Source organism: Kribbella sp. VKM Ac-2568, assembly GCF_004345365.1.
Taxonomy (GTDB): domain Bacteria; phylum Actinomycetota; class Actinomycetes; order Propionibacteriales; family Kribbellaceae; genus Kribbella; species Kribbella orskensis.
This window is the reverse complement of record NZ_SLVF01000002.1, coordinates 115343-171513: the sequence shown is the minus strand read 5'-3', so window position 1 is coordinate 171513 and position 56171 is coordinate 115343. Positions and strand designations below refer to the sequence as shown.

General features: G+C 69.1%; 59 protein-coding genes and 2 riboswitches (2 of these 61 running past the window's edge). Of the genes, 46 read left to right on the top strand and 13 right to left on the bottom strand.

Going from position 1 to position 56171, the window contains the following annotated elements; all coding sequences use genetic code 11:
- Together EV648_RS04690 and EV648_RS04685 are read right to left on the bottom strand one after the other, a co-directional pair.
- Positions 1-501, bottom strand: the start of a protein-coding gene (locus tag EV648_RS04690) for a mandelate racemase/muconate lactonizing enzyme family protein (protein ID WP_132285353.1). The gene continues 567 nt to the left of window position 1, outside the view; the window shows 501 of its 1068 coding nt (coding positions 1-501); the start codon lies at positions 499-501; its stop codon lies beyond the left edge, outside the window.
- Positions 498-1310 carry a serine hydrolase gene (locus EV648_RS04685; RefSeq protein WP_132285351.1) on the bottom strand — a complete coding sequence of 271 codons (813 nt, stop codon included), beginning with the start codon at positions 1308-1310 and terminating at the stop codon, positions 498-500. Before EV648_RS04685 ends, EV648_RS04690 begins: the two co-directional genes overlap by 4 nt.
- A 100-nt stretch (positions 1311-1410) precedes the next feature.
- On the opposite strand from EV648_RS04685, the gene EV648_RS04680 reads away from it, so the two are divergent.
- The 5 genes from EV648_RS04680 (at position 1411) to EV648_RS04660 (ending at position 5296) form a co-directional block, all read left to right on the top strand.
- Complete coding sequence (locus tag EV648_RS04680) at positions 1411-2382, top strand: cobalamin biosynthesis protein (RefSeq protein ID WP_241994897.1); 972 nt, start codon at positions 1411-1413, stop codon at positions 2380-2382.
- On the top strand, positions 2373-3053 hold the full coding sequence (locus tag EV648_RS04675) for a histidine phosphatase family protein (protein WP_241994896.1): 681 nt from the start codon (positions 2373-2375) through the stop codon (positions 3051-3053). Before EV648_RS04680 ends, EV648_RS04675 begins: the two co-directional genes overlap by 10 nt.
- Positions 3044-4015 carry a DUF3500 domain-containing protein gene (locus EV648_RS04670; RefSeq protein WP_132285347.1) on the top strand — a complete coding sequence of 324 codons (972 nt, stop codon included), beginning with the start codon at positions 3044-3046 and terminating at the stop codon, positions 4013-4015. The genes EV648_RS04675 and EV648_RS04670 overlap by 10 nt, the downstream gene beginning before the upstream one ends.
- A 325-nt stretch (positions 4016-4340) precedes the next feature.
- Positions 4341-4730, top strand: coding sequence for a hypothetical protein (locus EV648_RS04665; RefSeq protein ID WP_132285345.1), 390 nt, complete (start codon positions 4341-4343; stop codon positions 4728-4730).
- 140 nt (positions 4731-4870) lie between these two features.
- Positions 4871-5296 (top strand): DUF6326 family protein, encoded by a 426-nt coding sequence (locus tag EV648_RS04660; RefSeq protein WP_132285343.1) that lies wholly within the window; start codon positions 4871-4873, stop codon positions 5294-5296.
- 39 nt (positions 5297-5335) lie between these two features.
- Here the strand turns inward: EV648_RS04660 and EV648_RS04655 are convergent, their stop codons facing one another.
- Both EV648_RS04655 and EV648_RS04650 read right to left on the bottom strand, forming a co-directional pair.
- Complete coding sequence (locus tag EV648_RS04655) at positions 5336-5953, bottom strand: vanadium-dependent haloperoxidase (RefSeq protein WP_132285341.1); 618 nt, start codon at positions 5951-5953, stop codon at positions 5336-5338.
- Positions 5954-6082: 129 nt separating this feature from the next.
- On the bottom strand, positions 6083-7468 hold the full coding sequence (locus tag EV648_RS04650; protein WP_132285339.1) for a vanadium-dependent haloperoxidase: 1386 nt from the start codon (positions 7466-7468) through the stop codon (positions 6083-6085).
- A gap of 268 nt (positions 7469-7736) precedes the next feature.
- Positions 7737-7859: riboswitch (cobalamin riboswitch) on the top strand.
- Positions 7860-7895: 36 nt separating this feature from the next.
- On the opposite strand from EV648_RS04650, the gene cobN reads away from it, so the two are divergent.
- Both cobN and surE read left to right on the top strand, forming a co-directional pair.
- Positions 7896-11612, top strand: a complete 3717-nt coding sequence (cobN, locus tag EV648_RS04645; RefSeq protein ID WP_241994895.1) for a cobaltochelatase subunit CobN — start codon at positions 7896-7898, stop codon at positions 11610-11612.
- 44 nt (positions 11613-11656) lie between these two features.
- Positions 11657-12427, top strand: coding sequence for a 5'/3'-nucleotidase SurE (gene surE / locus EV648_RS04640; protein ID WP_132285337.1), 771 nt, complete (start codon positions 11657-11659; stop codon positions 12425-12427).
- On the opposite strand, the gene EV648_RS45045 is transcribed toward surE, so the two are convergent.
- Positions 12414-12635: a CPCC family cysteine-rich protein gene (locus EV648_RS45045; protein WP_132285335.1), complete on the bottom strand. Its 222-nt coding sequence runs from the start codon at positions 12633-12635 to the stop codon at positions 12414-12416. The two genes, surE and EV648_RS45045, sit on opposite strands and share 14 nt — an antisense overlap.
- A gap of 68 nt (positions 12636-12703) precedes the next feature.
- Positions 12704-12787: riboswitch (cobalamin riboswitch) on the top strand.
- A 144-nt stretch (positions 12788-12931) separates the two neighbouring features.
- Between EV648_RS45045 and EV648_RS04630 the strand changes: the two genes are divergently transcribed.
- The 9 genes from EV648_RS04630 (at position 12932) to EV648_RS04590 (ending at position 23242) form a co-directional block, all read left to right on the top strand.
- Positions 12932-14935, top strand: a complete 2004-nt coding sequence (locus tag EV648_RS04630; RefSeq protein ID WP_241994894.1) for a putative cobaltochelatase — start codon at positions 12932-12934, stop codon at positions 14933-14935.
- Positions 14935-15549 carry a cob(I)yrinic acid a,c-diamide adenosyltransferase gene (cobO, locus tag EV648_RS04625; RefSeq protein WP_132285331.1) on the top strand — a complete coding sequence of 205 codons (615 nt, stop codon included), beginning with the start codon at positions 14935-14937 and terminating at the stop codon, positions 15547-15549. Before EV648_RS04630 ends, cobO begins: the two co-directional genes overlap by 1 nt.
- On the top strand, positions 15546-16928 hold the full coding sequence (locus EV648_RS04620) for a cobyrinate a,c-diamide synthase (protein WP_241994893.1): 1383 nt from the start codon (positions 15546-15548) through the stop codon (positions 16926-16928). The genes cobO and EV648_RS04620 overlap by 4 nt, the downstream gene beginning before the upstream one ends.
- Positions 16925-18367, top strand: coding sequence for a 5,6-dimethylbenzimidazole synthase (gene bluB / locus EV648_RS04615; protein WP_132285329.1), 1443 nt, complete (start codon positions 16925-16927; stop codon positions 18365-18367). The genes EV648_RS04620 and bluB overlap by 4 nt, the downstream gene beginning before the upstream one ends.
- Entirely contained in the window at positions 18364-18978 is a 615-nt protein-coding gene (locus EV648_RS04610) for a hypothetical protein (protein WP_241994892.1), read from the top strand. The genes bluB and EV648_RS04610 overlap by 4 nt, the downstream gene beginning before the upstream one ends.
- A gap of 185 nt (positions 18979-19163) precedes the next feature.
- Entirely contained in the window at positions 19164-20273 is a 1110-nt protein-coding gene (locus EV648_RS04605; RefSeq protein ID WP_132285327.1) for an outer membrane lipoprotein carrier protein LolA, read from the top strand.
- A 367-nt stretch (positions 20274-20640) separates the two neighbouring features.
- A complete protein-coding gene (locus tag EV648_RS04600; RefSeq protein WP_241994891.1) occupies positions 20641-21519 on the top strand; it encodes an ABC transporter ATP-binding protein in 879 nt (292 codons plus the stop codon).
- A gap of 58 nt (positions 21520-21577) precedes the next feature.
- Positions 21578-22378 carry an ABC transporter permease gene (locus tag EV648_RS04595; RefSeq protein ID WP_241994890.1) on the top strand — a complete coding sequence of 267 codons (801 nt, stop codon included), beginning with the start codon at positions 21578-21580 and terminating at the stop codon, positions 22376-22378.
- Positions 22379-22387: 9 nt separating this feature from the next.
- Complete coding sequence (locus EV648_RS04590; RefSeq protein WP_132285325.1) at positions 22388-23242, top strand: putative RNA methyltransferase; 855 nt, start codon at positions 22388-22390, stop codon at positions 23240-23242.
- Positions 23243-23325: 83 nt separating this feature from the next.
- Here the strand turns inward: EV648_RS04590 and EV648_RS04585 are convergent, their stop codons facing one another.
- Positions 23326-23994: an FMN-dependent NADH-azoreductase gene (locus EV648_RS04585; protein WP_132285323.1), complete on the bottom strand. Its 669-nt coding sequence runs from the start codon at positions 23992-23994 to the stop codon at positions 23326-23328.
- A gap of 125 nt (positions 23995-24119) precedes the next feature.
- On the opposite strand from EV648_RS04585, the gene EV648_RS04580 reads away from it, so the two are divergent.
- Positions 24120-24647, top strand: a complete 528-nt coding sequence (locus tag EV648_RS04580) for a MarR family winged helix-turn-helix transcriptional regulator (protein ID WP_241994889.1) — start codon at positions 24120-24122, stop codon at positions 24645-24647.
- A gap of 67 nt (positions 24648-24714) precedes the next feature.
- Here EV648_RS04580 and EV648_RS04575 read toward each other — a convergent pair whose 3' ends face one another.
- Positions 24715-25374, bottom strand: a complete 660-nt coding sequence (locus EV648_RS04575; RefSeq protein ID WP_132188253.1) for a response regulator transcription factor — start codon at positions 25372-25374, stop codon at positions 24715-24717.
- Positions 25371-26624: a sensor histidine kinase gene (locus EV648_RS04570; protein WP_132285319.1), complete on the bottom strand. Its 1254-nt coding sequence runs from the start codon at positions 26622-26624 to the stop codon at positions 25371-25373. Before EV648_RS04570 ends, EV648_RS04575 begins: the two co-directional genes overlap by 4 nt.
- A 438-nt stretch (positions 26625-27062) precedes the next feature.
- Between EV648_RS04570 and EV648_RS04565 the strand changes: the two genes are divergently transcribed.
- The 13 genes from EV648_RS04565 (at position 27063) to EV648_RS04505 (ending at position 38333) form a co-directional block, all read left to right on the top strand.
- Entirely contained in the window at positions 27063-28085 is a 1023-nt protein-coding gene (locus tag EV648_RS04565; RefSeq protein WP_132285318.1) for an ABC transporter substrate-binding protein, read from the top strand.
- A 2-nt stretch (positions 28086-28087) separates the two neighbouring features.
- A complete protein-coding gene (locus tag EV648_RS04560; RefSeq protein WP_132188256.1) occupies positions 28088-28888 on the top strand; it encodes an ABC transporter ATP-binding protein in 801 nt (266 codons plus the stop codon).
- Positions 28885-29667 carry an ABC transporter permease gene (locus tag EV648_RS04555; protein ID WP_132285317.1) on the top strand — a complete coding sequence of 261 codons (783 nt, stop codon included), beginning with the start codon at positions 28885-28887 and terminating at the stop codon, positions 29665-29667. The genes EV648_RS04560 and EV648_RS04555 overlap by 4 nt, the downstream gene beginning before the upstream one ends.
- A complete protein-coding gene (locus EV648_RS04550) occupies positions 29664-30764 on the top strand; it encodes an Ldh family oxidoreductase (protein WP_132285315.1) in 1101 nt (366 codons plus the stop codon). The genes EV648_RS04555 and EV648_RS04550 overlap by 4 nt, the downstream gene beginning before the upstream one ends.
- The gene (locus tag EV648_RS04545; RefSeq protein ID WP_132285313.1) at positions 30764-31159 is read left to right on the top strand and encodes a RidA family protein; all 396 of its coding nucleotides are present in this window, start codon (positions 30764-30766) and stop codon (positions 31157-31159) included. Before EV648_RS04550 ends, EV648_RS04545 begins: the two co-directional genes overlap by 1 nt.
- A gap of 45 nt (positions 31160-31204) precedes the next feature.
- Positions 31205-32077, top strand: a complete 873-nt coding sequence (locus EV648_RS04540) for a fumarylacetoacetate hydrolase family protein (RefSeq protein WP_132285311.1) — start codon at positions 31205-31207, stop codon at positions 32075-32077.
- Positions 32074-32772 carry a GntR family transcriptional regulator gene (locus EV648_RS04535; RefSeq protein WP_132285309.1) on the top strand — a complete coding sequence of 233 codons (699 nt, stop codon included), beginning with the start codon at positions 32074-32076 and terminating at the stop codon, positions 32770-32772. The genes EV648_RS04540 and EV648_RS04535 overlap by 4 nt, the downstream gene beginning before the upstream one ends.
- Entirely contained in the window at positions 32769-33503 is a 735-nt protein-coding gene (locus EV648_RS04530; RefSeq protein ID WP_132285307.1) for an SDR family NAD(P)-dependent oxidoreductase, read from the top strand. The genes EV648_RS04535 and EV648_RS04530 overlap by 4 nt, the downstream gene beginning before the upstream one ends.
- Complete coding sequence (locus tag EV648_RS04525) at positions 33504-35090, top strand: FAD-dependent monooxygenase (protein ID WP_132285305.1); 1587 nt, start codon at positions 33504-33506, stop codon at positions 35088-35090. It abuts the gene before it with no gap.
- Positions 35090-35482 carry a cupin domain-containing protein gene (locus EV648_RS04520; protein ID WP_132285303.1) on the top strand — a complete coding sequence of 131 codons (393 nt, stop codon included), beginning with the start codon at positions 35090-35092 and terminating at the stop codon, positions 35480-35482. The genes EV648_RS04525 and EV648_RS04520 overlap by 1 nt, the downstream gene beginning before the upstream one ends.
- 1 nt (position 35483) lies before the next feature.
- Positions 35484-36398, top strand: a complete 915-nt coding sequence (locus tag EV648_RS04515) for an amidohydrolase family protein (protein ID WP_132285301.1) — start codon at positions 35484-35486, stop codon at positions 36396-36398.
- A 79-nt stretch (positions 36399-36477) separates the two neighbouring features.
- Positions 36478-37446 (top strand): zinc-binding alcohol dehydrogenase family protein, encoded by a 969-nt coding sequence (locus EV648_RS04510; RefSeq protein WP_132285299.1) that lies wholly within the window; start codon positions 36478-36480, stop codon positions 37444-37446.
- A 194-nt stretch (positions 37447-37640) separates the two neighbouring features.
- Positions 37641-38333 carry a GntR family transcriptional regulator gene (locus tag EV648_RS04505; RefSeq protein WP_132188266.1) on the top strand — a complete coding sequence of 231 codons (693 nt, stop codon included), beginning with the start codon at positions 37641-37643 and terminating at the stop codon, positions 38331-38333.
- 528 nt (positions 38334-38861) lie between these two features.
- On the opposite strand, the gene EV648_RS45040 is transcribed toward EV648_RS04505, so the two are convergent.
- Together EV648_RS45040 and EV648_RS04495 are read right to left on the bottom strand one after the other, a co-directional pair.
- Positions 38862-39629 carry a TIGR03618 family F420-dependent PPOX class oxidoreductase gene (locus EV648_RS45040; RefSeq protein ID WP_370452695.1) on the bottom strand — a complete coding sequence of 256 codons (768 nt, stop codon included), beginning with the start codon at positions 39627-39629 and terminating at the stop codon, positions 38862-38864.
- A gap of 49 nt (positions 39630-39678) precedes the next feature.
- Positions 39679-40266 carry a TetR/AcrR family transcriptional regulator gene (locus EV648_RS04495; protein WP_132285297.1) on the bottom strand — a complete coding sequence of 196 codons (588 nt, stop codon included), beginning with the start codon at positions 40264-40266 and terminating at the stop codon, positions 39679-39681.
- Positions 40267-40404: 138 nt separating this feature from the next.
- Here EV648_RS04495 and EV648_RS04490 point away from each other — a divergent pair, with 138 nt between their 5' ends.
- From EV648_RS04490 to EV648_RS04445, 10 genes are all read left to right on the top strand, one after another.
- Positions 40405-41424 (top strand): aldo/keto reductase, encoded by a 1020-nt coding sequence (locus EV648_RS04490; RefSeq protein WP_132285295.1) that lies wholly within the window; start codon positions 40405-40407, stop codon positions 41422-41424.
- Between the two features lie 60 nt (positions 41425-41484).
- A complete protein-coding gene (locus EV648_RS04485; protein ID WP_241994888.1) occupies positions 41485-42327 on the top strand; it encodes an LLM class flavin-dependent oxidoreductase in 843 nt (280 codons plus the stop codon).
- A 202-nt stretch (positions 42328-42529) separates the two neighbouring features.
- Positions 42530-43453 (top strand): hypothetical protein, encoded by a 924-nt coding sequence (locus EV648_RS04480; protein ID WP_241994887.1) that lies wholly within the window; start codon positions 42530-42532, stop codon positions 43451-43453.
- Complete coding sequence (locus EV648_RS04475; RefSeq protein WP_199234430.1) at positions 43453-45045, top strand: DNA polymerase Y family protein; 1593 nt, start codon at positions 43453-43455, stop codon at positions 45043-45045. The genes EV648_RS04480 and EV648_RS04475 overlap by 1 nt, the downstream gene beginning before the upstream one ends.
- Positions 45038-45415, top strand: a complete 378-nt coding sequence (locus EV648_RS04470) for a hypothetical protein (RefSeq protein WP_132285291.1) — start codon at positions 45038-45040, stop codon at positions 45413-45415. Before EV648_RS04475 ends, EV648_RS04470 begins: the two co-directional genes overlap by 8 nt.
- 364 nt (positions 45416-45779) lie before the next feature.
- Complete coding sequence (locus tag EV648_RS04465) at positions 45780-46823, top strand: NADP-dependent oxidoreductase (protein WP_132285289.1); 1044 nt, start codon at positions 45780-45782, stop codon at positions 46821-46823.
- The gene (locus tag EV648_RS04460; RefSeq protein ID WP_132285287.1) at positions 46820-47674 is read left to right on the top strand and encodes an alpha/beta fold hydrolase; all 855 of its coding nucleotides are present in this window, start codon (positions 46820-46822) and stop codon (positions 47672-47674) included. Before EV648_RS04465 ends, EV648_RS04460 begins: the two co-directional genes overlap by 4 nt.
- A 38-nt stretch (positions 47675-47712) precedes the next feature.
- Positions 47713-48516, top strand: coding sequence for a strictosidine synthase (locus tag EV648_RS04455; RefSeq protein ID WP_132285285.1), 804 nt, complete (start codon positions 47713-47715; stop codon positions 48514-48516).
- Positions 48517-48621: 105 nt separating this feature from the next.
- Complete coding sequence (locus EV648_RS04450; protein ID WP_206751928.1) at positions 48622-48858, top strand: hypothetical protein; 237 nt, start codon at positions 48622-48624, stop codon at positions 48856-48858.
- Complete coding sequence (locus EV648_RS04445; protein WP_241994886.1) at positions 48855-49517, top strand: TetR/AcrR family transcriptional regulator; 663 nt, start codon at positions 48855-48857, stop codon at positions 49515-49517. Before EV648_RS04450 ends, EV648_RS04445 begins: the two co-directional genes overlap by 4 nt.
- On the opposite strand, the gene EV648_RS42425 is transcribed toward EV648_RS04445, so the two are convergent.
- Positions 49483-49650, bottom strand: a complete 168-nt coding sequence (locus tag EV648_RS42425) for a hypothetical protein (protein WP_158293898.1) — start codon at positions 49648-49650, stop codon at positions 49483-49485. The genes EV648_RS04445 and EV648_RS42425 overlap by 35 nt on opposite strands.
- Before the next feature lie 119 nt (positions 49651-49769).
- On the opposite strand from EV648_RS42425, the gene EV648_RS04440 reads away from it, so the two are divergent.
- Positions 49770-50150 (top strand): VOC family protein, encoded by a 381-nt coding sequence (locus EV648_RS04440; RefSeq protein ID WP_132285283.1) that lies wholly within the window; start codon positions 49770-49772, stop codon positions 50148-50150.
- Between the two features lie 77 nt (positions 50151-50227).
- Positions 50228-51016: a trans-aconitate 2-methyltransferase gene (locus tag EV648_RS04435; protein WP_132285281.1), complete on the top strand. Its 789-nt coding sequence runs from the start codon at positions 50228-50230 to the stop codon at positions 51014-51016.
- A gap of 15 nt (positions 51017-51031) precedes the next feature.
- Here EV648_RS04435 and EV648_RS04430 read toward each other — a convergent pair whose 3' ends face one another.
- On the bottom strand, positions 51032-52228 hold the full coding sequence (locus EV648_RS04430) for an RNA polymerase sigma factor (protein WP_241994885.1): 1197 nt from the start codon (positions 52226-52228) through the stop codon (positions 51032-51034).
- A 146-nt stretch (positions 52229-52374) separates the two neighbouring features.
- On the bottom strand, positions 52375-52743 hold the full coding sequence (locus EV648_RS04425) for a YciI family protein (protein ID WP_132285277.1): 369 nt from the start codon (positions 52741-52743) through the stop codon (positions 52375-52377).
- Positions 52744-53114: 371 nt separating this feature from the next.
- Between EV648_RS04425 and EV648_RS04420 the strand changes: the two genes are divergently transcribed.
- The 4 genes in view from EV648_RS04420 to EV648_RS43800 are tightly spaced (at most 3 nt apart) and all read left to right on the top strand, a layout consistent with a single transcriptional unit that may run on beyond the window.
- Complete coding sequence (locus tag EV648_RS04420) at positions 53115-53711, top strand: CDP-alcohol phosphatidyltransferase family protein (protein ID WP_132285275.1); 597 nt, start codon at positions 53115-53117, stop codon at positions 53709-53711.
- A 3-nt stretch (positions 53712-53714) separates the two neighbouring features.
- Entirely contained in the window at positions 53715-54551 is an 837-nt protein-coding gene (locus EV648_RS04415; protein WP_241994884.1) for a DUF881 domain-containing protein, read from the top strand.
- A complete protein-coding gene (locus EV648_RS04410; RefSeq protein WP_132285273.1) occupies positions 54548-54880 on the top strand; it encodes a small basic family protein in 333 nt (110 codons plus the stop codon). Before EV648_RS04415 ends, EV648_RS04410 begins: the two co-directional genes overlap by 4 nt.
- Before the next feature lies 1 nt (position 54881).
- On the top strand, positions 54882-56171 hold the 5' portion of the coding sequence (locus EV648_RS43800) for a DUF881 domain-containing protein (RefSeq protein WP_241994883.1). Its footprint extends 66 nt past the window's final position; 1290 of the gene's 1356 nt are visible here — the first part of the coding sequence; its start codon is at positions 54882-54884; its stop codon lies off the right edge, out of view.

The window sequence follows — 56171 nt, the reverse complement described above, 5'->3', positions numbered from 1 at the left end:
GTCGGCGGCAGCGTTGCCGGTGCCGACCTTGACCTTGAGTACGTCGAACCCGTCGGCGACCCGAGCCACCCCGGCGGCCGCGAGGGCCTCCGGATCCCCGGCAGAAAGCGTCACGTCCGTCCGGACCACGCTGACCGTGGACCCGAGGAAACCGTGCAGAGTCTGCCCCCGACGGCGCGCGGCCAGATCGTGCAGGGCGATGTCCACCGCGGCCTTGGCGCCGAAGTTCGCCTGGACCGCGCCCTGGACCCGGCGCAGCGCCTCGGTGAGATCGTCCGGTCCGAGGTCGCCCAGCGCTGTTGTGAGCGGACCTTCGACGCAGGCCTGGGCTCCGGCGAGCGATTCGCCGGTCACCTTCCAGACCTGCGGGCATTCACCCCAACCGCTGACCGAGCCGTCGCTGATCTCGACCAGCAGCGAGTCGGCGTGCGTGGCCGTCCGCAAGGCGGTGACGAAGGGCGTGTGCAGCGGCGCCGAGACCAGGTGGGTGGTGATCTTCACTGGACAGCCTCCAGGTCGTGCCGGTGGTCCCAGGCTTCCGCGGCGATGGCGGCGATCAGCTTCTGCGCGTCCTGGTCGGCCAGATCCGAGGTCGTGCACACGACGAGCACGAAGGGCTCCGCGTCCGATGGCCGGACGATGCCGCCGTCGTGCCGGATCCGCAGATCCCAGCCGTTCTTGTGCTCGACCCGAGTGCCCTCCGGTACTCCGGCCGGAATCTCGCCGTTCCAGGTGTTGCCGGCCAGCAGGTCGCGCACGTACTCACCCGAGGCGCTCTTGTCATTGCCCACCGCAACCAGTACCGCGGCCAGGTCCGCCGGGCTCATCAGGTTGCTGATCTTCGCCGCCTGGGCGCCGGTGTCGTCGATGCCGCGGCGGATCACGCTCGCGCCCGACCCGTACTCCGCCAGCACGGCGTTCGCGGCGTCCACCCCGGTGAGCTCGAGCACCAGATCGGTCGCGAGGTTGCTGGACTTGGTGATCATCTCGGTGGCGAGCCAGCTGAGCGGCACCTGCTCACCCAGCTTGGCCCAGGTCGCGGGCGCCTCGTCCTCGGCCGAGTTCACCCCGAACCGCCCTTCGGCCGCGGACGCGAAGTCGTTGTGCACCGTCACCGGCTGGTCGAGCGCGAGCTCACCCGCGTCGACCTTGCGCATCATCGCCAGCGCCACCGGCAACTTCATCGTGCTCGCCGAGTAGTGCGCCCGGTCGGCGTCATGCGTGAACACCGCGTGGCCGTCGAGCCCGCCCAGCCAGACGCCGATATCGCCCCGCCCCGTGACGCCGGCGAGGAGGTCTGCAATTCCCATGATCGTTACTTTTCCACACCACCCACCCGAGTGCCGCAACGCCTTCACGCCTGTGGACAGTGCGACGCGGATCTTGCCGAGGCCTGGCAGACTTCCCGGAGTGTCCAGAACACTCGGTCTCCTCCTCGGTTTCGCTGCCGACCGGCTGCTGGGCGACCCGCGCCGGTTCCACCCGGTGGCCGGATTCGGCCAGGTCGCCGCTCGCACCGAGACCCGGCTGTACGACGACACCCGCGCGGCCGGTACGGCGTACACGGTGCTGCTGGTGGGGTCGGCGACAGCGGCAGGGGTGGTCGCCGAGCGGCTGACGCAGGGCAGGCCCGTCGCGCGGACACTGCTGACGGCCGCTGCCACCTGGGCGGTGCTCGGCGGACGGAGCCTGGAGCGCGAGGCCGAGGTGATGGCCGGGTTCCTGGAGGAGAAGGAGCTTCCCCAGGCGCGAGCGAGATTGGGACACCTCTGCAGCCGCGACGCCACCGACCTGGAAGCGGACGAGCTCGCCCGGGCGACGGTGGAGTCGGTGGCCGAGAACACCTCCGACGCGACCGTGGCTCCGCTGCTGTGGGGCGGCCTGCTCGGCATCCCCGGGCTGCTCGGTTACCGCGCGGCGAACACGCTGGACGCGATGGTCGGGTACAAGTCGGCGAAGTACCGGAACTTCGGCTGGGCCTCGGCTCGGTTCGACGACCTGGTCAACCTGCTGCCGGCTCGTGCGTGTGCGGTGCTCACCGGCGCGGTCTCGGGCCGATCGCAGGAGGTCTGGCGGATCTGGCAGCGCGACGCCCCGAAGCACCCGAGCCCAAATGCTGGACCGGTCGAGGCCGCCTTCGCGGGGGCGCTCGGCCTGCGCCTCGGCGGCACCAACACCTACGGGGACGAGGTGGAGGACCGCGGCACCCTGGGCGATGGAATCCCACCGGCCGTGGCGGACATCCGCCGTACGTCCGCACTGGCCCGGCGCGTCTCGTACGCCGCCGCCGCGACCGCCGCGATCCTGGCGTTGCGTCGGAAGAAGTGGCGACACGTCTCAGCAGTTCTTCGGACGCAAGGAGAGGAACGGGTGTGCACCTGAGTCAGCGGCCGATGCGGATCGCGTTGATCCGGCATGGCGAGTCCGAGGCGAACCTGGACAAGTCGATCTTCGAACGGGTTCCGGACCACGCGATCCCGCTCACCGAGCACGGCTGGGAGCAGTCGGCCGCGGCTGGGAAGCGACTCCGCGCGCTGTTCGAGAACGAGCCCGTCCGGGTCTACGTCTCGCCGTACAAGCGGGCCCTGCAGACGCTCGACGCGCTCGGCCTGGACGACCTGATCGGCCAGACCCGAGAAGAGCCGCGGCTGCGCGAGCAGGACTGGGCGAACTTCCAGGACACCGAGGACATCGAGGCGCAGAAAGCGCTGCGGGACGACTTCGGGCACTTCTTCTACCGGTTCACCACGGGGGAGTCCGGCGCGGACGTGTACGACCGGGTGTCGACCTTTCTCGAGACGATGCACCGCGACTTCGACACCCCCGACTCGCCGCGCAACGTGCTGCTGGTGTCGCACGGGCTGACCATGCGGCTGTTCTGCATGCGCTGGTTCCACTGGTCGGTGAGGTTCTTCGAGACGCTGCGCAACCCGGACAACGCCGAGACCCGGGTGCTGCTGCGCCAACCCGACTACCGTTACAAGCTGGACCGGCCGTTCGAGCAGTGGACTGAGTACGAACCGACCCAACGGGAGCGATCCGCATGGTTGTAGAGCAGTCGCGTGAGGCCGCACTGGAACTACTGGCGAGCCTCGACCCTGCGCAGCGGTCGAAGATCACCGCGCCCTTTGACACCCCCGACCACCAGGACTGGACCTACCTGCCGGGCGACCGGCCGGGACTGCAGTTGGCAGAGTTGTCGGCGGCGCAGGAGGCGCTCGCGATGCGCCTGCTCGAGCTCGCGTACAGCGAGCGTGCGCTGGTCGACGCGCACGGAGTGATGGCGGCCGAGATCATCCTGCGCGAGCTCGACGACCCGCCGTCGGTCGCGGAGACCGGCGGCTGGGCCGGCACCACGGTGGGGGAGCGCTTTTTCCTCCGGATCCTCGGCGACCCGGCCGGGATGGAACCGTGGGCCTGGCGACTCAACGGTCACCACATCGCGCTGCACCTGACGTTCGTGGACGGCGCGATCTCCTTCACCCCGCAGTTCTTCGGCTCGAACCCCGCGATGGTGCTGTCCGGACCGCAGACCGGCCGGCGATTCCTCGCCGCCGAGCAGGACCTCGGGTTCCAGTTGCTGCACGCGCTGGAGCCGAGCCAACTAGAGATCGCCCTCGTCTCGGCCGAGGCACCCCACGACATGCTCACCCGGCATGACCCGGTCGCCGACCCGTCGTTGCTGCACCGCGGCCTCCCGTACGGCGAGCTGAACGCCGAACAGCGGCAGATCTTCAGCCTCCTGATCGGCCAATACATCGGACGAGCGGCCGGCCCGATCGGCCTGCAAACCTGGCAGGACATCACCCAGCAGGGCATCGAGCGCCTCACCTTCGCCTGGGCCGGCGCAACCGAACCAGGAGCCGGCCACTACTACTCGATCGCCGGCCCCACCTTCCTGGCCGAGTACGACAACACCCAGGACGACGCCAACCACATCCACTCCGTCTGGCGAGACTTCCGCAACGACTGGGGAACCGACCTACTGGCAGCCCATTACGCGATGGGTCACTAGTAGTCCGCCCCACGCTCGCTCCTCCATCCGTCACTCCCACCCACCTGGGCTCCTCCGTCGTCCGCTCGATGAAGGCGGCTGGCTCGGCGTACGCAAGCGTCGCCCGTATCGAACGAGACAGGGAACAGTTGCGCGCTGAGTGGGGGTAGCGATATCAGTTCGAGGGGTGGGCGCGTGCAGTGGACGACGAAATACTCGCTCGCCATGCGCGCCCACCTACGCGCGCAGCGACAGATCGCCTTCGACGAGCCCCAATACAAGGCTGGCCCACCATGGCGGATGACCCTGGATTGTCGGTCAAGATTCCGACAGTCTGTGGCCATGAGTGACTACTGAGTCGACGACGGCGACCGGCGCAGCGTTCAGCAATCGCGACCTTCGTCACGCGGTGGCGTCGGCAGAACCGCCGGCCGATTGCTCTGAGGCCGCGCAGGCTGCAGGCGAATGTATCGGATGGGCGGGTGCGGCCGGTGCCGATCCAGCAGCGGCGGCAATCGCCAGTTCGCTCCTCCTCGGCAAGTCCGCCGGTGCCCGTAAGTTCTTCGACAATCACCGGGCCGAGATCAGTTCGACCACGCAGAGCCTGATCACCCAGGCCTTTGCCACCGAGACGTCGGCCGGAGCTGAGGCGGCCGCACGCGTGCTGGCGCCCCTCGTGTTCCCCTCGCCGCACACCTTTCCCTCGGACCACGCTTCAACCGACCAGCGCTGCTGACGCCTATGCCAGCCCCAGTGGTGTGCGCTGCGATGAATCAGGGGGTGGTCAGCGGATTCCCGATAGTCCGGGCTACAGGTGCTCACTAGCGTCGGTGGTAGGTGGCTGACAGGCTGATGCGGACGAGGAGGCAACCGGACATGTCCAGTGCCATCACCTACAGCGATTCCGGGCGCATCGACACGAGGTTGCGGATCTCGGCGCTGTGGGTCGCGATGCTGTTCGTCTTCGCGTACGTCGATCTGTTCTCGCTCTATCGACCGGATGTCCGGGCCGACCTCGAGGCGGAGAAGCTCTCGGCCTTCGACATCAACCAGACGTTCCTCTTCTCCACCACGCTCTACATCGTCATCCCGAGCCTGATGGTCTACCTGACGCTGGTCATGCGCCCACGCACGAACCGCGTCGTGAACATGATCGTTGCCGCAGGCTACGGTCTGACCGTCATCGGCAGTGCCGTCGGCGAGTGGAACTACTACATCCTCGGCAGCGCCATCGAGACGATCCTGCTCGCGCTCGTGATCCACCACGCCTGGACGTGGCCAAAGGCGGCGTCCCGGCCCTGAGCAGGGCCGGGTGGTCACCCCATCCAGTGCGCCAGAGAGTCAGCGGAGCTGGAGTTCGTGGTTGATCATCCAACTGGCTGCGGCGTGCCCGAGGCCGTTGCCGTCGGTCGTGGCGCGGCGGAAGTGCAGGCCGAGCCAGATCCGGGCGTTCATGGTCCCTGCGTCGAGTGCCTTGGTGCTGTTGAAGTGCCGGGTCATACCGGTCACCGTCGAGGTCACCACGAGATCCAGCGACTGCTTGCCGAACAGCTTCCCAAAGGTTTCGGTGGCCGCGCCGGTGGCACACGCGTGCCCGCTGACGTAGTCGGGGTACGGGGGCGTCTGGACCAGCGACGCCCAAGCCGGATCAGGTTTGGTGGCCCGGTTGCCGTCGGTGTCGGCCAACCGGATCGCCGTGATCGGCCGCCAGTACGCATAGTCGTACTTCGTCCGCCAGCAGGAGATCGCCGCATCGGCCGTACCGCCGCCAAGCAGGGCGAATCCGCGGCAGGGCGTCGTCCGAAGCGGCGGCCGCGACGGAAGTACTACTTCCCAGCCTCCGCGACGAACCTCGCGACCTTCCTCGGTGATCCCAAGAGCGTGTTGCAACGCAGACAACCCGAAGGGCGCTGACAGGTAGGTGTCAGCGCCCTTGAGGGACTCTTCGCAGTTATGCATGCACGACAACCGACGAGCTCGTCCCCCTTATCTGTGCGATCGGGAAGATCCGGGTGCAGCGGGACACGCTGAACCGCGCGGTCAGGGTCTGAGAGCAGCGGCTCGTGCCGGCCCCCCAGCCACGCTTTCTCATTGTGCGTGCCCGACGGGCTGGAAGTAGTTCGCCGCCATGTAGTCGGCCACGTTCCGGCCGAGCGCCTCCCCTTGGACGTCTGCCGTGCGGTAGTGCAGGCCCGCCCAGATCCGGGCCTCGACGATCTCCGCGAGCGCCTGCGAGAAACTGCCGAAGGTGCGCGTACGGGGATCAGCCGGACCAAGGAGCGTGGAAATGCTGGTGATCTGGTAGTCCCCGTCGATCACGTCGTCGAAGAACATCTGCAAGACGCGCGTGTGCGCACCGTCAAGGCAGAGATGCCCCGACGGGTGCTCGGGGTACGGCGCCGTGATGAGCGCCGTCCAACCGTCCTCTGGCTCCGTCGCCGGGTTGCCGTCCTCCGCCGCCCGGGGGATTGCGTTCCACGGCCGCCAGAAGTCCCAGTGGTACTTGTCGTTCCAGCAGTTGATCGCCGCGTCGGCACCGCTCAGGTTCTCCATAGCGAAGAGGCGGGCGCTGTCGGCGATGTCGAGGCCGTTTCGTGCGACGAGGTCGCTCGCGACAGCGTTCCAGCTCGCGACGGGCGTGCTCTGCCACCAACGGGCGATGTAGGTCTGCTCGGGTGTTCGGACTGCGCTGTTCACTGCTCCGAGCGCCTTGACCTCGTTGAATTCCTGGGCCCAGGCGGCACTAGAGAGCGCGTTCGGCCCGGGCGAGCGGAACTGCGAGGAGGTCTGCATGACGAAGGGCTTCACCCCGCCAACCCACGGCGTGGGATCGAGGATCGGTTGCCCGGTGGTTGGATTCACTTGCGGCCACCAGTGCCCCGGGGCGGTGTTCGGCACCCACTGCGAGGGCCCGAAGCGGCCGTCGTCCTGGCGGGCCGCGATCATCGCCTCGGCTGCGGCGTTCCCGGCAGCAATCCCCTGCGTCTTGAACGGCCGGTTCGGAATCCCTGCGAGCGAGTTCGCATACTGCGTGGCGAGCGACTGCAGCAGCGTTTCTCTGGCCGTGTCCGAGAGGTTAGGCACGGTGGAGACGATGTTGTGGAGGACGCCATATGCCGCGGCTGCCACGGCAGCGTCCTTCGAGGCCCGTGCGGAGAAGCGCCGGTTCAGGAGGTACGGCCGGTGATGCTTGGGCTCGATCGCGTTGACCGCGTCATAGACCGCTCCCTGAACCATTCCCACGTGTATCTGCGCGGCCGGCGGGGCTCCGCCTGCGGGCCCCGGCAGCCCGATGAGCGTGCTCACGGCGATCTGGTTCCACGCCGTGACGGCATTGCCGGTGGGATCTCCCCGGGCCGGAATCGACAAGGTGCTGAGCACCAACACCAGGGCGACGACAGCCCCAATCAAGCTTCGATTCGATTTCATCACTCGACCCTTCTCGTCAAACGAGGACGCGTCGAGGCCCCCCAAGACCGCCCCCTAGGTGGTATCGACGGTCTGTAGCCAACGACTCTCGGGTCGAGATTGCAATAGCACACCCGGTGGCCTCTCGAGCGCCTCACCACGCTCAAGTCCGAAGAGCCACTTTGCGTACTGAGCCGGAGGGCGTCAGCAGTACAAACCCTGTCCCTCCGCCCTACACCAACCCTTCAACCACGGTCAACGCCGAACACCGTTTGAAACGCTCGCAGGTGAGAGGGCCCGTCCGTCCGTCCGCGCGGGTCGAGGTACCACGGGGGTCGGTTAGAGTCTCGGTTGTCATCGACGGCTGTGCAGGAACCCGGTGTGAGTCCGGGACGGTCCCGCCACTGTGACCACGCTTGCGTGGGAGTCAGGAACTGCTGCCGTCGTACCTGCCACCTGGGGCGTGGACACCCCGAGGAAGGACCGGTCGCGCGTGCCCGCGAACCTTTTGCTGCTCTCTACCGCCGATACCGATCTGCTCGCCGCGTCACAGGCGGCGGCCGGTTGGAAGGTCGCCAACCCGGCCCGGGTCGACCTGGCGGAGATCCCCACCCTGATCGACGGTGTCGAGGTCGTAGTGGTCCGCCTGCTCGGCGGTCGCCGCGCCTGGGAGGAGGGCCTCGACGCCGTCATCTCCTCGGGACTCCCAGTGGTGGTGCTCAGCGGTGAGGCCGCTCCCGACGCCGAACTGATGTCGCTGTCGACGGTGCCCGCCGGCGCCGTGACGGAGGCGCTCGCCTACCTCCGCGAAGGTGGCTCGGAGAACCTCGCGAATCTGGCCGGCTTTCTGCGGGACACCCTGTTGCTGACCGGTGACGAGTTCGACCCGCCGCGCGCGTTGCCGACGTACGGCGTGCGGGCGGGCCGGACGTTCAGCCGTGACGAGCGGCCGGTGGTCGGGATCGTCTACTACCGGGCGCACGAGATCTCCGGCAACACCGCCTTCGTCGATGCGCTGGCCGATGCCGTCGACGCCACCGGCGCTCAGGCGCTGCCCGTGTACTGCGGGACGCTGCGCGGGCTGGATCCGTCGAGCGCCGGGAACGCCGAGTTGTTCGGCCTGCTCCGCGAGTGCGATGTACTCGTCACCACGCTGCTGGCGGCGGGTGGCACGGTTGCGGCGGATGCGAGCGCGGGTGGTGACGACTCGTGGGACGCGGGTGCACTCGCGTCGCTGGATGTCCCCCTGATCCAAGGGCTCGCGTTGACGTCGACGCGTGAGCAGTGGCTGGAGAGCGATGCCGCGATCAGTCCGCTGGATGCCGCGACGCAGGTCGCCATCCCGGAGTTCGACGGGCGCCTGATCACCATCCCGTTCTCCTTCAAGGCGTACGACGCGGAGGGGATCGCCAGTTACGCGCCGGACCTCGAGCGGTGCACCCGGCTGGCTGGGATCGCGGTCGCCCAGGCGAAACTGCGGCACGTCGGGCCGGCGGACAAGAAGCTCGCACTGGTGCTGTCGTCGTACCCGACCAAACACGCGCGGATCGGCAACGCGGTCGGACTGGACACGCCGGCCTCGGCGGTCGTGCTGCTCGGTCAGTTGAAGGATGCCGGGTACGACCTCGGTGACCTGGACCTGGCGTCGCTGCAGGGGGCGGACGGGGCCGACGGCCTGATCCACCAGCTGATCGCGGCCGGCGGACACGACGTGGACTGGCTGACCGACGAGCAACTCGCGAACGCGGTCGCGAAGATCCCGCTCTCGACCTACGCCCGCTGGTTCGGCCGGACGCCTGAGTCGTTGCAGACGGCCATGATCGAGGCCTGGGGCGAGGCCCCGGGGACCCTGTACGTGGACCAGTCCGGGCCGGAGCCGGCGATCGCGCTGGCCGCACTGCGGTTCGGCAACGTGGTGCTGATGATCCAGCCGCCCCGGGGTTTCGGGGAGAACCCGGTCGCGATCTACCACGACCCGGACATGGCGCCCTCGCACCACTACCTCGCGGCGTACCGGTGGCTGGAGGCCGCGGAGGCGGACGGCGGGTTCGGGGCGCACGCGGTGGTGCACCTGGGCAAGCACGGGACGCTGGAGTGGCTGCCGGGCAAGGGCATCGGGATGGCGGCGGACTGCGCGCCCGACGCAGTACTGGGGAACCTGCCGCTCATCTACCCGTTCATCGTCAACGACCCGGGTGAAGGCACCCAGGCCAAGCGCCGGGGACATGCGGTGATCATCGACCACCTGGTCCCGCCGATGGCCCGCGCCGAGACGTACGGCGACATGGCGAAGCTCGAGTACCTCCTGGACGAGTACGCCACCGTGTCCGCGCTCGACCCGGACAAGGTGCCGACGCTGCGAGCGCAGATCTGGACGTTGATCCAGGCGGCCCAGTTGCACCACGACCTGCACACCTCGGAGAAACCGGACGACGAGGAGTTCGACGAGTTCGTCCTGCACCTGGACGGCTACCTGTGTGAGATCAAGGACGTGCAGATCCGCGACGGGCTGCACATCCTCGGTGGCGGTCCGGTCGGCGAGGCCCGCGTCAACCTCGTGCTCGCGGTACTGCGCGCGCAGCAGATGTGGGGCGGCAAGTCCGGCGCGGTGCAGGGTCTGCGGGCCGCGCTGGGGGAGTCCTTCGGCGTGGACGAGGCCGCGATGCTCGCCGATCCCGGCAAGGTCGTTCCGGAGTTGGCCGACCTCGCGACGCTGGCGGATCTGCCGGCCGTGAGTGGTGCCGACGGCGTCGACCTGCTGGAGGCCGTGGCGCGCAAGCTCGTCCTCGGTATGGAGACGCTGAGTTGGGACGTTGCGAAGGTCCCGGTCGTGGTCGCCGAGGTGCTCGGCCGGTCGTCGGTCGGTGTCGAGGCCTCGCTGACGTTCGCCTGCGACGAGGTCGTGCCGCGACTCGGCCGCACCGGCGACGAGTTGACGAACGTACTGCGGGCCCTGGACGGGAGGTTCATCGAGGCCGGACCGTCGGGATCGCCGACCCGAGGTCTGGTGAACGTCCTGCCGACCGGGCGGAACTTCTACGCCGTCGACCCGAAGGCGATCCCGAGCCGCAACGCGTGGGATGTCGGCGTCGCGCTGGCGGACTCGCTGCTGGCCCGGCACAAGTCGGAGACAGGGGAGTGGCCGCGGTCCGTCGGTCTCACCATCTGGGGTACCTCCGCGATGCGAACGCAGGGCGACGACCTGGCAGAGGTGCTCTGGCTGCTCGGTTGCCGTCCGGTCTGGGACGAGGCCTCGCGCCGGGTGAAGGGCTTCGAGGTCGTACCGCTGGACGAGCTCGGCCGGCCGCGGGTGGACGTGACGATCCGGATCTCCGGGTTCTTCCGGGACGCGTTCCCGCACGTGGTCTCGCTGCTCGACGAGGCGGTCCGCACGGTGGCCGCGCTGGACGAGGACGAGTCCGCCAACTACCTGCGCGCCCACGTCCAGGCTGACGTTGCTGAGGGCAACGACCTGCGCTCGTCGACGGCCCGGGTCTTCGGCTCCAAGCCCGGCTCGTACGGCGCCGGCCTGCTGCCGCTGGTGGACGCGCGGAACTGGCGCACGGACGCCGAACTCGCCGAGGTGTACGCCGTCTGGGGCGGCTACGCGTACGGCAAGGACCTCGACGGCGCCGAGGCCCGGCCGTCGATGGAGCGCGCGTACGCCCGGATCCAGGTGGCGGCCAAGAACGCGGACACTCGCGAGCACGACATCATGGACTCCGACGACTACTTCCAGTACCACGGCGGCATGGTCGCGATGGTCCGGCATCTGACCGGGTCGAACCCGAAGGCCTACATCGGCGACTCCGCGGTGCCGGCGCAAGTGAAGACCCGGACGCTGGAGGAGGAGACCAAGCGCGTGTTCCGGGCCCGGGTGGTGAACCCGCGCTGGATGGCTGCGATGCAGCGGCACGGCTACAAGGGCGCGTTCGAGATGGCCGCGACGGTCGACTACCTCTTCGGGTACGACGCGACCGCGGGCGTGGTGGACGACTGGATGTACGAGACGCTCACCACGGAGTACGTCGCGAACCCGGAGATCGCGGAGTTCTTCCGCAAATCCAACCCCTGGGCCCGGCACGGGATCGCGGAGCGTCTGCTGGAGGCGGCGCAACGCGGCTTGTGGGCAGAGCCTTCGGAGGAAGCGCTGGAGACCCTGCGAACGGCCGTCCTGGAAACAGAAGGTGACATCGAGGATCGCGGCTGAGACAACCCGGGCAACGGGTTTCCCGGATGTGATTGGGTGTCGGTATGGCGTCCGAGCGGCTGAGAGTCCTGATCACCAACGACGACGGCTACCAGGCGGCGGGGATCCGGGCGCTCGCGCCGGCGATCGCCCGGCTCGGCCATGACGTGGTCGTGGTCGCGCCGCTGGACGACCAGAGCGGGGTCGGATCGGCCCGCGCCGGGATGGTCGGCCGGCCGATCAAGACCGTGCACGAGGACGAGGACGGCATCACCTACATCGGCATCGCGGGGACTCCCGCGCTGGCGGTGACACTGGCGCGCGTCGGGGCTTTCGGCGACTCACCGGACGTGGTCGTCTCGGGGATCAACCGCGGCCACAACATCGGCGTACCGATCCTGCACTCGGGCACGGTCGCCGCCGCGCTCACCGGAGCGACGCAGGGGATGTCAGGGATCGCGGTCAGCATCGACTCCGAGCGACCGGAGTACTTCGCGACGGCGGGCACGGTGGCGGCCGAGGCGCTGGGGTGGCTCGTGGAGCAGCCTGCGGGCACGGTCGTGACGATCAACGTGCCGGATCGGCCGCTGGACGAGTTGAAGGGTGTTCAGCAGGCCCGGCTGGCACCGATCGACCGCTCGAAGATCGCCGGGACGACCGCGGCGACCGGCGAGCCGATGATCATCCTCCAGCCCCGGTCCGCAGCCCCGGAGCCCGACACCGACGAGGCTCTCCTCGCTGCCGGCTACGCAACCATCACCCGAATCCAAGGCATCCGCGAAATCCCCGACGACACGTCCGCCGACTACCTGACAGACCGCCTCAACGGCATCTGACTACGTCGCCGGCTTTCCGTTGGGCTGACCGGTTCGCCAGAAGTCGGTGGTCCACCAGCGGGACGCGATTTGCTCCGATGGCGCTGGTCGGCCAGCGTAGTTGGACCAGGTCGTCCTCCCAGAAGCACACCGGGCAGATCTCGAAACTGCCGGCCTGATCGCTCATCGTCAGGTGTCCGCAGCAGACGCACGGGAAGCGCTCTCTCATGTGCTGATCATCTCCATCCGACGGGTCCACCGGACAGGTGTGGAATGATCGCCGGGACGGCAGCGGAGGAACACCGGTGACAGTCCCGCAAGGGCTGGATTCCGGGGCGGTCCCGCCACTGTGACCGGGTATTGCGCCCGGAAGCCAGGACATCCACGGCCGTCCGCCTGGGAGCGCTCTCCGCGATCCCGGCGTGCCAGGTGCCGAGGCGGGCGTGGACACCCGCAGGACGAAGGGATTCACCGCCGATGCGGTCAGCTCCACCCAACCACCCCATCCCCATCCAGGGCTCCGCCGTGTCGACGGGGTTTCCGTTCACGGCTGTTGTCGGGATGCGGGACCTGCAGCTCGCGTTGATCCTGGCGGCGGTGTCGCCGGCGATCGGCGGGGTGCTGATCCGCGGTGAGAAGGGCACGGCCAAGTCGACCGCTGTCCGTGCCCTGACCGAAATCCTGCCGCCCGTCGAGGTGGTGGACGCCTGCCGCTTCTCCTGCGACCCGACCGCCCCAAACCCCCATTGCCCCGACGGCCCGCACACGACCACCGACGGCATCTCTCGTGCGGCGCGGCTGGTCGAGTTGCCTGTTGGAGCCACCGAGGACCGGGTGCTCGGGTCGTTGCACCTCGAGCGAGCGCTCTCCGAGGGTGTCACGGTCTACGAGCCCGGCCTGCTCGCCGCCGCGCATCGCGGAATCCTGTACGTCGACGAGGTCAACCTGCTGCACGACCACCTGGTCGACGTACTGCTGGATGCCGCGGCGATGGGCCAGGCGACCGTCGAGCGGGACGGGGTCTCGATCACCCACCCGGCGCGGTTCGTGCTGGTGGGCACGATGAACCCCGAGGAAGGCGAGCTCCGGCCGCAGTTGCTCGACCGGTTCGGCCTGACCGTCGACGTGGTCGCCAGCCGGGACCCCGCGGTACGGGTCGAGGTGATGCGCGCGCGGCTGACCTACGAGGCGGATCCGGCCGCGTTCGTCCGCCGGTACGACAGCGCGCAGCGCGAACTGGCCGAGCGGATCCTGAAGGCGAAGTCGTTGCTGCCCGACGTGATCCTGACTGACTCCGCGCTCCGGCAGATCGCCGAGATCTGCGCCTCGTTCGACGTGGACGGCATGCGGGCAGACCTGGTCACGGCCCGTACTGCGGTCGCGCACGCGGCCTGGTTCGGCCGGACCGTGGTCGAGGTGGAGGACGTCCGCGCCGCGGCGAAGCTCGCGCTGCCGCACCGCAAGCGCCGCAACCCCTTCGACGCCCCCGGTCTGGACGACGAGCAACTCGAGCAGGCGATCACCGACAGCACCCCGCCCGAACCAGACCCCGACGACGACCCCGATGGTGGCGGCCCGGATGGTGGCGGGAGCCCGGACGACGTTCAGAACGACGGCGGCCAGAACGACAGTGGTGAGCAGGCTGAGCCCTCCGGAGAGCCGAACGAGAACGCGGAGAGCGCTCCCGGTCCGGCTCCGAGCGGCCAGGTCGCGGGGAGTTCCGAGCCCTACAAGGCCCGCCTGCTGAGCGTCCAGGCCGCAGGTGCCGGTGTCGCCGGTCGCCGGTCCCGGGCGATGACCGAGGTCGGCCGCGTCGTCGGCGACCGTGCTCGCGTCGGCCGGGAGTCCGGTCGCCCGCACCTGCTCGCGACGATTCGCTCGGCCGCGCCGCACCAGTACGCCCGCGGCCGTTCCGGACCGGGCCTCGCGGTGCGGACCTCCGACGTACGGCTGGCAGTCCGCGAAGGCCGCGAAGGCAACCTCGTGTTGTTCTGCGTGGACGCCTCCGGCTCGATGGGCACGAAGAAGCGGATGGGTGAGGTAAAGACCGCGATCGTGTCCCTGCTCCTCGACGCCTACCAACGCCGCGACACTGTCGGCCTGGTCACCTTCGCGGGCGCCGACGCCACCGTCGCTCTGCCGCCGACCGGCAGCGTCGAGACCGCAGTACGGCGCTTGGAATCCTTGCCGACAGGTGGTCGCACCCCGCTGGCCGAAGGCCTCCTGCAAGCCTCCGAGGTACTGCGAATCGCCGCGATCCGCGACCCTCGCAGACGGCCCTTGCTGGTGCTCGTCACCGACGGCCGGGCGACCTCCGGGAACCAGGCGTTCGCCAAGGCGCGGCAGGCCGCCGGCTGGATCGGGCAGCAGGGAATCGCGTCGGTCGTGGTGGACTGCGAGCCACGCAGGGGAGTCAGGCTGGGCCTCGCGGCGGAGCTGGCTGCCGACCTCGGCGCGGAGTACCTCGATCTCGGCGAAGTTGCCGCGGGCAACCTGGTGCGCGCCGTCACCGATCGGAGGGCCGCCTGATGCCACAGGGACAGCCGAGCGTCGTACCGCAGGACGGGCTGACCACCCGGCAGCGCCGCAACCGGCCGCTGCTGATGGTGCACACCGGGGAGATGAAGGGGAAGTCGACCGCGGCCTTCGGGATGGCGCTGCGCGGCTGGAACCAGGGCTGGAACATCGGGGTCTTCCAGTTCGTCAAGAGCGCGAAGTGGAAGGTCGGCGAGGAGAGCGCGTTCAAGGCGCTCGGGCAGGTGCACGAGTCGACCGGTCAGGGTGGGCCGGTCGAGTGGCACAAGATGGGCGAGGGCTGGAGCTGGTCGCGCAAGGCCGGCACCGAGGAGGACCACGCCGCGGACGCGCTCGAGGGCTGGCGCGAGATCCAGCGCCGGATCGCGGCCGAGACGCACGATCTCTACGTGCTGGACGAGTTCACCTACCCGATGAAGTGGGGCTGGGTCGACGTCGACGAGGTGGTCGAGACGCTGACCTCCCGCCCGGGTCACCAGTACGTCGTGATCACCGGCCGGAACGCGGATCAACGACTGCTCGAAGCCGCCGACCTGGTCACCGAGATGACCAAGGTCAAGCACCCCATGGACGCCGGCCAGAAGGGCCAGAAGGGCATCGAGTGGTGACAGACCCGGCGCGGCTGCTTCCGCGGATCGTGGTTGCCGCGCCTTCTTCTGGTGCGGGGAAGACCACTGTCGCCGTCGGGTTGATGGCGGCGTTGCGGCGCGCTGGTCACACTGTCGCGGGGTTCAAGGTCGGACCCGACTACATCGACCCCGGTTTCCATGCCGTGGCGACCGGTCGGCCCGGGCGGAACCTCGATCCGATGCTGTCCGGCGAGGAGCGGGTTGCTCCACTGTTCGCGCACGGATCTGCCGGCGCGGACATCGCCGTGGTCGAAGGTGTGATGGGCCTGTACGACGGTGCGTTGGGCACCGAGGGCTACGCGTCCACCGCGCACGTCTCGAAGTTGCTCGAAGCCCCTGTCGTGCTGGTCGTCGACGCTTCTGCCGCAGGTCGCAGTGTCGGAGCCGTCGTTCAGGGATTCGTCGCCTTCGACACCGGCGTGCGGATCGTCGGAGTGATCCTGAACAAGGTCGGCTCCGATCGGCACGAGGCCGAGGTGAGGGCAGGCGTCGCCCCAACCGGTGTACCAGTGCTGGGCGTACTGCGGCGCGACACCCGCCTGACCGTGCCGAGCCGCCACCTCGGGCTGATCCCGGCGGACGAACAACGGGAGCAGGCCGAAGCGGCAGTCGACGCCGCCGCGGAACTAGTCCGCCAAGGCGTCGACCTGCAGGCGTTCGTCGCCGCAGCACGCGCTGCCGCCCCCATCGAGGTCACCGCCTGGGATCCATCAGCCGAAGTGACCCCGGCGCAGGAGGGGCGACCCCCTGTGATTGCGATGGCAGGTGGGCCGGTGTTTTCGTTCCGGTACACCGAGACGGCCGAGCTGCTAGTCGCCGCCGGTGCCGAAGTGGTGACCTTCGACCCGCTCCACGAGTCTTTGCCCGAGGCCACTTCTGCGCTCTACCTCGGCGGCGGGTTCCCCGAGATGCATGCCGAGGCCCTGTCCGACAACGCAGTACTCCGTGAGCGGGTCGCCAGCGAGGTCGCCGCTGGGCTGCCGGTCATCGCCGAGTGCGCCGGACTCCTCTACCTCTGCCGGGAGCTCGATGGCCACCAGATGACAGGCGTCCTGCCGGCAACCGCACAGATGACAAGCAACCTGGCGCTGGGCTACCGCACTGCTGTCGCCGCGAACACCACGGCCTTCTTCGACGAGGGCCGCCGGGTCCGCGGTCACGAGTTCCACCGCACGGCTGTGCACCTCGACGATGATCACGACTGGACCTCCGCCTGGTATCTCCCGGGCGGCAAGCAGGAAGGACTCAGCCGCGGGCGCGTCCACGCGTCGTACCTGCATCTGCACTGGACGGCGACTCCTGAGGTGCCGGCGAGGTTCGTGGCCGCGGCCCGGGTTCATGCGGGGTTGGAGAAGTGAGCCTGGTCGTAGGGATCGGCCTGCGCACCGGTACGTCGTACAGGGAGCTCCGGGACCTGCTGGACGCCGCGCTGGCCGGGCTCGAGCCACGTGACGTCACGCAGGTGGTCACCGTGGACGGCCGCGAAGCTGAGCCGGGTCTACAGCGGCTAGTCGCGTCCCTAGGCGCCTCCCTGTTCACAGCAACGGCACTAGAGCTGTCGCAACAACCCGTGCCCACTCCCAGCGACCACGTCGACCGACTAGCCGGTACTACGAGCGTCGCCGAAGCCGCGGTGATCCTGAGCGGCGCGGAACTACTCGTACCGAAGCAGCGGTCCGCACGAGCAACAGTGGCCGTCGGGAGGCTCCCGGAGCAGCAGGTGCCGGCTGCTCCGGGCTATGCGGTGGGGGATCGCGATGTCGTGCACCGGGTGCTGGCCGAGCGACGTGACGTGCGGCGGGGCTTCCTTGACCGGCCGATCGCGGACGACCTGCTCACCAGAGTGCTGGAGTCGGCACATCGCGCGCCGAGTGTGGGATTGAGCCAGCCCTGGGACTTCGTACTGATCCGCGACATCGCGACTCGCCGGAAGGTGCACGACCTGGCCACGGCTCAGCGGGACGCGTTTGCGGCGTCGCTGCCTGCTGGGCGGCGGTCCGCCTTCGACGGGCTGAAGATCGAGGCGATCCTCGACACACCGCTGAACATCGCCGTCACCTGCGACGCAGGACGCGGCGGCCGGCACGTGCTCGGCCGGCACGCGGACCCGCGCACCACCTGGTTCTCGGTGGCGATCGCGATTCAGAACCTGTGGCTCACGGCGCGGGCTGAAGGTCTGGGAGTCGGCTGGGTGTCGTTCTTCGAGCCCGGAGAGGTGGCTGCGGTCCTGGATCTGCCAGGGCACGTGGAGTTGGTGGGCTACCTGTGTGTCGGGCATGTCGAGGAGTTCGCCGGGACGCCTGAGTTGGTGAGGTCGGGCTGGGCTGCTCGGCGACCACTCTCTTGGGCCGTGCACCAGGAGGCATGGGGGAGTCGCGGCCTACCAGGCGAGCAACCTTCAGCCGTGATCGCCGAGGACGCCGCGCGCGCCGGGTCCGCAGTACGGGCTGTAGCTGGTGAGCAGTCGGTATACCTGGCTGTGGTTGATGGCGCGGACGGAGCGGAGTACTTGCGGCGGGCGGACGGGCTCGTAGTACGGGTGGGGGCTGAGAAGCCGGCTGCTGACTTCGGGGTGTTGTGGCGGCCCGCGCGGACTGCTGACGAGGCTGTGGAGCTTGGTGTCGAGGTCGCGAGGGATCTGGCGCCGCAGGGTGTTTCCGAGATCGTTGTGGAAGTCATAGAGCCCACGGAGATCACCGAAGGGCTCGCGCGCGGGGTGTTCCTGGGCGGACTGGCGTGTGGAGTCTCAGTGAAGGGTTCGGATGGACTCGGAGAGGTGTCACACTCCTCCGCATGACCGTTCCACCGCAAGGCCAAGCACCCATGTACGTGCCCGCGTTCTCGATGATGCAGCGGATCACGATGATGGCGAACAAGTACGAGCTGATCGCCACCAACCCGGACGGCACCGACGGGCCGCTGCTCGCGTTCGCGCAGCAGAAGCGGATGGCGTTCAAGGAAGAGGTCACCTTCTACACCGACGACACCAAGTCGCGGGTGGTGTTCTCGTTCAAGGCGCGCAAGCGGCTCGACCTGGGCTCGGGGTACGACGTGTTCGACGCGAACGGCCAGACGATCGGCTGGTTCAAGAAGGAGTTCGGCAAAAGCCTGCTGCGGTCCAGCTGGCAGCTCGCCACGGACGGCATCCAGGCGGACGGCACCGAGCGGAACCAGACCATCGCGATCGTCCGGCGGATCTGGGACTTCGTCCCGTTCGTCGGGGAGATCCCGCTGCCCTTCATCTTCCACTTCGACTTCACCGACCGCAGCTCCGGTCAGCATGTGATGTCGGTCGAGCGGAAGATCTCGATGCGGGACCGGTACCACGTCAAAGTGTCGGATCCGCGGCTCGATTTCCGGGCCGCGGCGGCGATGACGGTGGCCCTGGACGCCCTCCAGAGCCGCTGACCCCCTGGTGAGCCGCTGATCACGGTGCAGAGACGCTGATCTGGCCGCCGCTACGTACTGTCACGACGTCCGCGGTACCCCGCTGGTCCGGAGTACCGCGGACGTCGTAGTACGGGGTCACTCTTTTGGGTGAACGGACCCTGAGGGCCTTGGTTCGCGGTGTCGGCAGTGCGAGTCTTATAAGCATGGGTGTAGCGCAGCGCAGTCGACGGTGGTTGGTGCCGGTCACGGCAGTCGCGGTGGTTGCAGGCGTGGGGGCGCTCGGGCCGGTCGTCGCCGACGCCTCTCCGGATCTGCCCGGGATCACAGCGCAGGACCTGCTCGCGAAGGTGCAGACCGCGAAGGTGGACGGTCTGTCCGGCACCGTGACGTCGTCGACGGACCTTGGTCTGCCGGCGTTGCCCGGGATGGCACCCGAGGCCAACCAGTTCCTCGACCTGCTGACCGGTGACCACACTGCGCGCGTCGCCTTCGCCGGACCGGACAAGGCCCGCGTCTCGGTGCTCGACGACATGGCCGAGCGAGTGCTCACCACCGACGGCAAGACCGCCTGGGTCTACGACTCGTCCCGGCGCGAGGCTGCCAAGATCAACCTTCCCGCGCGCCCGGCCAAGCCGGAGGTCGCCCCGGAGAAGGAGACGTACGACCCGCAGGCCGCCGCGAAGAAGTTCCTCGCCGCGATCGACCCGTCCACCAAGGTCGAGGTCAGCGGCACGGAGAGTGTGGCCGGCCGCGACGCGTACAAGCTGCGGCTGATCCCGCGGACGGACAAGACCACGGTCGGCTCGGTGACGCTGGCGGTCGACTCGAAGACCTGGATTCCGCTGCAGGTGACGGTGATGCCGCGGACCGGCAAGGACCCGGCGGTCCAGCTGGGCTTCTCGTCGGTGTCGTTCGACGTACCGGCTGCGAGCACCTTCGCGTTCACCCCGCCGAAGGGTGTGAAGGTGACGGAGAAGACGGTTCCTGCCGCGCCGGACAAGCAGGTGACGCCGCCTGCGACGCCGAAGAAGAGCACTCCCACCAAGCCGGAGCGGTCCGGCCGCGACCACCCCACGGTGATCGGGCAGGGCTGGGACAGCGTGGTGATGGTGCGTGGACAGGTGCCGGTCGCTGGGAACGGCCCGCTGGACCAGTTGCTGGCGAAGGCTCCGACGGTCCACGGCAGCTGGGGTTCGGGCAAGGTCCTGACCACCAAGATGGTCAGCGCCCTGATCACCGACGACGGCCGGATCTTCATCGGCCTGGTCACCCCGGACACCCTCCAGGCAGCCGCCGCCAAGGCACCCCGCTGACCCCGCCGACCTCTCACCCATGACACCCGACCCCACGGGCGCCAACACCCCTGCCCCCGGCGACTCCGAGCTGGCATCCGGCGCAGGTAGCGCGGCTGCTGCCGGGGAGTCGGTCGGTGCATCGAACGCGGCTCCTGCCGAATCCTCTCCCGGTGCCGGTCGCGTGGCGGGAGCAGCTCCTGCACAACCGGCAGGAGCACCTGCTGCACCACCGGAACGCACTGCCCGACCAGAGCGTGCTGAGAGTCCTGGGCGGGAGCCTCGGGCCGGTGGCTCGGCTGGGTTGGTCGCGGCGGGTGGTGGGACGGGCGGGGTTGAGATGCCGGTGGTTACTCGGGGGCTGACCAAGCGGTTCCGGGGTGGGCAGGTGGCTGTGGATGCGATTGATCTGGAGGTGCCGGCGGGGAGCATCTTCGGGTTTCTGGGGCCGAACGGGTCGGGGAAGACGACGACGATCCGGATGCTGCTGGGGCTGATCACGCCGACCTCGGGATCCGTGCAGTTGCTCGGGGAGCCGATGCCGAAGGCTCAGCTGTCCGTGCTTCCCCGCGTGGGCGCGCTGGTCGAAGGGCCGGCGTTCTACCCGTTCTGGACCGGGCAGGCGAATCTGCTCCGCTTCGATGCCGCCGACCGCACCGCCGATCCGCGCACCCGGAAGGCCCGCGCGGGCGAGGCGCTCGAGCGGGTCGGGTTGTCGAACGCCTCAGGCAAGAAGGTCCGGGCGTACTCGCTCGGCATGCGTCAACGCCTGGCGATTGCCGTCGCGTTGATGCAGCGGCGCGAGCTGCTGGTGCTCGACGAGCCGACCAACGGTCTGGACCCGCAGGGCACCCGTGAGGTCCGCAACCTGATCCGCGAACTGGCCGGCGACGGGACCACCATCTTCACCTCGACCCACCTGCTGGCCGAGGTCGAACAGCTCTGCACCCACGCCGCGGTGATGAGCCGGGGCCGGATCGTCCGGCAGTCCACCATGGCCGACCTCCGCTCCGAGTTGAGGCCGCGCCTGGTTGTTCGTACTCCGGATCCGCAGCAGGCCGAGAAAACACTGACCAGTCTCGGCCTGACCGACGTCCGCAGGCAGGACGATGTCGTCGAAGGTGATCCCGGCGAGCTTCCGATCGACAAGCTCGCAGCAGCGCTCGTCGCCGCCGACGTCCGCATCCACGCCTTCGGGCTCCAACACCCGAGCCTCGAAGACGCCTTCGTAGCCCTGACCGGAGAAGGCTTCGATGTCGCCGAGTGAAACCGCCACGACTGTGACCCGCCCTCTTCCGGCGCGGCCGAGTGCTGGGCGGCATGCGGTGGCGTTGTTCGCTTCGGAGTTGCATCTCGTGTTCGGCCGAGCGCGGACCTGGGTGACCTTGGCTGTGCTGGCGGGAGTGCCGGTACTGGTCGGAGTGGCGATCAGGTTGTCCGGCTCAGAAGGCGGTACCGAGGGCTTCATCGGACAGGTGGCCGGCAACGGGTTCTTCCTGATCGTCGCGAGCCTGGCGCTGTCGTTGCCGTTCTTCCTGCCGACCGCGGTGACGGTCGTGTCGGGGGAGTCGCTCGCAGGCGAGGCCAGCCTCGGCACCCTGCGGAACATGCTGACCGCACCGGCCGGACGCTCCCGCCTGCTGGCGGCGAAAATGGTCGCGCTGGCCGTGTTCTGCTTGACCGCGACGATGGTGATCTGGCTGTCCGGCCTGATCGCGGGCGTGGTGCTGTTCCCGGTGGGCGACGTCGTCCTGCTGTCCGGTACGACGGTGTCGCTGGCCGACGGCCTGTTGCGCGCCTTCGGGATCGCGATCCTGATCGCGCTGTCGCTGCTCGGGCTCGCAGGGATCGGCCTGTTCGTGTCGTCGCTGACCTCGACCCCGCTGGCCGCGATGGCGGCGACCTTCGGCGCGTTCATCGTGCTCGGCATCCTCGGCGCGATCCCGCAGATCGACGTGATCCACCCGTGGCTGCTGATGTACGGCTGGACCTCGTTCGCCGACCTGCTCCGCGACCCGCCGTACTGGGACGCGATCGTGCGGAACCTGTGGATCCAGGCTGCCTACCTGGCCGTCTTCTACGCGGCCGCCTGGGCACGCCTGACCAGCCGCGACATCAACGGATAACCTCGCCGGGTGCACCCCGACCTGGTCTCCGCCCTGCGCTGTCCCGTCTGCGGCGACCCCCTCGGACTGACCGCCCGTACCGCGAGCTGCCCACGCGGGCACTCCTACGACCTGGCGAAACAGGGCTATCTCAACCTGTTGCCCTCAGCATCAACCGGCATCGAGGGCGACTCGGCCTCGATGATCGAAGCCCGCACCACCTTCCTGTCCACCGGCCACTACACCCCCATCCTGAACGCCCTCAGAACACACACCGCCCAACGCCTGTCCGAGCTCGGTACTGCGAGCGACAGGGAACTGATCGTCGAGGTAGGGGCTGGGACCGGATATTACTTGGCGGGCGTGGTGGGGGACGGGAGTGAGCGCTGGGGCCTGGCGCTGGACGTGTCGAGGTATGCGGCCCGACGGGCGGCGAAGGTTCATCCACGCGTGGGGTCGGTGATCTGTGACGCGTGGCGGGAGATCCCGCTGCGGGACGACGCCGCGCAGGTGATTCTCAATGTGTTCGCTCCGCGCAACGCCGAGGAGATGGCGCGGGTGCTGGCACCTGGCGGCTCCCTGCTCGTGGTGACGCCGAACCAGGCGCACCTGGCGGAGCTGGTCGCAGTACTGGGGATGGTGCGGGTGGATGAGGAGAAGGAACGGCGGTTGACGGAGTCGCTGGCCGGGTCGTTCGAGAGGACCGGCAGCGAGGTCGTCGAAACCGTGATGCGGCTGGATCATCCAGCGGTGGAGCGGCTGGTCGCCATGACGCCGAGTGCGCGGCACACGGAGCCGGGTGAGCTGACGGAGCGGATCGCAGTACTGCCTGATCCTGTGGAAGTCACGCTGTCGGTCACGCTGTCGGCCTGGCGAGCTGCCTGAACGGCGCCGGCTCGAGCACGGCACTGTCAGACCTCTCGTCAAGCCCAACCGCTGCGACAGACGACGTCAGCAGGGGCTGACGGTCAGGCGGCGGCTTCGGTCAGGGCGCGGGCGACGTCGGCCGCGTGCTCCATGGCGGAGGAGTGGGCCTCTTCCTCCGAGACCTTGGACTGGTCGATCAGCTCGGCCATCGCCGGGGTGACCGGAGCCAGCGTGAGCTCGGCGACGGCCTGGCGGACGTCCATGCCGAACATGTCGCCGAAGACGCGCTCCAGGTACGGCGTGGCGTGGTCCCAGCCCTCGCGGGGAGTGCCGGGGCCGTAGCCGCCGCCACGGGCCAGGGTGAAGATGATCGGCCTGCCCTGGACCGGGCCGGGGCCGCTGACCAGTTCGGTGTCGGCCAGCAGCAGATCGATCCAGGTCTTCACGTGCTGGGAGAGGCCGTAGTTGTACAGCGGTACCGCGAGCAGCACGGTGTCCGCGTTCTTCAGTTCGCTCGACAGTTCGTTGGCCAGGGCCACTGCCGCGGCGGTTTCAGCGCGGTCCGCGTCCGGGCCGCCGTCGAGACCCATGTTGGCCGAGATGACCGCCGGCCAGACATCGGACGGGATCGGGTGCTTACCCAGATCGCGACGGACCACGACGCCGTCCGGGTGCTCCGCCTTCCAGGTGGCCTCGGCGCTGTCGGCGAGCGCGCGGCTGACGGATCCGTCGACCCGGATGCTGGCGTCGACGCGAAGGAGGGTGGTCATGTGATTCCTCTCAGGAACAGTTCGGGCGAGGCTCGTGATGAGCTTCCACGAAGATAGTCTGTCTAGCAGAACATATTCAAGCCAGATCGTATTTCCCGTGGCATAGACCCCGTACGATGGGTTTCATGACCAGTTCTGTGTTCGAGTCGCGCGGCGGGGGAGCGACCGCGACTTCTGTCGAGGCCGACCTCGGTTGGGCGCTCGGTGTGGTCTTCCGCCGGTACGCCAAGGCCGCCGCGGCCGCGCTGGACGACGTCCCGGGTGGTCCCCGCGGCTACCAGGTGCTGGCGACGACGAACGCCGAGGGACCGAAGCGGCAGCTCGACCTGGCCGCGCAGCTGGGCGTCGACCGGACGGTGATGACCTACCTGCTGGACGACCTGGAGAAGACCGGCCTGGTACTGCGCCAGCCGGATCCGGCCGATCGCCGGGCCCGGCTGATCGTGCCGACGGACCAGGGCAAGGAGACTCTGTGCGACCTGGAACGCCGGCTGTCCGCGGCGGAGCGGGACGTGCTGGGCAGCCTCGACGAGGGTGAGCGGCTGATCTTCCGGATGCTGCTCCAGCGGGTGGCGGTGAAGGCCGACGCGGTCGACCCGATCCACAACGCCTGCGAGCTCGCCGACGAGTCCATCGACATCACCGAAACCTGATCGCCTGGCCACGCCCCAGACCAGCTCAGGCCGCGGCCTGAGCTGCTCGAGACGGCCTGCTCAGGACTCAGTGCAGGGGGACGAAGCCGGATTCGTAGGCCAGGATGACTGCCTGGGTGCGGTCCCGGGCGCCTAGTTTGGCGAGCAGGTTCGCCACGTGGGTCTTGATCGTCTGGACCCCGAGGATGAGTTCGGCGGCGATCTCCGCGTTCGACAGCCCGCGAGCCATCAACCGCAGCACCTCCTGCTCCCGATCGGTCAACTGGTACTGCTCCAGTCCGCTCGGTTGCTGGTCCGTCGGCGCGTGGGCCAGCGCCAGCGACCTGATCGCCTCCGGGAACAGCAGTGACTCGCTCCCCGCGACCGTGCGGATCGCCGCGATGATGTCGTCCGGGGGAGTCCGCTTCAGCAGGAACCCCGAGGCCCCGGCCCGCAGCGCGTCGTACACGTAGTCGTCGTTCTCGAAGGTGGTGACGACCAGCACGCGTGGCGCCGGGTCGAGCCCGTCGAGCAGCAGCCGGGTGGCCTGGATGCCGTCGACCGCGGGCATCCGGACGTCCATCAGTACTACGTCCGGCCGGGTCCGCCGCACCACCGGGAGCACCTCCGCGCCGTCGCCCGCCTCGCCGACCACGGACAGGTCGGGCTCCGCGTCGATGATGGCGCGCAGGCCGCTCCGGATCAGGGGCTCGTCGTCCACTACGACCACCGAAATCTGCACTGTCATCCTTTCGTCGTGACGGCGACAGGCAGGGTCACCGCGAGTCTCCATCGGTCCGCGACCAGGCCCGCCTCGACGGTGCCGCGCAGTACGGCGACCCTCTCGCGGATGCCGGCCAGCCCCCGTCCGCCGCCCGAGTGGTCCGAGGTGCCGCTGACCGGGTTGGTCAGCTCAAGCAGCAGGCCGGTCTTGTCGAGGTTGATCGACAGGTCGACCGTGAGTTCGTCAGCGGGCCGGCCGGCGTGCCGGATCGCGTTGGTGAGACCTTCCTGGACGATCCGGTACGCCTCGCGGGACACCGCCGCGGGCAACTCGTCGAGGTCACCGGTGCGTTTGACCTCGACGGAGATCCCACCCGCGCGGGTCGCCTCGACGAGCCGGGTCAGGTTGCCGAGGGTGGCCTGCGGCGCGGTCTGCGACCCCGGTCGGCGGTCATCACGGAGCAGGCCGAGCACGTGGTCGAGGTCCGCGAGCGCGGCGCGGGCCGAGGTCTCCATCGCAGCCAGCGCGGTCTCGGCGAAGGCAGGATCGGTTGCGAGCACGCGCCGCGCGGCAGCCGCCTGGATCGTGACGAGGCTGAGCGCGTGGCCGACGCTGTCGTGCAGCTCGCGGGCGAGACGGTTGCGCTCGGCAAGTGTCGCGGTACGCCGCTCGAGCAGTTCGATCCGCTCGGCCGGGGTCGGGCCGAGCACCCGCGGGGCCGTGTAGGCGAGCAGTGCTCCGATCGCGGCGGACAGGACGAAGACTAGGGCGATCGCGACGATCGAGGCGAGCGGCATCCAGAGATCGGTCCAGTTGCCTCGGACCTGGTAGTCGATACCTGGGACCACCTCGTGGGAGCCGGGTGAGCGGAAAGGGGCCGCGAGCAACACCGCGCCGACGCCGAAGACGAAGGTGCTGATCACGCCGACGAATCCACCCGCGACCAGGTGCAGGCAGAACCAGGTGGTGGTCCGGCGGCGCTGGGCCCAAGTCCGGGCCGGGCCGAGCGGCTGCTCGTCGAACCGGACGCCGAGCAACGACTCGACGGCGATGCCCTCCACCTCGCGGACGGCCGGCAGCCCACCCAGTACGACGGGCGGGGCGACCACCACGACGGCGATCAGGATCCCGGTCAGTACTACAGGAAGGCCGAGCTCCTGCACCAGGGAGACCAGCGCGCTGTCGACCAGGATGAACGCCAGCACCAGGGCAGCACCCAGCAGCAGGTAGACCCAGCGCAGGTACGTCGACCCGCGCACCAGCACGTTCGCCACCCGTTCATCCTGTCAGCCCGACGGTCCGGACCGTTCCCTCGGCTGGGGGAGCCCTCTCCCTCTGCGGCATGACCGCCAACCCGGAGTACGGCGTACTGGTGTGTTCCGAGGCTGGTGCGGTTCCCAGGAGGAGGAGGAGAGCGCCTGCATGACGGAGATCACAGAACACCGCCGGTTTACACAAATTTGTCCTAAGGCGAACACGTTGTGTCCTCAGGAACGTCGCGATCTGCTGTCCATACCGGTACGGTCTGTGGTCGGGGCGGGATGCCCGTCCGAGTGCGGACAGGCATGGGGAAACGGCTCCAGGACGGGCGGCAATCGGGTTCTGAGGGGATCCGGACGGTGACGTAAAGACACTGTGAAGTCCCCGAGGGCCGATTGACCACCCTTCCATATTTGATGTTTGATCAAATATCGGAGATGAGAGGTCCAAGTATGAGGTTCAGACGTTCGGCCGTCGCCCTGGTGGCGGTTATGGCACTCGCTGGAGTCAGCGCGTGCAATGACAGCGACACGGGCAGCCAGAACGGGGACGAATCACTGACGAAGGTCAGCTACCTGACTTCGTTCAACACTTTCGGCCGCGAGGCCTATGCCTATGTCGCGAAGGAAAAGGGCTATTTCAAGGACGCCGGTTTCGACGTCACCATCAACCCGGGCAGCGGCACCGTCGACGTGCTCAAGCTCGTCGCCGGCGGCCAGGCCGACTACGGCATCGGTGACTTCACCGCGACCGTGATCACGCTGGGCAAGCAGAAGCTCCCGGTGACCACGGTCGGGATGGTCCACCAGCGGTCGCTGGCCGCGATCGTCGCGCTCGAGGGTGGCTCCATCAAGACCCCGCAGGACCTGCCGGGCAAGCGGATCGGTGACCAGCCGGGGTCGACCAACACGGTGATGTTCCCGCTGTACGCGAAGGCCGTCGGGATCCCGGCGAAGGACACCAAGTTCGTGCCTTCGCCGCCTCCGGGTCTGCCGGCACTGCTGGCGGCCGGCCGGGTGGACGGGATCGGTCAGTTCGTCGTCGGCGTGCCGCTGGTCGAGAAGGCCGACAGCAAGAAGCGCAAGGCCGTCGTGCTGCCGTACGGCGAGAAGCTGCCGGACCTGTACGGGAACGCGATCGTCACCCGGACCGATCTGGCCAAGGAGCACCCGGACCAGGTGAAGAAGTTCACCGGGGCGCTGCTCAAGGGTCTGCAGGACACCATCGACGACCCGGCCGGGGCGGCCGCGATCCTGAAGAAGTACGTGCCGAACACGGACCTTCAGGTGGCGACCGAGGAACTGCAGTTGATGAAGCCGTACGTGAAGCCGGACGGCTTCAACGGCGCGCTGGGCGAGGTCAACCCGGCCCGCGTCCAGAGCATCATCGACTCCCTGGTCGACGCAGAGCAGGTGACCAAGGGCTCTGTCACTCCGGCCGACGTGGTGAGCATCGACCTGGCGCCGAAGGGCTGAGCATGATCCGGCTGGACGGTGTGGGGCAGGTCTTCGAGGGACGCGGGGGCCGGGTACAGGCTCTCGACGGGATCGACCTGCACGTCCGGCAGAACGAGTTCGTCACGTTGATCGGCCGGTCCGGCTGCGGCAAGTCCACGCTGCTCCGGCTGATCGCGGGGCTGCTGCCACCGACGTACGGCGGGGTCGAGGTGGCGGGGGAACCCGTCACCGGACCTCGCCGGGACGTCTCCTTCATGTTCCAGCGACCGGCGCTGCTGCCCTGGCGGTCGGTCATCTCGAACGTGATGCTGCCGGTGGAGATCTCCGGCGGCGACTCCGAACGCAGTAAGTCGCAGTACCGGGACCGCGCGCACGAACTCCTCGACCTGGTCGGGTTGAAGGGGTTCGAGCGCCGGCTCCCGCACGAGTTGTCCGGCGGGATGCAGCAGCGGGTGTCGCTGTGCCGGTCGCTGATCCGCAGCCCCAAGGTGATGCTGATGGACGAGCCGTTCTCGGCTCTCGACGCGCTCACCCGGACCGAGCTTTCCGCAGAGCTGCAGCGGATCCAGATGGAGCTCGCGACCACCATCGTCTTCGTCACCCACTCGATCGAGGAGGCCGTCGTGCTGGCCGATCGGGTGGCAGTGCTGACGCCGCGGCCCGGCCGGTTGCGCGAGATCGTCGAGATCGACATCCCGCGGCCGCGCAGCCTCGGCCAGAACGCCCACCTCGCCGACGTGGCGCAGATCAGCGGCCACCTGCACGGTCTGCTCGCCGAGCGCCCGCACGACCAGGTGGACGTCCCCGAGGCGCGGCGATGAGCAGCAGGGGATCCTGGCTCACCACCTCCCGTACGGCGGCCGTGCTGCTGCCCGTCGTCGGGCTGATCGCCGCGATCGGGCTGTGGTGGGCGGCAACGGTCGTCTTCACGATCGAGCCGTTCCTCCTGCCGTCCCCGCTCGACGTCGTCGAGACCTTCCTCGAACAGCCCGGCTACCTGTTGAAGGAGACCGGCGTCTCGCTGCTGGAGACGATGGGGGGATTCCTGCTCGCGATCGTCGTCGGCGTTCCGATCGCCTTGCTGATCGTCCGGTCGGCGGTCCTCGAGCGGCTCGTCTACCCGCTGCTGCTGGGCGTGAACGCGATCCCGAAGATCGCGATCGCGCCGCTGCTGGTGGTCTGGATGGGCTTCGGGATGTTCCCGAAGGTCGTGATGGTGCTGCTGGTCTGTTTCTTCCCCATCGTCATCTCGACCGCGACCGGGATGAAGTCGACCCCGGTCGAGCTGGTCGAGCTGCTCCGCTCGCTGAACGCCAGCCGGTCGCAGGAGTACTTCAAGCTGCGGCTGACCTACGCGATGCCGCAGATCTTCACCGGGCTGAAGGTGGCGATCTCGCTCGCGGTGATCGGTTCCGTGATCGCCGAGTTCGTCGGCGCCCAGGCCGGCCTCGGCTATGTGATCTCGAGCTCGGGTCAGAGTGCCGACACGGCGCTGGCCTTCGCGGCCATCACGTTGCTCAGCATCATGAGCATCATCTTGTTCTACGGCCTCGTGCTGCTGGAGCAAAAGTTGTTGCCGTGGGCACAGGAGACCCGGTGACGACCCAAGCCTCCGGGGCGGCCTCCGACGCCGACCGCCGCGTGTTGGTCCGGCCCGCCTGGCTGGAGGCGACCGTCTCGGCCGTCTTCACCGCGCTCGGGTTCGAGCCGGCCGACGCGGGGCGGATCGCCGCAGCCCTGGTCGAGGCCGACCTGCGCGGCGTCAGCTCGCACGGCGTGATGCTCGTGCCGATGTACGTCGAACGCCTGAACGCGGGCGGGGTGACCCGGGAACACGAGTTGGACATCGTCCACGACGCGGGTGCGGCGCTCGTCGTGGACGCGCGCGGCGGGATGGGTCAGCTGTCCAGCCCGCAGGCGATGGGACACGCGATCGAGCGGGCCGGCCGGTACGGGATCGGCCTGGTCTCGGTCCGCAATGCGCACCACTTCGGCGCCGCGAGCCGGTGGGCCACCCAGGCGGCCCAGGCGGGCTGCCTCGGCATCGCGATGTCGAACACAACCCCGCTGATGCCGGCGCCAGGAGGGGCCGAGCGGCTCGTCGGGAACAACCCGCTGGCGATCGCCGTACCGACCGAGGCCGGCGTGGAGATCGTGCTCGACATGGCGCTGTCGGCTGTTGCCCTGGGCAAGATCCGGCTGGCCGCGTCGGCCGGGCGGCCGATCCCGGAGACCTGGGCCACCGATCCGTCCGGACTCCCGACCACGGATCCGGAGGCCGCGGTACTGGGGATGTTGCTGCCGGCGGCCGGGCACAAGGGGTTCGGGCTGGCGCTGATGATCGACGTGCTGACCGGGGTGCTCAGCGGTGGTGGCTGGGGTGACCAGGTGCGGCCGCTGTACCGCGAGCCGGACCGGCCGAACGACTGCGCGCACCTGTTCCTTGCCATCGACCCCGAGTTGCTGGGTGGCGCCGAGGGATTCCGGCAGCGGTCGTCGGCGTTGGCGGACCGGGTCCGGGGGAGCGCCACCGCGCCGGGGGTGAAGCGGCTGCATCTGCCGGGGGAGATCGAGGCGGAGCGCGCCGAGCACCAGCGGCGCCACGGAGTACTGATCGAGAGGTCGGGGCTGGACGGACTGCTGGAGGCCGCTCGTGCGGTCGGCGCCGTCATCCCGACGGGAGGGGTGCTGGGCTGATGGCGAAGGAACAACTGACGAGTGAGGCGCTGCGGACCCCGAACGGGGTGTTCTCGCAGGCCACCACGATCGAGGCGACCGGACGGCTGGTGTTCGTGTCGGGGATGACCGCGCGGCGGCCGGACGGCAGTATCGCCGGCGTCGGCGACGTGACCGAGCAGACCCGGCAGGTGTGCGAGAACGTGCAGGCCGCGGTCAAGGCGGCCGGCGGCACGCTCGACGACGTCTGCCGGGTGGACGTGTACGTCCGCAACATGGAGGACTTCGCCAAGATCCACGAGGTCCGCGCGCAGTACTTCCACGAACCGCTGCCGGCCTCGACGATGGTCGAGGTCAGCAAGCTGGCGCACCCGGACTACCTGATCGAGATCAGCGCGATCGCGGTGATCCCGTGATGCCCGGGGTGGGGGATCCCGTGCGCGGCGTCGAGTGGGTCTGAGATGAAGTTCGTGACCGTGGAGCACGCCGGGCGGGAGCGCGTCGGCCTACTGGACCAGGACGGCGTCATCCTGCTGGCGGCGACGGATCTGGTCTCGGTGATCGAGGCGGGACCCTCTGGGCTGGATGCCGCGCGCGACGAATTGGCCGGAGCGACGAGGGTGCCGCTGGCCGACGTCGTACTGCGGGCGCCGCTGCGGCGGTTCCGCCGGGACGTGCTGTGCACCGGGTGGAACTACTGGGACCACTTCGAGGAGAGCCGCGGCAAGCGCGACGGCCAGGACGTCGATCGGCCCGAGCACCCCACCTTCTTCACCAAGGGCCCGGACGTGGTGATCGGCCCGTACGACGAGATCGCGTACGACCCGGCGATCTCGGCCAAGTGGGACTACGAGGCGGAGATGGCGCTGGTGATCGGCAAGGCCGGTCGCAGCATCGCGGTCGAGGACGCGCTGGACCACGTCTGGGGCTACACGCTGGCCAACGACGTGTCCCAACGGGACCTGCAGCGGCAGCACGGCGGCCAGTGGCTGAAGGGCAAGAACATCGACCAAACGATGCCGCTCGGCCCGTGGATCGTGACGGCCGACGAGCTCGGCGATCCGCAGGACGTGCGGCTGCAGTGCCTGCTGAACGGCGAGGTCATGCAGGACGCCTCGACCAAGCAGATGGCGTACGACGTAGCGACCCTGATCAGCGAGTTGTCCTTCGGGATGACCCTGCGGCCTGGGGATCTGCTGCTGACCGGGACGCCGGCCGGGATCGGCAACGCCCGCGAGCCGCAGGTGTTCCTGCGCGAGGGCGACGAGGTCGTCACCCGGTCGGACAAGCTCGGCGAGCTGCGGAACGTGCTGGTTCGCAAGGATCTCGCATGAGCGGCCGGCTGGAGTTGCTGCCCGGCGGCGGACGCGGCGGGCGCCGTACGTTGGCCGAGACGGCCGCGGCCGAGCTGCACCAGCTGATCCTGTCGGGGGAGTTGCCGAGCGGCACACCGCTGCGGCTGGTCGAGCTGGCGAACCGGCTGGACATGAGCCAGATGCCGGTCCGGGAGGGCCTGCGTCGGCTGGAGGCGCTCGGCCTGGTCGACATCATCCCGCACCGCGGTGCGTGGGTCCGCGAGCTGTCGATCGAGGACCTGCACGACACCCACGAGACGCGGCTGGCGCTGGAGAGCCTGGCGGTCCGGGCGGCCGCGGAGCACTTCGGCGAGACGGACGCGCAGCAGGCGAAGGCGGCGCTGAGCGAGCTCCTCCTGCTCTCCCGGTCCGAGGACTCGGTCGGCGCGCGACAGGCACACGCGGACTTCCACTTCACCCTCTACCGGGCCGGCGGCTCGCAGTGGCTGGCCCGGGCGATCGAGCCGGTCTGGCAGAACAGCGAGCGGTACCGGTTCGGCAGTCGGCAGACCGCGTTCCAGATCGAGCGGAACCGGCAGGAGCACCAGGCGATCCTCGACGCCTGCGTGGCCCGCGACGCGGACGCCGCCGAGCAGGCGCTCCGGAACCACCTGGCTGGCGCCGTACAGCGGATCACCGAGACGATGACCTCCCGGCAGAAGGGGACGTCATGAAGGTGTGCTTCGACGCGACCGGCGAGGTCGTGGTGGTGACCGGCGGCGCGCACGGCATCGGCGCGGCCCTGGCCGCGGCGGTCGCCCGGCGCGGCGGTACGGCGGTCGTGTTCGACATCTCGGTTGGCGCGAGCGTGCCCGGAGTCGAGTACGTCGAGGTGGACGTCGCAGACCGGGAGGCGGTGCTCAAGGCCGTCGGCAGCGTGGTCGAGCGGCACGGGCGGATCGACGGGCTGGTCGCCGGCGCGGCAGTGCAGCCCCGGGCGTCGGTGGTCGACACCGACCCGGCCGAATGGACCCGGACGCTGAAAGTGAACCTCGACGGCGTGGTCTGGGTCTGCCAGGCGGTCGTCCCGCACATGGTGGACCGGCGCAGCGGCTCGGTGATCGTGTTCAGCTCGGGGATGGCCTCGACCGGCTTCCCGGGCGCTGCCGCGTATGCCTCGAGCAAGGCCGCTCTCGGCGCTTTCGCCCGGACCCTGGCCGCCGAGGTGGCCGAGCACCGGGTCCGGGTGAACGTGATCGCGCCGGGGGTGATCGACACCGAGCAGTTCCGCTCTGCGAACATCGGCGCGGACCTCGAGCACTGGCGCGACACCCTCGGGATCGGCGATCCCGAGGACGTGGTCGGTCCACTGCTGTTCCTGTTGTCCGACGCGGCTGCGATGACCGGTTCGCAGCTGACCCGCGAACGGGCTTTCGCCCGGCTAGAGACCTTCGAGGAGTGCTGAGTGTCGCCTGATCACCAGCTACCCGTCGCCATCGTGGGCGCCGGGCCGATCGGCCTGACGACGGCCCTCGGCCTTGCGCACTACGGCGTACCGTTCGTGCTGCTCGAGGAGGACGCGACGCTCTCCTCGGACACCAAGGCCGGTACGACGCTGACCCGGACGCTGGAGATCTGGAACCGGTACGGGTGCGTCGAGGAGATCCTGGCGGCGGCGCTGCGGATCGACGAGATCGGCGACATCGACCGGGCCACGAACACGCCGCGCGCCTCGGTGCAGCTGGCCGAACTCGTGAACGACACGCAGTTCCCCTTCGTCATCAACCTGCCGCAGCAGCACATGGAGCCGATCCTGGCCGCGGCGCTGGAGCGAGCCGGTGGGTCGGTGCTGACCGAGCACCGGTTGGAGTCGTTCGAGCTCGTCGACGACCACGTCGTGCTGACGGTCGAGACCCCGGACGGCGTGCAGGAGCTCGAGGCGTCGCACTTGCTGGCCTGCGATGGCGGCCGGAGCAAGGTCCGTGACGCGCTGGGTGCGACCGTGTCGGGCGAGACGCTGCCCGAGCGGTACATGCTGATCGACGTCGTGGTGGACCTGGACGTGTCCAACGCTCGCGACTACCCGTACCTGGCCTACTTCGCGGACCGGTCCGAGTGGATGGTGCTGATCCGGCAGCCCGACTGCTGGCGGTTCCTCTTCCCGCTGGCGCAGGGGGCCGAGCAGCCCGGCGCCGAGGACATGCTGGTCAAGGTCAAGCAGTTCATCGGCGAGGTGGATCGGATCGAGCTGGTCGGCTCGGTCGTCTACAACGTGCACCACCGGGTGGCTGACCACTGGTCCGCCGATCGCAAGGTGTTCCTGATGGGCGACGCCGCGCACCTGATCACCCCGATGTGGGCGCTCGGCCTCAACACCGGTGCCCTGGACGCGTCGAACCTTCCGTGGCGGCTTGCCTGGGTACTGCGGGGCTGGGCCGAGCCCTCGCTGCTCGACGGCTATGAGCAGGAGCAACGACCTGTCGCCATCAACGGCTCCGGCGAGATGGCCGAGGCGGCCCGTAAGTACATGTCGCACCAGCGGGGTGCGGTGACCGCGGCAGGTAGCGACTGGGCGACCGCCTACACCCGGACGCTGCTCGGAGTACGGCTGGACGTGGACGGTGAAGGGGACTGGTCGATGGTGATGACCAGCGCCGAGCCGCCCGCCGTCCGGGCGGGTGACCGGGCTCCTGACCTGGCGCTGCACGGTCCGCTGGGCCGGGAGACGATCCACGGGCTCTGTCGCGAGTCGTTCGCCGCGCTCTACTTCACCGACGTACGGCGGCGGCCGGAGATCCCCGTGAACGACTCCCCGGCGCTGAAGCACCACGCGATCTCCCGCTGGGACGCTCCGCTGGACTCGGGCCTGCGTGACCGCTCGCTGTTCGACCCGGGCAGCATCGCAACCAGCCGGTACGGCGTACCGGCCGAGACCGTAGTACTGGTGCGTCCCGACGGGCACATCGCGGCGGTAGCCCCGATGGGTCCCGGTGTGGCGGAAGAGCTCTACACCGGGATCACCGGCCGGCCGGTACCTCGGGAGGTGGACTGATGAGTGCCTTCGACGACCGCATGCGCGAGGTGTTGCTGCAGACGGAGGACCTGGACTGGGCCGAGAAATCGCTGGCCGGGTTGTCCCACAAGATGCTCTGGCGGGACGAGGAGACCGAGGCGTCGATCGCGCTGGTTCGCTTCGAGCAGGGCTCCGGGATCCCGTCGGCCCACCAGCACGCGTCGAACCAGTTCATGTTCTGCCTGTCCGGGCAGTACGTGTACCTGCCGACCGGGACCACCCTGACCAAGGGCAGCTTCTACTGGAACCCCAAGGGCGTGGTGCACGGACCCACGCTGGCGGAGGAGACCTCTGTCCTGCTGGAGATCTACGACGGGCCGCACTACCCGGAGCGGCCGTCCTTCTATGACAACGACGAGGACGCTCGCTGACATGGCTGGCTGGGACGTCCACACCCACCTGATACCGCCGACGGTGCTCGCGGCGGCGCATCATGGTGCCTTCGGGCTGGCTGTCGAAGGCGGCGCGCTGGTGGTCGACGGGCGCGAGCGGTTGCCGCTGCAGCGCCTGGCGAATCCGGCCGCGCTGCTGGAGTGGATCGACGAGCAGCAGTTGGACGGCGCAGTGGTGTCTGTGCCGCCTGCGCTGTTCCGCTACGACCAGGGCGTCGAGTGGGCCTCCCTTGTGAACCAAGGGCTCCGCGAGCTCGCCACTCCGCGGCTGCGCGTGCTCGGCCAGCTCCCGCTGCTCGACCCCGCAGCTCCGGAGGTCGCCTCGGCGCTGGCCGACGAGGGCGTCTTCAGCGGCTTCGCCCTCGGTACTGCGGGCTTCACCGCGCTGGACCACGTCTGGCGGGAGCTGGACCGCCTCGAGGCGTTCACCCTGATCCACCCGAGCCACAGCCACGACAGCCGGCTCGAGGCTTTCTACTTGTCGAACCTGCTGGGCAATCCCTACGAGACAGGGCTTGCCGCGGCCGAACTGGTCTTTGCCGACGTCCCCGGGAGGTTCCCCGGCATCCGGTTCTGCCTCTGCCACGGTGGCGGCGTGACGGCGGCTCTGGCCGGGCGCTGGCAGCGGGGGATCGACACCGCACGACCAGGGATCGAACCACCGTCGCTGTCCGTGGCAGAAGCCTTGCGGCAGTTCTACGTGGACGACCTGGTGCACGACACCGCAGTACTGGCGTTGCTGGGGGCGACGTTCGGATCCGATCGGGTGCTGGCCGGAAGTGACTGGCCTTTCCCGATGGGCAGCGAACGAATCGATCTAGGCCGGGCGGCTGCTCGGGCGACGGTGTCCGAACGGATCACCCGGCCGCTGAAGAAGGGGGCCGTTTCAGCGTGAGAAGGCCTTTCAAGCAGGACCGACATGTGATCAGATATCAAATCCAGGCGGGGGATATGCGTACGAGTGGAGTGGGTGGATGAGCGGGCGGAGAGCCACTGCGCTGCGCTGTTACGGCCCCGGCGAGCAGTTGAAGGCCGAAGAGGTCGAACTGTCGGCGGGGGCCGGCGAGACGCTGGTCGAGATGCGGTACGCCTCGGTGACCCAGCTGGACCGCACGGTGCTCGCGGGCAAGCTGGCACAGCAACAGCTGCAGCCGCCGTTCACGCCCGGGTCGGAAGGCTCCGGCGTGGTGCTCAGCTCGGAGCGGTTCCCGGTCGGCACCAGGGTGGTGATCCGCGGCGGGGGAGTCGGGGTCTCCCGGCCTGGCACCTGGGGCGAGCTGGCCGTCGTACCGGACGCTTCCGTGCATCCGCTGCCCGACGGCATGGAGCTGGCCGCCGCCGTGGCGATGCTGGCGCCCGCGCTGACCGCCCACACCGCAGTACGGCGGGTCGGGCAGATCGTCGAGGCCGAGACCGTCGTAGTCACCGGGATCACCGGGCTGGTCGGCCGGCTGTGTGCGGCAGTGGCGCGCTCCGCCGGGGCGATGAAGGTGATCGGCCTGGCGCGCGCCGGGGAGTCGGTGGACTCGATCCAGGGGCTGGTCGACCAGATCGTCCGGGTGGACGAGCTGGGTCAGGTCGGTCGCGAGCTGCCGTGGTGCAACGCGGCGATCGACACCGTGGGCGGCCCCGTCACCAGCGGCGTGATGAGCCACATCACCCCGGGCGGACGGCTCGTTGCCCTCGGCTACACGGCCGGCGAGTTCGCCACCCTCGACCTGCACCAGCTGATCGGCCGCGACCTGCGGGTGCTGCCGGTGAACATGCAGCGCACCACGATCGAGCCGGGGACCGTCGCCCAGGTGCTGGCCGACATCACGCCGGCGCAGATCCGGCCGGAGATCGAGGTGGTACCGGCCCTGCACGCCGAGGACGCCCTGGACCTGCTGGTCAGCGGTCCGGCCGACCGGCGGGTGCTGCTGGACGTGAGCAGGTTCGCGTGACGCGGCTTCGGGTGCCAGGGGTTCGGGTGCCAGGGGTTCGGGGTGCCAGGACCTCGGGTGACGCGGTGTTGGGCAATCTGTTGTCGGAGTGCCGCAGATCGCCAACTCCCCGCTACGGTTACCTCGCAGACACCGGACTGCCGCGGCCGCTCCAGTACGTGCGCACTGTGATGGAGAGAGGTAACCCACACCCCATGACCCGACGACTCGAGCTCACGCCCGGGGGACCGAGCGGCCGGCGCACGCTGGCGGAGGAAGCGGCCGCCGAACTGCACGAGCTCATCCTGTCCGGCGAGCTCCCGAGCGGTACGGCGCTGCGGCTGGAGGAGCTCGCCAAGCGGCTGGACATGAGCCAGATGCCGATCCGCGAGGGACTCCGCCGGATGCAGGCGCTCGGGCTGGTCGAGATCGTGCCGCACAAGGGCGCCTGGGTGCGCGAGCTGTCGATGGAAGACCTGCGCGACACGCACGAGACCCGGCTCGCGCTGGAGACCCTCGCGGTCCGGGCCGCCGCGACCCGCTTCAGCGACGCAGACGCGACCCTGGCCCGGGCCGCCCTGGCCGAGCACGTCCGGCTGTCCAAGGTGGGCGACATCATCGCCTCCCGGCAGGCGCACACCGAGTTCCACTTCGCGATCTACCGCGCCGGCGGGTCCCGCTGGCTCCCGCGCGCGATCGAGCCCGTCTGGCAGAACAGCGAGCGCTACCGCTTCGGCTCCCGCCAGACCAAGGCCCGCATCGAGCAGACCCGCCGCGAACACCAGGCGATCCTCGACGCCTGCCTGGCCCACGACGAACCAGGCGCCGAAGCAGCCCTCCGAGAACACCTGGAAGGCGCCATGCAACGCATCACCGAAACCATGGCCCGCCGCTACACCAAGGACTGAACCTTCCGCCCCGTACGCCGGCGTGCTCCGGCAGGCAGTGGGCGAACATCGGGTGCGGGGGGTTCGGCCGGTATGAGTGCGGGTGCTGTGTCCCGGCATGAATGCGGGTGGTTCGCGGGCTCCCGCGGAGAGGTGTGAGCCGGGTCGGGGAGACTTTCCGGGCTGGGTGTACCGAGTGACAGGTAGTACCTGCGCGGTCGCTTAGGTACCAGGCGTGGGTTGCCTGCCGGGGTGGTGTGTGCGGCGACTACTTCCTTCGGTACAAGGGGGGCGCCGATTCGCGGCTGATGCGGCATGTTGCTCGGCCGCTGGCGGGTTGCTCGCTGGCTGGCGGCTGGGTAAGGCGCCAGTGGCCGAACAACCCGCCATCGACGGCCTGCCGGTGGCCCGGAGCCGCAACCACTTGAACCTGTGTGGCCGAGATCCACCCGAGGCCGCACCGGTTGGAGCCACTCGGCATTTGTCGGTACGACGACCTCCTAGACCTGAACCGCCTCAGCGCGGCGGACCGGAGTACCGGAGTACTGCTCAGTCGGCCAAGCGGGCGGGGAAGCCGCCGGTGGCTACTGGGCCCCAGCGTTCGGGGGTGATGCGGATGAGGCACTTGCCCTGCTTGACCATCGCCTCGCGGTACTCGTCCCAGTCGGGGTGCTCGCCGGAGATCGAGCGGAAGTAGTCGACCAGGGGCTCGACCGCGTCGGGGAGTTCGATCACCTCGCCGGCGCCGTCGACCTGTACCCACGGGCCGTTCCAGTCGTCGGACAGGACGACGACGCTGGTGTGCGCGTCCCGCTTCACGTTGGTGCTCTTGGCCCGCTCCGGGTACGACGAGATGACGATCCGGCCCTGCTCGTCGACACCGCCCGACACCGGGGAGGCCTGCGGCGTACCGTCGGCCCGGCGGGTGATCAGCAGCATGTGGTGGCGCGGCCGTACGAACTCCAGCAGCGCGTCCGTGTCGACCTTGGTGTTGGTGGCAATCGTTCTCGGCATACCCCCACTCTCGCAGGTCCCCCGCGCTCGGAGAACGGGCGTCTCGTGCACGCTCGACCACCGCACGCCGTACCGGGCGGACGGATCCGGGACCAGGACCGCGGTCACCCGCCGCAGCGAACCGACCGAGTGCCGCTCGAGGAACTGGACCACCGCGACCTCGTCGGTCCGGATCAGTACCTCGAACTCCTCGATCCCGATCTTCAGACCCGGTACGGCGTTGCGCGCGCCGGCCAGGGCATTCGTCAGGCTCGGCAGCTCGAGCTTCGCACCATCGATCGCGACCAGGCTGAACTCCGCCACATGAGCCGGACCACATGCGGGCGGTCGACCTCGTGGGCGGGGAGTCTCCTCAGTGGAGGCGTAGGCCGGCGATTAGGAGGGTGACCATGCGGCGGGCGTCGTAGCGGGAGTTGTTGGCTGCGCCGATGCAGAGGTTGCCGACGCCGCGCATCAGTTCGAAGGCTTCCACGTCGGCGCGGATCTCGCCGGCCTTGGCTGCGGCGTCGAGCAGTTCGGCGCACACGGGGACGAGGCGGTCGAGGAAGTAGGCGTGCAGAGTCTGGAATGCGGCATTGTCGGACTGCAGCGCCTCGGCGAGGCCGTGCTTGGTGACCAGGAAGTCGACGAAGAGGTCGATCCAACTCGCGAGGGCGGCGTGCGGTGTGCTGCTGCTCGCCAGCAGGGTCGGACCGGCCTCGGCGCAGGCCTCCACTTGGTGCCGGTAGACGGCAACGATGAGATCGGCTCGCGTCGGGAAGTGGCGGTAGATCGTGCCGACGCCGACCCCGGCCTTGGCGGCGATGTCGCGCACGGGCACATCGACGCCGGAACTGACGAAAGCCGCGGCGGCCGCGTCCAGCAGTGTCTGCTCGTTCCGCCGGGCGTCGGCCCGCTTCCGCGGGGCTGACGACCCTGACCCGCTGTCGACGTCGACCACTGCGCCACTACCTCCATCACCGCACTTGGCAAACGGAACAACGTTCCGTATGTTGGTTAGCGGAACACCGCTCCGCTTGTTCAGGATGCCAGAACAGGGGAGCCGGGACCAATCCCCACCTTTCCTGGAGGAACAGTCATGCAGTACCGCACCTTGGGCCGCACCGGTGTGCACGTCAGCACCCTCGTGCTCGGCGCGATGAACTTCGGCAGCATCGGGCGCACCACCCAGGACGAGGCCACCGCCATGGTCGACGCCGCCCTGGAAGGCGGGATCAACCTCATCGACACCGCCGACATATACAGCCAGGGCGAGTCGGAGGAGATGGTCGGCAAGGCCATCGCCGGCCGCCGCGACGACATCGTGCTGGCTACGAAGGCGAACATGCCGATGGGCGACGAGCGCAACCACCGAGGCAGCTCTCGCCGCTGGCTGGTCACCGAACTGGACAACAGCCTGCGCCGCCTGGGCGTCGACCATGTTGACCTCTACCAGATCCATCGGTGGGACCCGGCCACCAGCGACGAGGAGACGCTGTCGGCGCTGACAGACCTGCAGCGCGCGGGAAAGATCCGCTACTTCGGCTCGTCGACGTTCCCCGCGTATCGCATCGTGCAGGCCGAGTGGGCCGCCCGGGAGAACCATCTGAGTCGGTATGTCACCGAACAGCCTAGCTATTCGATCCTGCAGCGCGGGATCGAGACCCACGTCCTGCCCGTGACCGAGCAGTACGGACTCGGCGTGCTGGCGTGGAGTCCGTTGGCCTCGGGCTGGCTGTCAGGGGCGATCCGCGAGGGCCGGGAAATCACCACCAGCCGTTCGAACGTCCTGCCGGAACGCTTCGACCTCGCCATCCCCGCCAACCGGGCCAGACTCGATGCCGTCGAGCAGCTGGCCAAGGTCGCCGACCAGGCGGGCCTGACCATGATCCAGCTCGCGCTCGGATTCGTCACCGCGCACCCGGCCGTGACCAGCGCGATCATCGGTCCCCGCACGCTGGACCACCTGCACTCCCAACTCGCCGCCGCGGACATCGTGCTCACCGCCGACGTACTCGACGCGATCGATTCGATCGTCGCTCCCGGGGTCGACCTCGCCGCGGACGAGAAGTTCGACACCCCACCCGCCCTGCTCGACGCGTCCCTGCGCCGTCGCTGAACGCTCGTCACTCTGAAGGGACCACCCATGCCGCAAACACCCCGGACTCGTTTCGGGATCATGACCGCCCCGATGCAAGTCGACTACCACGACGTACTGCGGGTCTGGCGCGAGGCGGACGCCATCCCTGAGATCGAGCATGCGTGGCTGTTCGATCACCTCATGCCGATCGGCGGCGACCCGGGCGGACCGACGTACGAAGGGTGGACATTGCTCTCCGCACTCGCCGCACAGACCCAACGACTGCGTCTCGGCGTACTCGTGACGAGCAACCGCTTCCGGCCGCCCGCGATGCTGGCCAAGATCGCCGCGACCGTCGACATCGTCTCCCGCGGTCGGCTCGACTTCGGAATCGGCGCAGGCTCACGACCCAGCCACCCGCTGGCCCGGCGTGAGTACGAAGCACACGGCCTGCCCTTCCATGACTCCGCCCACGCCGTGGGCAGCCTCGCCGAAGCGTGCACGGTGATCCGGCGGTTGTGGACCGAGGCTGAGCCGTTCGACTTCGATGGCACCTACCTCCACCTCACCGGAGCGTTCGGCAACCCCAAACCCGTCCAGCGCCCCCACCCGCCGATCCTCATCGGCGGCCGCTCGGCCGCCGTACTGCGCGTGGCCGCTGAGCACGCCGACGCGTGGAACATTCCCGGTGGCGACATCGACGACGTCATCCGCCGCAGCGCACTGCTGGACCGGTACTGCGCCGAGATCGGTCGCGACCCCGCCTCGATCACCCGGTCGATCCACCTGCCGGTCTCCTACGAGGAGCCCAGCACCACCCGGGAAGCGATCGGTGAAGCGATCGACGCCGGCTTCCAGCACATCGTCCTCGGACTGCCGGCGCCGTATCCCGCCGACGTCGCACAATGGGTCACCGACGAGCTCATCATCAAGTCGGTCTAGTTCGGCCTGGTTCGGCTCGGAAGAATTGACATGAGTCGAACAGGTGTTCGAACATGGGTGGGTGACGGGGACTTCTGCGACTGAGCTGCCTGCGCGTCCGGCTGAGCGGGACCGGGCGAGCGCGGTGGACCCTGAGCGCGGTCGAGCGAGCGGGATCAACGCTGGGCAGAGCCGGGGTGCGGGAGGTGCTGGGCGCGGTCGGGTGACCGCGCTGGATCAGGCGCGGACGTTGCTGGCCCGGGCCAAGGAGCAGAAGGCAGCCCGGCTCCGGGAGGTCGAGCTCGAGGTGGAGGAGACCTCGACCTCAGCTTCAGGTTCACGCCTCGTTTCAGGCTCAGGTCCTGCTTCGTTCGCGCGGACCGTGCCGGCGCCGCGGACCACCGAGACGCGGGTGCAGCAGGCGCTGGACACCGCGAGCGTCGATCGTGCGCTGCCCACACTGCCGGCCGTCTCCGACCTCCTGTCCGGTGCCGTACTGCGCGGCGGTTCGGTGTACTCCGTGCGCGGATCCACGGCGCTGGTGATGGCGATGATGGCCGGGCCGTCCGCCGAGGGGGCGTGGTGCGGGGTGGTCGGGATGCCCTCGTTCGGCGCGGAGGCGGCCCAGGGTCTCGGGGTCGATCTCGAGCGGCTGGTGCTGGTGCCCGACCCGGAGCGGGACTGGCTCAGCGTGGTCGCGGCGCTGGTCGACGCGCTGACCGTGGTGGTGGTCCGGCCGCCGGGCGAGGTGACATCGGGGGAGGCGTCCCGGCTGTCGGCCCGGCTGCGAACACGTGGCGCGATGCTGATCGCGGTCGGCTCCTGGCCGGGCAGCGAGGCCCGGCTGGAAGTGCAGGGCAACAGCTGGACCGGCCTGGGCTTGGGCGAGGGCTATCTCACCGGCAGGCAGGCGACCGTCGCGGTGACGGGCCGGGGCGCCGCCGTGCGTCCGAAGCAGCACCAGCTCTGGCTGCCGGCCATCGACGGCTCTATCCGCTCGGTGGAACCGACCGAGTCCGCCATGCCTGGTGAGTCCGAGTGGTTCGGCCTGGGCCTGGGTGCTTCCGCGCGACCGGGTGGCGCCGGGTTCTCGGGTGGCGCCGGGGAGCCGATCGAGGAGGCTGCGCAGTGGGAGGCGGTGGGCTGATGAGCGGGAGTCTCACCCGGACGATGGTGGTCTGGATCCCCGACTGGCCGGTGACCGCGGCGGCCACGGCGGCCGGGCATCCCCCGGACGCGGCGGTCGCAGTACTGGCCAAGGGGCGGGTGCTGGCCAGTTCGGCGGCTGCTCGGGCGGAAGGGGTGCGACGCGGTCTGCGGGCTCGGGATGCTCAGTCGCGCTGCCCGGATCTGGTGGTGCTGAAGTACGACCCGGTGATCGACGCCCGCGCCTTCGATCCGGTGATCGGCTGTCTGGAGGCGCTTACACCGGGCATCCAGGTGATCCGGCCGGGGATGTGTGCGCTGAAGGCGCGGGGGCCGAGCCGGTTCTACGGGAGTGAGCCGGCCGCCGCGGAGAAGTTGCTCGACCGGCTCGAGACGTTCGACGTACCGGGCGGGCGGGTCGGGATCGCCGACGGGCCGTTCGCCGCCGAACAGGCTGCCCGGGCGAGCTCGGCCGTGACCCGGGTGGCGGTGATCCCCGGCGGCGGCTCGGCGGAGTTCCTGGCGCCGTTGACGGTCGACGCGCTCGAGCAACCCACCCTCACCGATCTGCTCCGGCGGCTCGGCCTCCGGTCGCTCGGCGCCTTCGCCGCGCTGCACCCGACCGAGGTGCTGACCAGGTTCGGCCCGGACGGCGCGTTCGCGCACCGGCTGGCCCGCGGGGAGGACGACCGCCCGGTGGTCGCCCGGCAGGCACCACCCGAGCTGGCCCGGAAGCTCGACTTCGAGCCGCCGGTGGACCGGGTCGACCAGGTCGCGTTCGCGGTCCGCGCGGTCGCCGACGAACTGGTCGGCCAGCTGACCACGCTCGGCCTGGTCTGCACCACGCTGCGGGTCGAGGTCGGCACCGAGTCCGGCCGGGTGCACGAGCGGGAGTGGTTGCACCCGCGCTGGTTCAGCCCGGCCGATCTGGTGGACCGGGTCCGCTGGCAGTTGCAGGGCAGCGGCACTGCCACCAGCGAGCTGACGTCGCCGGTGGTCCGGATCCGGTTGATCCCGGAGCAGGTCGACCCGGTCGGCGCCCACGTCGACGGACTCTGGGGAGGCGGCCCGGACGAACGGATCCACCGGGCGCTGTCTCGGGTGCAGAGCATGCTCGGCCACGGCGGTGTCGCCTCGGTGGTGATCGGCGGCGGCCGGGGCTTCCTGGAGCGCCAGACCCTGGTCCCGTGGGGCGACCGCCCGGTCCCGGCCAACCCACCGGACATGCCTTGGCCCGGAGCGATCTCCGGTACTGCGAACCGCTGGCCGACCCCCGCGCCCAGCACGGTCTACCCGACACCCCAACCTGCGGTGGTCCTCGCCGCGGACGGCCGCCAGGTCACCGTGAGCGCCCGGGGTGTGCTGTCCGGCGAGCCTGCCGCCTTCCGCTTCGAGCCGGCCCCACAGGTTGCCGACAGCAACAAGCTTCATCCGGTCACCGCCTGGGCGGGTCCGTGGCCGGTGGAGGAGCGCTGGTGGGACGAGGACGCCGAGAACCGCCTGGCCCGCTTTCAACTGGTCGGCGCCGACGGCCGGGCCTGGCTCTTCGCCGTCCGCAACACCCACTGGTGGGCCGAGGCCAGCTATGACTGAACCCAGCTCCCTGCCAACCCGGCGGCAGCTGTTGTGCGCCCGTCGACCCACTCGCCGCCTCCTCTCAGCGCGCTGCCGCCTGCGGTCGGCCCACCCGGGCTGCTGCCGGCTGCTGCGGGTTCACCACCGGGGCTCCTGCCTGCGGTTGGTTGCTGGGCGGCGTGGTCTGCTGACGATCTCGCCGGACGACCACCCGATCCGGCACGTCCGGGCCGCCTTGGACGAGCACGGCATCCTCCGCGCGAACCAGTTGTCCACCGCCGACGACGGCAGTCGCGTCCTGGTCGGGGGAGTCGTGACGCACCGCCAGCGCCCCGCGACCGCGGCCGGCGTCACCTTCCTCAACCTCTTAACCACAGGGTTCAGCTGAAGGCGGTCCGCCATCGGGGTGCGCAGCAACTGAAGCGGCTGTGTCGCCGACGGACGCTCACAAGGGACATAGCGTTCGGCAACCTGCTGGTCGCGCTAGGCGTGCGGCGGGTGGCGGCGCCCTCTACCTGAACCAACCCCGAAGTACCGCAGCCGCGAATGCCGTCACTCCACACCCGGGGGTGGCGGCATTTGTGTGCCCGGATCGTGGTTGCGGAGCCGCCGCCGGGGACGCATACCCCGCGCAGCGACCGGCGGTCGGCCGCCTCTCCTGACAGTTCCCTTGACAAGTAGACTGAGTCCACTCATTATTGAGTCAACTCAGATTCATGTAACAAGTCATCGGAACGAGGAGGAAAGTCGTCATGCGAGCGTTCGTCGTCAATCAGTACAAGGGGCCGTTACAGCTAGCGGATGTCCCCGAGCCCGTGGTCGGAGATCACGACGTGCTCGTAGAGGTCCAGGCTGCCGGGCTCAACATGCTCGACGAGAAGATCCGGGCGGGCGAGTTCAAGCAGATCCTCCCGTACAAGCTGCCGCAGATCCTCGGCAACGACGTCGCCGGAACGGTGATCGGCGTCGGCGCGAAGGTGCAGGGATTCGCGTTCGGCGACGAGGTGTATGCCCGGCCCGACAAGGACCGCATCGGAACGTTCGCGGAGCGCATCGCGGTCGCCGAGGCCGACCTGGCGCTCAAGCCGGCATCGGTCAGCCTCGAGGAAGCGGCCTCGCTACCGCTGGTGGCCTTGACCGCATGGCAGGCACTCGTCGAGCGGGGCAACCTGCAGCCGGGGCAACGGGTCCTCATCCACGCCGGCGCCGGCGGAGTCGGGACGATCGCGATCCAGCTCGCCAAGCACCTCGGCGCCACGGTCGCCACCACGGTCAGCACCGGCAACGTCGACTTCGTGCGCGAGCTCGGGGCGGACTTCGTCATCGACTACCGCAGCCAGGACTTCGAACAGCTCCTCGACGGGTACGACCTGGTGCTGGACAGCATCGGCGGGAAGAACCTCGAGAAGTCGCTCCGCGTGCTGCGACCCGGCGGCAAGGCGATCGGGATCGCCGGGCCGCCCGACTCGGCGTTCGCCCGCGAGCTCGGCGCGAACCCGGTGCTCCGGCTGGTGATGACCGCCCTCAGCAGCGGCATCCGCCGCCAGGCCCGGCGCCTCGGCGTGAAGTACGAGTTCCTCTTCATGCGCGCCAGCGGTGACCAGCTTCGCCAGATCACGGCGCTCGTCGACAGCGGCGTACTGCGTCCCGTCGTCGGACGGGTCGTCGACTTCGACCAAACCATCCAGGCAGTGCAGTCGCTAGGAAAGGGCGGCATCCGCGGCAAGGCCGTCATCAGCAGGACCTCACAAACCCATCTCATCATGCACGAACCAGGAAACAGGAGAACATCATGAACACGAACGACAACGTCATCACCGCCTACAAGGACGCGCCCGCCCGCACGGTCGACGCCAACGGCGTCACCTTCGCGTACCGCGAGCTGGGGCCGAAGGGCGGGATCCCTGTGGTCTTCTTCGTTCACCTCGCCGCGACCCTCGACAACTGGGACCCCCGGATCATCGACCCCATCGCCGCGGACCACCACGTCATCGCCTTCGACAACCGGGGCGTCGGAGCCTCGACCGGGCGCGTTCCCGACAGCGTCGAGGCGATGGCCGACGACGCCTACACCTTCATCACGGCGCTCGGGTTCGACAAGATCGACATCTTCTCCTTCTCCCTCGGCGGCATGGTCGCCCAGGCTCTCGTGGTGAAGCACCCCGGCCTGGTCCGCAAGCTCGTGCTCACCGGCACCGGCCCCTCGGGTGGGAAGGACATCGACAAGGTCGCCGGCACGACGTACTACGACATCCTGCGGGCGACTCTGACCCGGTCGGACCCGAAGGAGTTCCTGTTCTTCAACCGCAACGCCACGGGCAAGCCTGCCGCCCGCGCGTTCGTGAAGCGCCTCGAGGAGCGCACCACGGACCGCGACGCGCCGATCGCAGTACGGGCGTTCCAGACCCAGCTCAAGGCGATCAAGAAATGGGGACGCTCCGCCCCCGCCGACCTGTCGACGATCACTCAGCCCACCCTCATCGCCAACGGCGACAACGACCGGATGGTGCCCTCGGTGCTCTCCGAAGACCTGCACCGCCGCATCAAGGGCTCGGAGCTGATCATCTACCCCGACTCCGGCCACGGCGGCATCTTCCAGTTCCACGACAGGTTCGCCCCGGTCGCCGTCGACTTCCTCGCCCGCTGACCGTCACCGCAACCGAACCAACAAAGGAATTGAGTGATATGAGCAAGTCACTGTCGAAAGCGCAGGTCCAACCGAGGAAGCAGTTCGCGTCCTCCATCCTGCTGTGGGTACGCGCCGATCAGCCCCGTGAAACACCGATGGGCTACTGGAAGGGGCCGCACTCGAAGATCATCTCGGCGACCAAGGGCTTCCAGGAATACCGGCAGATCCACCTCGCCGGGGTCAACCCGGGGCTGTGGCCGACAACCCGCGGCGTCGAGACGGAAATACCCGTCGAACGCAAGATCGACGGAGTCGCGGAGATCACGTTCCAGTCGGCACTGTCGCCGCTGCGGGGCCGGAAGCAGACCCGGCTGGCGTTCAAGGACGAAGTGAACGTCTTCCGGCGGACGCTGCTTTACCTCGGGCCACCGAACTCGTCGCGCTGGTACGAGGTGGGCGAGCCCGGCGAGCACGTCGGCGCCCGAGCCCTGATCTACCTCAGGAGGCGGGACGGCGTACGTGCCGTCGATTTCCGGAAGCACATCATCGAACTCACCAGCGCTCTCGTCGGCACGGGCGTGCTGAAGGAACTCAGAACCCAGACTTTCCTGCCGTGGATCGAGAAACTCTGGGACACCCCGAACGTCGCGCACGACAACCCGGCAGACCAGCGGTTCCACGCGTCGCTGATCCTGGGCTTCGCGGATCCGGCGGCGCGAGCGGCCTTCTTCAAAAGCCCTGAGATCGAGAGCCTGTCCGACGCGCTGGCTCCCTTTGCTTCCGCCGTCCACGCCTACGAAGCGTCCGAGGCGCTGACCTTCGTAAAAGACGGCGCGGCCCTCCCGCACTACCAGCAATAGCGCCATCGCTCACCCGCATGCGGTGACCCCACAACAGAAAGAACGTCAGCGCTCTGGTCGGCCACCAACTCTCTGCGGCTTGAGCTCGCACCCCGGGGCGTCCACGTGACGGGTGTGCACATGGGCTACGTCGAGATCCGCATGGCCGCGCGCGCGGACGGGCCCAAGATGCAGCCGACGGAGCTCGTGACCAAGGTCTACGACGCCGTCGAGACCGGTGAGTACGAGGTCATCGCCGACGAGCTGACCGCCCAGGTCAAGGCAGCTCTGAGCGGTCCGGTCGAGGCGCTCTATCCGGAGCTCCGCGACACGAGGGCTCCCCTCGTCGCCGTGGAAGAATGAGCGCCGGCACATTCGAGCCCACTCAGCAGGAGCCCACAGCAGAGAAGGACGGCACCATGCCACTCGCCTCCCAACCAGTCGGACGGCGCGAGCGGAACAAGCAGCAGAAGCTCGACCGCATCACCGCCGCCGCCCGAGAGCTCTTCGCCGAGCGCGGCGTCGACGAGGTCACCACCCAGGAGATCGCCGATAAGGCCGACATCGGTGCCGGCACGCTGTTTCTGTACGCCAAGACCAAGGGCGAGCTCCTTCTGCTCGTGCAGAACTCCACCTACGCCGATGCGCTCGCACAAGGCAGGTCGGCGGCCGAGAGCATCCCCGACGTGCTCGACGCGGTGATGGCGATCGTCCGCCCGGTCGTGGAGTGCAACCGCAAACAGATCGACAACGGGCGGACCTACCTGCGGGAGATCGTCTTCGGCGACCCCGAGGAGCCCCACCACCGCGACGCGCTCGTCCTGACCGTGCAGACCGAAAACGCGATCGCCGACGTGCTACGGCGAGACGAGCGCATCAGCTCCGGCGACGCCGCGACGCTCGCGCACGTCGTCTCCGCGATCATGTTCGTCAGCATGGCGGCGACGATCAACATCGCCAACCCGGTCGACGTCGTCGTGCAGGAGATCAGAGACCAGGTCCGGGTTCTGGTACCGGGGTGATGCCGACGGCGGTCACGCTACCGAGTCGCAGGCCGCGGAGACACCAACGCACTGCCTGTACTGCGGCCAGCGGGTACTCCTGAAGCACGAACTCCAGCCACTCCGCCGTCCCCTCCGCGCGTACCTCGCTCACCCGCCTCATACTCACGGTCGGCCTGAAGCCGGACAACTCGATTTCCCGCCGGCTCGGAGGCCGAACAGGCGGCTAGGAAACGGGTGGTGGGGGTGCTTGAGGGTGTCTAGATTCGGGGGATGCATCGGAGTCGAGTTAGCACGTTCTTGATAGATACACCGCAAGACGAGGCTGCGGAGACGGCGGCGTTCTGGTCGGCGGCGCTGGGGGTGGGGGCCGAGAGCCCGCCGGGGGAGCCGCAGTACATCACGCTGCAGGATGCGTTGCCGGGGTACGTGCTGGCGGTGCAGGCGGTGGATGACGCGCCGCGCTATCACCTCGACATCGAGACGGATGATGTCGCCGCCGAGGTCGCCAGGCTGGAGGGGCTCGGGGCTGTCGAGGTGTCGAGCTGGCAGGGCTGCCACACGCTGCGGGCGCCGGGCGGTCACCTGCTCTGCGTCATTCCGGTCCACAGCGACCCAGACCTCTTCGCTGAACGCGCCCAGACCTGGCCGTGACCCGCCGGGTTGCCTGGTTTTCTGATCACGCGCGAGAGGGTGTGGTCAGTTTCTGATCAGAGAGGGTGGATCAGGGCATGGATCAGCCTGAGCTGGGGGCCACGTTCCGGCACGAGGGCGTCGCGGCGGCGTACCGGTATCGGCCCCCGTACCCGGAGGACGTGTTCGATCGGCTGGAGGAGCTGATCGTCGACGAGCCACGCGTAGTACTCGACATCGGGGCGGGAGAAGGTGCGATCGCCAGACCGCTCGCGGCGAGAGTCGAGCGGGTGGATGCCGTCGACATCTCGGCGGCGATGGTCGACGCGGGCCGACAGCGGCCGGGTGGCGATCAGCCGAACCTGCGCTGGTACGTCGACGCGGTGGAGACGGCCGAGCTGCAAGGTCCGTACGCCCTGGTCACCGCCGGCGCGAGTCTGCACTGGATGCGCGGGGAGGAGACGATTGCCCGGCTGGCCAAGGTGATGACCCCGAACGCGCAGCTCGCCGTGATCACGCACGGACCGCGCGACGTACCGTGGCGCGAGGACCTGGTCACCGTGCTCAAACGCCACTCGAGAAGTCCCGGCTACGACCCGGCCTTCCGCGTCGTCGACGCACTCCGTGAGCAAGGCCTTCTCGAGGTGACGGGATCGGCGACCAGCACCGCGGTGCCGTTCCGCCAGTCCGTCGCCGACTACATCGAGCAGTTCCACTCGACCGCGTCATTGGCTCGGGAACACATGTCTTCCAACGAGTCGGCCGCCTTCGACGCCGCCATCGAAGAAGTCGTCCGGCCCTGGGCCTCCGCCGACGGCACCTTGGCCCTCACGATCGTCGCTGAGCTGACCTGGGCCCGCCCTTCCGAGAACGCGCGTCGAGTCTGAGCGCACCAGGTTGCCTCAAAGGGTGGCGGCGCGGGTTTCGAGGTAGCGCTGTTCAGGGAGGCTGAGGGTCAGGGCGGCGGCTTGGCGGTAGGCCTCGCGGGCGGCTTCGAGGTCTCCAGCCAGTTCCAGGAGATGCGCCCGGACGGCGGCGACCCGGTGATGGTCTTTCAGGGCCGGTTCGCCGGCTGCTGATTCCAGGCGGTCGAGGCCGGCTTGAGGGCCGTGGACCATCGCGACGGCGACGATTCGATTCAGCGTCACCATCGGGCCGGGCGCCATCGTCTCGAGCAACTCGTAGAGGACGACGATCTGGCGCCAGTCGGTGTCCTCGGCCTTGGCGGCCTCATCGTGTACTGCGGCGATCGCGGCCTGCAGCTGGTACGGACCGACCGGGGCCGTGCGCAACGTCTCCGTGATGAGATCGGTGCCCTCGGCAACGGCTTGGGGATCCCAGCGGGTCCGGTCCTGCTCAGGGAGCGGGACGAGCGCGCCGCTGGGCGAAGTACGGGCGGGACGGCGGGCGTCGGTCAGCAGCATCAGGGCGAGCAGGCCGGCGACCTCGCCTTCGGAGGGCAGGCGGTCGCGGAGCTGCCGGGTCAGGCGGGTCGCCTCCGCGCTCAGCTCGACACGGTGCAGGGATTCGCCGGAGCTGGCGGTGTAGCCCTCGTTGAAGATCAGGTAGAGCACATGCAGGACCGCGGCCAGCCGATCGGACAACTCCTCGGGCGGCGGCAGGCGGAACTCCGCGCCGCTCGCCTTGATCTTGGACTTGGCCCGGCTGATCCGTTGGCCGATCGTCGACTCCGGTACAAGGAAGGCGCGCGCGATCTCACCAGTGGTGAGACCGCCGACGGCGCGCAGGGTGAGAGCCACCTGCGACGGGGGAGTGAGGGACGGGTGGCAGCACAGGAACAACAGAGTCAACGTGTCGTCTGCCTGAGCAACCGGCGCGCGCTCGGCCGGCTCGAGAGAAGCGAGGGTCTCTTCCCGGCGTTGCCGGGCCGCCTCGTTGCGGAGCATCTCGATCCGCCGCCGCGACGCGACGGTGATCAGCCAGCTCCGCGGATTGTCCGGCAGCCCGTCCACCGGCCATTGCTGCGATGCCGCCAGCAGCGCCTCCTGGACGGCGTCCTCGCACGTGTCGAACCCGCCGTACCGGCGTACCAACGGACCGAGGATCTGCGGCGCCAACTCCCGCAGCAACTGCTCCACGTGCTGCTCCACAACCTGCGGCCCGGTGCCGGCCTGCCCAGTGCCTGCCCGCTCAGTCCCGGCGTCGGCCCCACCGGCTCCCGTCTGCTCCGCGGACGGCGGGTCGGTGGGAGGTAGGGGTGGGGAAGGCTGGTCAGCAGGTGGCATCAGGTGAGGTGGCTGAGGTCTCGGATCGGGCGGACCTCCACCAGGCTGAACTCGGCCTCGGGGATCTGCGGAACGATCTCGATCGCGCGTTCCATGCTGTCGCACTCGACCAGGTAGAAGCCGGCCAATTGCTCCTTCACCTCGGCGAACGGGCCGTCGGTGGTCATCACGTTCCCGTCCCGCACCAGCACCTGCTTCGTCCCCGCCGGGTCGTCCAGCGAGTGCGACACGATCAACTCGCCGCTGGCGGTCAGCGCCTCGCTCAGCCCGGCGTACCCCACCATGGCTTCCTTCTGCTGCTCCTCGGACATCCCGTTCCAGACCTCCCTGGACTCCGGATTCCCATAGATCAAGATCAGGAACTTCACCCGCGCACTCCCCTCAGCGACCTTCCGCCCACCATAGATCCCCACGAGGCCCGCGTGAGCTCTTCAGGAGAGCGCACGACAAGTGGTTGCCGATGTCATCAACGAACGGCTCAGGGATCTGTACGGCGTACAGGTGGGCGGCCGTGGGGCGCTGCCAGATCTCGATCGGGATACCTTCGGATCACTGGTGCGCAGCGTGCGTAGTCCGGCTGTTCGGAGTGCGTTCACCTAGTCAGGGACAAACCAGGGCCTAATGAATATGTACAGGCCTAGTGTGGCCGGGGCGAAACCTGCTGGTGGGCCCAAGTACAGTAACGACCGGGACAGGGGCACGGTTCGCGGTGCCCGATTCGAAGCAGGGGGAGGGTCGCGTGCCGGACTTGGAAGTGTCCGACCGGGTACTGACGATCCCGAACGCACTCAGCTTCATCCGGCTGCTGGGTGTGCCGCTCTTCCTGTGGCTGATCCTCGGCCCGGAGGAGGACGGCTGGGCCCTGCTGGTGCTGGCGATCTCCGGGTTCACCGACTGGGCCGACGGCCAGATCGCCCGCCGGATGAACCAGACCACCCGGCTCGGCCAGATGCTCGACCCGGTCGCGGACCGGCTCTACATCTTCGCGACGGTGCTCGGCCTCGCGTTGCGCGACATCATCCCGTGGTGGCTGGCGATCGCGCTGCCGCTGCGGGACCTGCTGCTCACCTTCACCCTGCCGGCCCTGCACCGCCGCGGCTTCAACGCGCTGCCGGTGCATTTCCTCGGCAAGTCGGCGACCTTCTGCCTGCTGTACGCGTTCCCGCTGCTCCTGCTGGGCGACGGCGACAGCACCCTGAACGTGCTGGCCCGGGTGTTCGGCTGGGCGTTCGCGATCTGGGGCACCGCTCTGTACTACTGGGCCGGCGCTCTGTACTTCGTACAACTGCGTCACCTCATCCAGACGGTGAAACCGATCAGTGGGCCGGCCGGGTAGATCGTGACTCAGTCCCCACCGGGGCAGCGCCGCGTCGACGCGTCCATGTCGCTGCTCAACAACCTGATGGCCCACCCCCTGGACGAGGGCTACGCCGTCGCGGCCAGGTCGCGGCCGTCCCAAGGGGGCAAGCCGAACAGGTCGCGCCATCGGGTCCTGCTGGTGATCGCGCTGGCCGTGCTGGGCTTCCTGCTGACCGTGGCCGCGTCGCAGAACTACCGCGGTGCCCCCGAGGCCGAGAAGCAGCGCAACGAACTGATCACCCGGATCGGCCAGGCCGACACCCGGCTGAACGACCTGCGCGGCCAGCAGATCAAGCTGGCCGACGAGGTACGAGGTCTGCAGGCCGGCGGGCTGAGCAACACCAGCGACGGTGCGGCGCTGCAGCAGAGGCTCGACGGCCTCGAACTGCAGACGGGTGCCGTGGCGGCGACCGGCCCGGGACTGAAGGCCGTGATCGACGACGCGAAGGACTCCTCCGACAAGGAGGGCCGGCTGCTCGACGTCGATCTGCAGCAGTTGGTCAACGGTCTGTGGACGGCCGGCGCCGAGGCGATCTCGGTGAACGGGCACCGGCTCACCTCGCTGACGGCCATCCGTGGCGCGGGCAGTGCCATCACCGTCGACTACAGTTCGCTGACCCCGCCGTACACCGTGCTCGCGATTGGGGATCAGGCCACGATGCCGGCCCGGTTCGCGCAGAGCTCGGGTGGCCAGTGGGTGCAGTACCTGGTCAGCAATTTCGGTGTCCGGATGACGATCACGACGGAGGATTCCTTGCTGGTGCCAGCCGATGCGACCATCGCGCTGCGGTACGCGAAGGTGGGTGGGCAGAGATGATCGCCGTACTCGGGCTGGTGATCGGCGTGGTCGTCGGTCTGCTCGTCGCGCCCGATGTGCCGGAGTGGGCCCAGCCGTACCTGCCGATCGCGGTGGTGGCGGCGCTCGACGCGGTCTTCGGCGCGCTCCGGGCGTTCCTGGACGGGATCTTCGACGACAAGGTGTTCGTCGTGTCCTTCGTGTCGAACGTGCTGATCGCGGCGCTGATCGTCTACCTGGGCGACCAGCTGGGCGTCGGCTCCCAGCTGTCCACCGGTGTGGTCGTCGTCCTGGGCATCCGGATCTTCACCAACATGGCGGCCATCCGGCGCCACATCTTCAGGGCCTGACATGAGCACCGACGACCCTATTCCGCCCCCGGAACCCCCGAAGCCCGATCCGCCGACGCCCGATCCGGCGAAGCCCGACCCGACGAAGGTCGAGCAGACGAAGGTCGAGCAGACGAAGGTCGAGCAGACGAAGGTCGATCCGGCGGAGGTCGGCCCGACGAAGGCCGAGCAGACGAAGGTCGATCCGGCGGAGGTCGACCCGACGAAGGCCGAGCAGCCGGCGCCCGATGTCTCGAAGGCTGGAGCTCCGGGTGCTGACGATCTGAAGCCTGAACCGTTCGAGGGCACTTCGGGAGACGCCGTGGAGGCGGAAGCCGGTCAGCCGACGGACCCGCAGCCGAAGCCCGAGCCCGAGCCGGGGCCCGCAGTACAGTCCGGTTCGCCAGCCGCGAAGCGCAAGCCGCGCCATGCGGGAGACAGTGCGCGCGCCAGGGACCGCGGGGCCGGCGAGCATCGGCCGCATCATGCTGCGGCACCTGGGGCGGGAGAACCGGCGCGGGCGGATGAGACCGCGAAGTCGACCGCGCAGGAGAAGTCTGAGCCTGCGGAGGAGGAGCCGCGGCCGCCGGAGGCGGTGTCTCCCGATCATCCGGCGGCTCCTACGCCGATGCCGCGGCCGCGCACGCCGAACCTGGCGTTGCGGCGGCTGAAGGCCGGGTTCAAGCCGTCCCGGGGGCAGGCGATCATCGCCGTCGTGCTCGCGCTGGTGGCGTGCGTGGCGGTCGTCCAGGTGCGGGTGAACCGGGCCGACGACGGTTACCAGAACGCTCGCCGCGAGGACCTGATCGCGATCCTGGACGGCCTGGGCCAGAACACCCGCCGGCTGGAGAGCGAGATCACCGAGCTCGAGGCCCGCAAGAACACTCTGAGCTCCAGCGCGGACAAGGCGCAGACCGCCCGCGAGCAGGCCGAGCAGCAGGTTCGGGTGCTCGGCATCCTGGCCGGCACGCTGCCCGCGCAGGGCCCGGGCGTGCGGATCACCCTGAACGACCCGGACGGCAAGATGACCTCGAGCAACCTGCTCGACGCGATCGAGGAACTGCGCGACGCGGGCGCCGAGGCGATCCAGATCAACGGCGCGGTCCGGGTGGTCGCGAGCACCGACCTGATCGACGATGCCCCCGGAGTGAAGGTGGACGGCGAGAAGGTCGGTTCGCCGTACGTGATCGAGGCGATCGGGGAGTCCCACAACCTGGCCGAGGCGGCCAACTTCCCCGGCGGTCTGGTCAGTGAGGTGACCGGCCCGCAGATCGGCGGAACGGCCGAGGTGGTCGAGCTGCCACTCGTGCAG

Coding starts and splice junctions, on each gene's coding strand:
- EV648_RS04440 (WP_132285283.1), top strand. CDS start 49,770: ATGCATCGGAGTCGAGTTAGCACGTTCTTGATAGATACACCGCAAGAC.
- EV648_RS04460 (WP_132285287.1), top strand. CDS start 46,820: ATGAACACGAACGACAACGTCATCACCGCCTACAAGGACGCGCCCGCC.
- cobO (WP_132285331.1), top strand. CDS start 14,935: ATGCCACAGGGACAGCCGAGCGTCGTACCGCAGGACGGGCTGACCACC.
- EV648_RS04535 (WP_132285309.1), top strand. CDS start 32,074: ATGAGCGGCCGGCTGGAGTTGCTGCCCGGCGGCGGACGCGGCGGGCGC.
- EV648_RS04655 (WP_132285341.1), bottom strand. CDS start 5,953: ATGCATAACTGCGAAGAGTCCCTCAAGGGCGCTGACACCTACCTGTCA.
- EV648_RS04575 (WP_132188253.1), bottom strand. CDS start 25,374: ATGACAGTGCAGATTTCGGTGGTCGTAGTGGACGACGAGCCCCTGATC.
- EV648_RS04455 (WP_132285285.1), top strand. CDS start 47,713: ATGAGCAAGTCACTGTCGAAAGCGCAGGTCCAACCGAGGAAGCAGTTC.
- EV648_RS04465 (WP_132285289.1), top strand. CDS start 45,780: ATGCGAGCGTTCGTCGTCAATCAGTACAAGGGGCCGTTACAGCTAGCG.
- surE (WP_132285337.1), top strand. CDS start 11,657: ATGGCGTCCGAGCGGCTGAGAGTCCTGATCACCAACGACGACGGCTAC.
- EV648_RS04520 (WP_132285303.1), top strand. CDS start 35,090: ATGAGTGCCTTCGACGACCGCATGCGCGAGGTGTTGCTGCAGACGGAG.
- EV648_RS04610 (WP_241994892.1), top strand. CDS start 18,364: ATGACCGTTCCACCGCAAGGCCAAGCACCCATGTACGTGCCCGCGTTC.
- EV648_RS04555 (WP_132285317.1), top strand. CDS start 28,885: ATGAGCAGCAGGGGATCCTGGCTCACCACCTCCCGTACGGCGGCCGTG.
- EV648_RS04660 (WP_132285343.1), top strand. CDS start 4,871: ATGTCCAGTGCCATCACCTACAGCGATTCCGGGCGCATCGACACGAGG.
- EV648_RS04565 (WP_132285318.1), top strand. CDS start 27,063: ATGAGGTTCAGACGTTCGGCCGTCGCCCTGGTGGCGGTTATGGCACTC.
- EV648_RS04410 (WP_132285273.1), top strand. CDS start 54,548: ATGATCGCCGTACTCGGGCTGGTGATCGGCGTGGTCGTCGGTCTGCTC.
- EV648_RS04585 (WP_132285323.1), bottom strand. CDS start 23,994: ATGACCACCCTCCTTCGCGTCGACGCCAGCATCCGGGTCGACGGATCC.
- EV648_RS04530 (WP_132285307.1), top strand. CDS start 32,769: ATGAAGGTGTGCTTCGACGCGACCGGCGAGGTCGTGGTGGTGACCGGC.
- EV648_RS04470 (WP_132285291.1), top strand. CDS start 45,038: ATGACTGAACCCAGCTCCCTGCCAACCCGGCGGCAGCTGTTGTGCGCC.
- EV648_RS04475 (WP_199234430.1), top strand. CDS start 43,453: ATGAGCGGGAGTCTCACCCGGACGATGGTGGTCTGGATCCCCGACTGG.
- EV648_RS04510 (WP_132285299.1), top strand. CDS start 36,478: ATGAGCGGGCGGAGAGCCACTGCGCTGCGCTGTTACGGCCCCGGCGAG.
- EV648_RS04605 (WP_132285327.1), top strand. CDS start 19,164: ATGGGTGTAGCGCAGCGCAGTCGACGGTGGTTGGTGCCGGTCACGGCA.
- EV648_RS04435 (WP_132285281.1), top strand. CDS start 50,228: ATGGATCAGCCTGAGCTGGGGGCCACGTTCCGGCACGAGGGCGTCGCG.
- EV648_RS04445 (WP_241994886.1), top strand. CDS start 48,855: ATGAGCGCCGGCACATTCGAGCCCACTCAGCAGGAGCCCACAGCAGAG.
- EV648_RS04515 (WP_132285301.1), top strand. CDS start 35,484: ATGGCTGGCTGGGACGTCCACACCCACCTGATACCGCCGACGGTGCTC.
- EV648_RS04580 (WP_241994889.1), top strand. CDS start 24,120: ATGACCAGTTCTGTGTTCGAGTCGCGCGGCGGGGGAGCGACCGCGACT.
- EV648_RS04540 (WP_132285311.1), top strand. CDS start 31,205: ATGAAGTTCGTGACCGTGGAGCACGCCGGGCGGGAGCGCGTCGGCCTA.
- EV648_RS04545 (WP_132285313.1), top strand. CDS start 30,764: ATGGCGAAGGAACAACTGACGAGTGAGGCGCTGCGGACCCCGAACGGG.
- EV648_RS04670 (WP_132285347.1), top strand. CDS start 3,044: ATGGTTGTAGAGCAGTCGCGTGAGGCCGCACTGGAACTACTGGCGAGC.
- EV648_RS04485 (WP_241994888.1), top strand. CDS start 41,485: ATGACCGCCCCGATGCAAGTCGACTACCACGACGTACTGCGGGTCTGG.
- EV648_RS04560 (WP_132188256.1), top strand. CDS start 28,088: ATGATCCGGCTGGACGGTGTGGGGCAGGTCTTCGAGGGACGCGGGGGC.
- EV648_RS04685 (WP_132285351.1), bottom strand. CDS start 1,310: ATGGGAATTGCAGACCTCCTCGCCGGCGTCACGGGGCGGGGCGATATC.
- EV648_RS04490 (WP_132285295.1), top strand. CDS start 40,405: ATGCAGTACCGCACCTTGGGCCGCACCGGTGTGCACGTCAGCACCCTC.
- EV648_RS45045 (WP_132285335.1), bottom strand. CDS start 12,635: ATGAGAGAGCGCTTCCCGTGCGTCTGCTGCGGACACCTGACGATGAGC.
- EV648_RS04505 (WP_132188266.1), top strand. CDS start 37,641: ATGACCCGACGACTCGAGCTCACGCCCGGGGGACCGAGCGGCCGGCGC.